At 64.8% G+C, this 57,671-nt stretch carries 53 protein-coding genes (1 of these 53 running past the window's edge); 35 read left to right on the forward strand and 18 right to left on the reverse strand.

Annotation, left to right across the window (positions count from 1 at the left end; genetic code table 11):
- Positions 1-846: thioesterase family protein (locus CFE35_RS19565; RefSeq protein WP_292933250.1), on the reverse strand; the 846-nt coding region annotated here is incomplete at its 3' end.
- A gap of 128 nt (positions 847-974) precedes the next feature.
- Here CFE35_RS19565 and CFE35_RS19570 point away from each other — a divergent pair.
- The 6 genes from CFE35_RS19570 to CFE35_RS19595 all read left to right on the forward strand — a co-directional run bounded on the left by CFE35_RS19570 (position 975) and on the right by CFE35_RS19595 (position 7,671).
- Positions 975-2,717 carry a class I adenylate-forming enzyme family protein gene (locus CFE35_RS19570; RefSeq protein WP_292931959.1) on the forward strand — a complete coding sequence of 581 codons (1,743 nt, stop codon included), beginning with the start codon at positions 975-977 and terminating at the stop codon, positions 2,715-2,717.
- A gap of 75 nt (positions 2,718-2,792) precedes the next feature.
- Positions 2,793-3,218, forward strand: a complete 426-nt coding sequence (locus tag CFE35_RS19575) for a GFA family protein (protein ID WP_292931961.1) — start codon at positions 2,793-2,795, stop codon at positions 3,216-3,218.
- A gap of 42 nt (positions 3,219-3,260) precedes the next feature.
- Positions 3,261-4,433: an acyl-CoA dehydrogenase family protein gene (locus CFE35_RS19580; protein WP_292931963.1), complete on the forward strand. Its 1,173-nt coding sequence runs from the start codon at positions 3,261-3,263 to the stop codon at positions 4,431-4,433.
- 177 nt (positions 4,434-4,610) lie between these two features.
- The gene (locus tag CFE35_RS19585; RefSeq protein ID WP_292931964.1) at positions 4,611-6,053 is read left to right on the forward strand and encodes an aromatic ring-hydroxylating dioxygenase subunit alpha; all 1,443 of its coding nucleotides are present in this window, start codon (positions 4,611-4,613) and stop codon (positions 6,051-6,053) included.
- Complete coding sequence (locus CFE35_RS19590) at positions 6,053-6,856, forward strand: glucose 1-dehydrogenase (RefSeq protein ID WP_292932031.1); 804 nt, start codon at positions 6,053-6,055, stop codon at positions 6,854-6,856. Before CFE35_RS19585 ends, CFE35_RS19590 begins: the two co-directional genes overlap by 1 nt.
- Positions 6,857-6,867: 11 nt before the next feature.
- Positions 6,868-7,671 carry an SDR family oxidoreductase gene (locus CFE35_RS19595; RefSeq protein ID WP_292931965.1) on the forward strand — a complete coding sequence of 268 codons (804 nt, stop codon included), beginning with the start codon at positions 6,868-6,870 and terminating at the stop codon, positions 7,669-7,671.
- Here CFE35_RS19595 and CFE35_RS19600 read toward each other — a convergent pair.
- Positions 7,668-8,678, reverse strand: coding sequence for an NADP-dependent oxidoreductase (locus CFE35_RS19600; protein WP_292931967.1), 1,011 nt, complete (start codon positions 8,676-8,678; stop codon positions 7,668-7,670). The genes CFE35_RS19595 and CFE35_RS19600 overlap by 4 nt on opposite strands.
- Before the next feature lie 153 nt (positions 8,679-8,831).
- On the opposite strand from CFE35_RS19600, the gene CFE35_RS19605 reads away from it, so the two are divergent.
- The gene (locus tag CFE35_RS19605) at positions 8,832-10,985 is read left to right on the forward strand and encodes a molybdopterin-dependent oxidoreductase (RefSeq protein WP_292931969.1); all 2,154 of its coding nucleotides are present in this window, start codon (positions 8,832-8,834) and stop codon (positions 10,983-10,985) included.
- A gap of 333 nt (positions 10,986-11,318) precedes the next feature.
- Here the strand turns inward: CFE35_RS19605 and CFE35_RS19610 are convergent, their stop codons facing one another.
- The 3 genes from CFE35_RS19610 to CFE35_RS19620 form a co-directional block, all read right to left on the reverse strand.
- Entirely contained in the window at positions 11,319-13,883 is a 2,565-nt protein-coding gene (locus CFE35_RS19610; RefSeq protein WP_292931971.1) for a TonB-dependent receptor, read from the reverse strand.
- Positions 13,884-14,170: 287 nt separating this feature from the next.
- On the reverse strand, positions 14,171-15,745 hold the full coding sequence (locus CFE35_RS19615) for an aromatic ring-hydroxylating dioxygenase subunit alpha (RefSeq protein WP_292931973.1): 1,575 nt from the start codon (positions 15,743-15,745) through the stop codon (positions 14,171-14,173).
- A 46-nt stretch (positions 15,746-15,791) separates the two neighbouring features.
- Positions 15,792-17,081: an MFS transporter gene (locus CFE35_RS19620; RefSeq protein ID WP_292931974.1), complete on the reverse strand. Its 1,290-nt coding sequence runs from the start codon at positions 17,079-17,081 to the stop codon at positions 15,792-15,794.
- A gap of 180 nt (positions 17,082-17,261) precedes the next feature.
- On the opposite strand from CFE35_RS19620, the gene CFE35_RS19625 reads away from it, so the two are divergent.
- The 5 genes from CFE35_RS19625 to CFE35_RS19645 all read left to right on the forward strand — a co-directional run bounded on the left by CFE35_RS19625 (position 17,262) and on the right by CFE35_RS19645 (position 22,294).
- Complete coding sequence (locus CFE35_RS19625; RefSeq protein WP_292931975.1) at positions 17,262-17,654, forward strand: OB-fold domain-containing protein; 393 nt, start codon at positions 17,262-17,264, stop codon at positions 17,652-17,654.
- Positions 17,651-18,799 carry a thiolase family protein gene (locus tag CFE35_RS19630; RefSeq protein ID WP_292931977.1) on the forward strand — a complete coding sequence of 383 codons (1,149 nt, stop codon included), beginning with the start codon at positions 17,651-17,653 and terminating at the stop codon, positions 18,797-18,799. Before CFE35_RS19625 ends, CFE35_RS19630 begins: the two co-directional genes overlap by 4 nt.
- A 5-nt stretch (positions 18,800-18,804) precedes the next feature.
- Entirely contained in the window at positions 18,805-19,575 is a 771-nt protein-coding gene (locus tag CFE35_RS19635) for an SDR family oxidoreductase (protein ID WP_292931978.1), read from the forward strand.
- Positions 19,576-19,641: 66 nt separating this feature from the next.
- Positions 19,642-20,574, forward strand: coding sequence for an NmrA family NAD(P)-binding protein (locus CFE35_RS19640; RefSeq protein WP_292931980.1), 933 nt, complete (start codon positions 19,642-19,644; stop codon positions 20,572-20,574).
- A 121-nt stretch (positions 20,575-20,695) separates the two neighbouring features.
- On the forward strand, positions 20,696-22,294 hold the full coding sequence (locus CFE35_RS19645; protein WP_292931981.1) for a peptidase S10: 1,599 nt from the start codon (positions 20,696-20,698) through the stop codon (positions 22,292-22,294).
- Here the strand turns inward: CFE35_RS19645 and CFE35_RS19650 are convergent.
- From CFE35_RS19650 to CFE35_RS19660, 3 genes are read right to left on the reverse strand one after another with little or no spacing between them, the layout of a single operon-like run.
- Positions 22,291-23,085, reverse strand: a complete 795-nt coding sequence (locus CFE35_RS19650) for a TIM barrel protein (RefSeq protein ID WP_292931983.1) — start codon at positions 23,083-23,085, stop codon at positions 22,291-22,293. The two genes, CFE35_RS19645 and CFE35_RS19650, sit on opposite strands and share 4 nt — an antisense overlap.
- Before the next feature lie 14 nt (positions 23,086-23,099).
- On the reverse strand, positions 23,100-23,840 hold the full coding sequence (locus tag CFE35_RS19655) for a glucose 1-dehydrogenase (RefSeq protein ID WP_292931985.1): 741 nt from the start codon (positions 23,838-23,840) through the stop codon (positions 23,100-23,102).
- Positions 23,841-23,871: 31 nt separating this feature from the next.
- The gene (locus tag CFE35_RS19660; RefSeq protein ID WP_292931987.1) at positions 23,872-24,336 is read right to left on the reverse strand and encodes a nuclear transport factor 2 family protein; all 465 of its coding nucleotides are present in this window, start codon (positions 24,334-24,336) and stop codon (positions 23,872-23,874) included.
- A gap of 88 nt (positions 24,337-24,424) precedes the next feature.
- Here CFE35_RS19660 and CFE35_RS19665 point away from each other — a divergent pair, with 88 nt between their 5' ends.
- The 12 genes from CFE35_RS19665 (at position 24,425) to CFE35_RS19720 (ending at position 38,010) form a co-directional block, all read left to right on the forward strand.
- A complete protein-coding gene (locus CFE35_RS19665; protein WP_292931988.1) occupies positions 24,425-25,195 on the forward strand; it encodes an SDR family oxidoreductase in 771 nt (256 codons plus the stop codon).
- A gap of 40 nt (positions 25,196-25,235) precedes the next feature.
- Positions 25,236-26,528, forward strand: coding sequence for an aromatic ring-hydroxylating dioxygenase subunit alpha (locus CFE35_RS19670; protein ID WP_292931990.1), 1,293 nt, complete (start codon positions 25,236-25,238; stop codon positions 26,526-26,528).
- Positions 26,525-27,298 (forward strand): SDR family oxidoreductase, encoded by a 774-nt coding sequence (locus tag CFE35_RS19675; RefSeq protein WP_292931991.1) that lies wholly within the window; start codon positions 26,525-26,527, stop codon positions 27,296-27,298. Before CFE35_RS19670 ends, CFE35_RS19675 begins: the two co-directional genes overlap by 4 nt.
- A 1-nt stretch (position 27,299) precedes the next feature.
- Complete coding sequence (locus CFE35_RS19680) at positions 27,300-28,916, forward strand: FAD-dependent oxidoreductase (protein ID WP_292931993.1); 1,617 nt, start codon at positions 27,300-27,302, stop codon at positions 28,914-28,916.
- Positions 28,917-28,926: 10 nt separating this feature from the next.
- Entirely contained in the window at positions 28,927-29,877 is a 951-nt protein-coding gene (locus CFE35_RS19685) for an NmrA family NAD(P)-binding protein (protein WP_292931994.1), read from the forward strand.
- Between the two features lie 91 nt (positions 29,878-29,968).
- Positions 29,969-30,967 carry an NADP-dependent oxidoreductase gene (locus CFE35_RS19690; protein ID WP_292931995.1) on the forward strand — a complete coding sequence of 333 codons (999 nt, stop codon included), beginning with the start codon at positions 29,969-29,971 and terminating at the stop codon, positions 30,965-30,967.
- A 205-nt stretch (positions 30,968-31,172) separates the two neighbouring features.
- Positions 31,173-33,671, forward strand: coding sequence for a TonB-dependent receptor (locus CFE35_RS19695; RefSeq protein ID WP_292931997.1), 2,499 nt, complete (start codon positions 31,173-31,175; stop codon positions 33,669-33,671).
- 46 nt (positions 33,672-33,717) lie between these two features.
- Positions 33,718-35,097: an aromatic ring-hydroxylating dioxygenase subunit alpha gene (locus CFE35_RS19700; protein WP_292931999.1), complete on the forward strand. Its 1,380-nt coding sequence runs from the start codon at positions 33,718-33,720 to the stop codon at positions 35,095-35,097.
- Positions 35,098-35,099: 2 nt separating this feature from the next.
- The gene (locus tag CFE35_RS19705) at positions 35,100-35,615 is read left to right on the forward strand and encodes a nuclear transport factor 2 family protein (RefSeq protein ID WP_292932033.1); all 516 of its coding nucleotides are present in this window, start codon (positions 35,100-35,102) and stop codon (positions 35,613-35,615) included.
- Positions 35,612-36,121, forward strand: coding sequence for a nuclear transport factor 2 family protein (locus CFE35_RS19710; protein ID WP_292932000.1), 510 nt, complete (start codon positions 35,612-35,614; stop codon positions 36,119-36,121). The genes CFE35_RS19705 and CFE35_RS19710 overlap by 4 nt, the downstream gene beginning before the upstream one ends.
- A 4-nt stretch (positions 36,122-36,125) precedes the next feature.
- Positions 36,126-36,650: a nuclear transport factor 2 family protein gene (locus CFE35_RS19715; RefSeq protein ID WP_292932002.1), complete on the forward strand. Its 525-nt coding sequence runs from the start codon at positions 36,126-36,128 to the stop codon at positions 36,648-36,650.
- A gap of 16 nt (positions 36,651-36,666) precedes the next feature.
- The gene (locus CFE35_RS19720) at positions 36,667-38,010 is read left to right on the forward strand and encodes an aromatic ring-hydroxylating dioxygenase subunit alpha (protein WP_292932003.1); all 1,344 of its coding nucleotides are present in this window, start codon (positions 36,667-36,669) and stop codon (positions 38,008-38,010) included.
- A 165-nt stretch (positions 38,011-38,175) separates the two neighbouring features.
- On the opposite strand, the gene CFE35_RS19725 is transcribed toward CFE35_RS19720, so the two are convergent.
- The 8 genes from CFE35_RS19725 to CFE35_RS19760 all read right to left on the reverse strand — a co-directional run bounded on the left by CFE35_RS19725 (position 38,176) and on the right by CFE35_RS19760 (position 45,342).
- Entirely contained in the window at positions 38,176-39,186 is a 1,011-nt protein-coding gene (locus tag CFE35_RS19725) for an NADP-dependent oxidoreductase (RefSeq protein ID WP_292932004.1), read from the reverse strand.
- Between the two features lie 11 nt (positions 39,187-39,197).
- On the reverse strand, positions 39,198-39,731 hold the full coding sequence (locus CFE35_RS19730; RefSeq protein ID WP_292932005.1) for a VOC family protein: 534 nt from the start codon (positions 39,729-39,731) through the stop codon (positions 39,198-39,200).
- A 13-nt stretch (positions 39,732-39,744) separates the two neighbouring features.
- Positions 39,745-41,196 (reverse strand): dihydrolipoamide acetyltransferase family protein, encoded by a 1,452-nt coding sequence (locus CFE35_RS19735; RefSeq protein ID WP_292932006.1) that lies wholly within the window; start codon positions 41,194-41,196, stop codon positions 39,745-39,747.
- Between the two features lie 10 nt (positions 41,197-41,206).
- The gene (locus CFE35_RS19740) at positions 41,207-42,220 is read right to left on the reverse strand and encodes an alpha-ketoacid dehydrogenase subunit beta (protein WP_292932008.1); all 1,014 of its coding nucleotides are present in this window, start codon (positions 42,218-42,220) and stop codon (positions 41,207-41,209) included.
- Between the two features lie 19 nt (positions 42,221-42,239).
- Positions 42,240-43,214 carry a thiamine pyrophosphate-dependent dehydrogenase E1 component subunit alpha gene (locus CFE35_RS19745; protein WP_292932010.1) on the reverse strand — a complete coding sequence of 325 codons (975 nt, stop codon included), beginning with the start codon at positions 43,212-43,214 and terminating at the stop codon, positions 42,240-42,242.
- A 129-nt stretch (positions 43,215-43,343) separates the two neighbouring features.
- On the reverse strand, positions 43,344-44,135 hold the full coding sequence (locus CFE35_RS19750) for an SDR family oxidoreductase (RefSeq protein ID WP_292932011.1): 792 nt from the start codon (positions 44,133-44,135) through the stop codon (positions 43,344-43,346).
- A 3-nt stretch (positions 44,136-44,138) separates the two neighbouring features.
- Positions 44,139-44,564, reverse strand: coding sequence for a nuclear transport factor 2 family protein (locus CFE35_RS19755; RefSeq protein WP_292932013.1), 426 nt, complete (start codon positions 44,562-44,564; stop codon positions 44,139-44,141).
- A 4-nt stretch (positions 44,565-44,568) separates the two neighbouring features.
- A complete protein-coding gene (locus tag CFE35_RS19760; RefSeq protein ID WP_292932015.1) occupies positions 44,569-45,342 on the reverse strand; it encodes an SDR family oxidoreductase in 774 nt (257 codons plus the stop codon).
- 157 nt (positions 45,343-45,499) lie between these two features.
- On the opposite strand from CFE35_RS19760, the gene CFE35_RS19765 reads away from it, so the two are divergent.
- Genes CFE35_RS19765 through CFE35_RS19775 form a run of 3 tightly spaced genes read left to right on the forward strand, consistent with a single transcriptional unit; the run spans position 45,500 to position 47,081 of the window.
- Positions 45,500-45,904, forward strand: coding sequence for a nuclear transport factor 2 family protein (locus CFE35_RS19765; protein ID WP_292932017.1), 405 nt, complete (start codon positions 45,500-45,502; stop codon positions 45,902-45,904).
- Positions 45,901-46,254: an antibiotic biosynthesis monooxygenase gene (locus CFE35_RS19770; protein WP_292932019.1), complete on the forward strand. Its 354-nt coding sequence runs from the start codon at positions 45,901-45,903 to the stop codon at positions 46,252-46,254. Before CFE35_RS19765 ends, CFE35_RS19770 begins: the two co-directional genes overlap by 4 nt.
- Before the next feature lie 20 nt (positions 46,255-46,274).
- Entirely contained in the window at positions 46,275-47,081 is an 807-nt protein-coding gene (locus CFE35_RS19775) for an SDR family oxidoreductase (protein ID WP_292932021.1), read from the forward strand.
- Positions 47,082-47,314: 233 nt separating this feature from the next.
- On the opposite strand, the gene CFE35_RS19780 is transcribed toward CFE35_RS19775, so the two are convergent.
- Positions 47,315-48,928, reverse strand: coding sequence for an AMP-binding protein (locus CFE35_RS19780; protein WP_292933253.1), 1,614 nt, complete (start codon positions 48,926-48,928; stop codon positions 47,315-47,317).
- A gap of 32 nt (positions 48,929-48,960) precedes the next feature.
- Positions 48,961-50,409 (reverse strand): carotenoid oxygenase family protein, encoded by a 1,449-nt coding sequence (locus tag CFE35_RS19785; protein WP_292933254.1) that lies wholly within the window; start codon positions 50,407-50,409, stop codon positions 48,961-48,963.
- Positions 50,410-50,613: 204 nt separating this feature from the next.
- On the opposite strand from CFE35_RS19785, the gene CFE35_RS19790 reads away from it, so the two are divergent.
- The 8 genes from CFE35_RS19790 to CFE35_RS19825 all read left to right on the forward strand — a co-directional run.
- Positions 50,614-51,633, forward strand: coding sequence for an NADP-dependent oxidoreductase (locus CFE35_RS19790; RefSeq protein WP_292933256.1), 1,020 nt, complete (start codon positions 50,614-50,616; stop codon positions 51,631-51,633).
- 4 nt (positions 51,634-51,637) lie between these two features.
- Positions 51,638-52,423, forward strand: a complete 786-nt coding sequence (locus tag CFE35_RS19795) for a ThuA domain-containing protein (protein ID WP_292933258.1) — start codon at positions 51,638-51,640, stop codon at positions 52,421-52,423.
- Between the two features lie 10 nt (positions 52,424-52,433).
- Complete coding sequence (locus CFE35_RS19800) at positions 52,434-52,799, forward strand: limonene-1,2-epoxide hydrolase family protein (protein WP_292933260.1); 366 nt, start codon at positions 52,434-52,436, stop codon at positions 52,797-52,799.
- Entirely contained in the window at positions 52,800-53,540 is a 741-nt protein-coding gene (locus CFE35_RS19805) for an SDR family oxidoreductase (protein WP_292933262.1), read from the forward strand.
- A gap of 102 nt (positions 53,541-53,642) precedes the next feature.
- Positions 53,643-54,878: a cytochrome P450 gene (locus CFE35_RS19810; protein WP_292933264.1), complete on the forward strand. Its 1,236-nt coding sequence runs from the start codon at positions 53,643-53,645 to the stop codon at positions 54,876-54,878.
- Entirely contained in the window at positions 54,875-55,906 is a 1,032-nt protein-coding gene (locus CFE35_RS19815) for an acyl-CoA dehydrogenase family protein (RefSeq protein WP_292933266.1), read from the forward strand. Before CFE35_RS19810 ends, CFE35_RS19815 begins: the two co-directional genes overlap by 4 nt.
- A gap of 22 nt (positions 55,907-55,928) precedes the next feature.
- Positions 55,929-56,669, forward strand: coding sequence for a ThuA domain-containing protein (locus CFE35_RS19820; RefSeq protein ID WP_292933268.1), 741 nt, complete (start codon positions 55,929-55,931; stop codon positions 56,667-56,669).
- 12 nt (positions 56,670-56,681) lie between these two features.
- On the forward strand, positions 56,682-57,671 hold the 5' portion of the coding sequence (locus tag CFE35_RS19825; protein WP_292933270.1) for an acyl-CoA dehydrogenase family protein. The gene runs 231 nt beyond the window's last position; only the first 990 of its 1,221 coding nucleotides appear in the window; its start codon is at positions 56,682-56,684; its stop codon lies beyond the right edge, outside the window.

Here is a 57,671-nt window from a genome sequence, read left to right on the forward strand (position 1 = left end):
GGCCATGTGGTTCGAACTGGTTTCGAGCAGCCACCAGCCCTCGCGCGTCTGCGGCACTTCGCCCAGAATCGTCAGCGCCCAGGTGATCGAGCTGATCGGCCCCTTGCGCTCCATCGCGCGCGCCGAACCGGGCGGCAAGGCATCGCCAATGCCGACGAGTTCGCCCACGGGATCAAGCCCGGCGCGGTCCTTCAGCCGCACCCAGCGGCGGATCGTGCCCGCAGGTGAGCCGCCAGCGGGATCGGCGCGGCGCATGTCCATCCGCGCGGTGAAGGCGGGGGCCATGTCGCTTGCGGTGAGGTGCGGGGACTCTTCCGGCGGGATCAGCCCCGGCAGGACCGAGGCCGCCACGCTGCCATTGCTCTCGCGCTCCGCGCCGAACAGCCAGAGCGTGCGCTGCGCGACCGCGCCATCGCACAGCAGTGAGGTTTCCACTTGCGCCACGCTGCGCCCCTGCCGGAGCATCACGACTTCAACTTCGAGCTGTTCGCCCACCGGAGCAACAAACCCGACTTGCGCGGCGCGCAGCGGAGGCAGATCCGGGAAGGCCAGCTTGGCGGCGGAGTAGGCGATGAACGCCGCCGTGCCGCCATACATCGTCCGGCCCTGCATCCAGCCTGCTGCGCCATCGAGCTTGAAGCGCCCACTGCCCAGCGGCTCCAGCCGCGCGGCGAGGGCGCCAAAGCCCATGCCGGCCTCGTCGCCCCCGGTGTTTGCGGTATCCGGCTGCTCGCTCTCCGGCAAATTGGCGTCCTTCCCACGAATCTTGTTATAGCTCCGGATTAGGTCATCGAACGGGATCAGGGAAGCGCTTTGCGCGGTGCGGCCATTCGAAAAATGCAGCAATTCCGCCGGATTCGCGCCCTTCCGCTACGGCAAGCAGGGCTTTGCGGGCACTTGCTGCAAGCCGGGGCTGGCCCTAGTCTCCCCCTCAAAGAGGCGCTGCCGGAATGAGCCGCGCCCATGAGGATGCCATGACTGAACAAGCCCCCGAACGTACCGGCGCGCTCCCGGCCATTCCCCCCGGCTGGCCGGTGCACACGCTGGCGGAAATCCGCAGCGAGCTGTGCGCGCCGGGCATGCCGTTCGAGATGGAAAACCTGACCATTCGCGGCGTGCCGACGCGGGTGTGGAAGAACGCGCTGCCCGATCTGCGCGCCGTGATGGCGGCAGCGCGCACGCACGGCGCGGCGGATTTCCTGGTCTACGGCGATGAGCGCGTGAGCTTCGATGCTTTCCATCGCGCGGTCGCCGCGCTGATGGCCGCGCTGGCCGCGCGCGGCGTGGCCAAGGGGGACCGGGTGGCGCTCGCCATGCGCAACCTGCCGGAATGGCCGGTGGCGTTCATGGCAGTGGCGGCGCTCGGTGCAATCATCGTGCCGCTCAATGCGTGGTGGACGGGCGAGGAACTGGCCTTCGCGCTGGAAGACAGCGGCGCGCGCATGCTGATTGCCGATGCCGACCGCTGGGCACGGATCGGGCCGCACGCGGCAGGCCTTCCGCTCAAGAACGTGGTGGTCTCGCGCGGGAACTCGTCAGGCGGGGAAGCGCTGGAAGACCTGATCGGCACACCCGCGATCTGGGCGGTGCTGCCCGATGCGCAGCTGCCCGCAGCGCAGATCCACAGCGATGATCCCGCCGGCATCTTCTACACCAGCGGCACCACCGGGCGGCCCAAGGGCGCGCTTGGCACGCACCGCAACCTTGTCACCAACATCATGACGAGCGCGTGGAGCGGCGCGCAATCGGCGCGGCGGCGCGGCGAGGGGCTGCCCGAGCCCAAGCCGCGCGTGATCCTGCTCGCGGTGCCGTTCTTTCACGCCACGGCCTTTTCGGCCACGCTGATGGGCTCGCTCGCAGGCGGCAGCCGCCTCGTGCTGCTGCACAAGTGGGATACGCTGGAGGCGATGCGCTTGATCCAGCGCGAGCGCGTCTCGATGACCGGCGGGGTGCCGTTCATCGCCTGGCAGCTGATCGAACACCCCGAGCGCGGGCAGTTCGATCTCTCCAGCCTTGAGGCCATCGCCTATGGCGGCGCGCCGTCCGCGCCCGAACTGGTGACGGCGATCTGGCAGACTTTCGGCGCGCTGCCCGGCAATGGCTGGGGCATGACGGAAACGAGCGCCACGGTGACGCACCACATGGCCGAGGATTACCTCAACCGGCCCTCCAGCTGCGGCCCGCCCGCACCCGTCGCCAGCCTCGAAATCCGCGCCGACGACGGAGTGACGGTATTGCCGCCGAACACGGTCGGCGAACTCTGGGCCAGCGGGCCGATGATCGTGGCGGGCTACTGGAACCGGCCCGAGGCGACCGCGCAGACCTTCGTGGACGGCTGGGTGCGCACCGGCGATCTGGCGAAGCTCGATGACGAAGGCTTCTGCACCATCGTCGACCGCGCCAAGGACGTGATCATCCGGGGCGGTGAGAACATCTACTCGATCGAGGTCGAGAATGTGCTCTACGAACATCCAGCCGTGACCGATGCCGCGCTGGTCGGCATTCCCCACCGCACGCTGGGCGAGGAACCGGCCGCGGTTGTCTATCTTGCACCCGGAACCGAGGCGAGCGAGGAAGAACTGCGCGCTTTCGTCGCAGCGAGGCTGGCGGGCTTCAAGGTGCCGGTGCGGATCGCTTTCACGGAAGCGACCCTGCCACGCAACGCCAATGGCAAAATTCTCAAGAGCGAACTGCGCGCAATGTTGGCCGAAGGATAAGGGCTGGCAGAAACGTGAGATGGCGCGCGGCAGGGGCCGTGCAATGAAGGCAACAACGATCAGGGAGACAGGGTTATGAGCGAAGCAGCAGCAGGGGAACGGCGCCAGGGCGGATGTCTGTGCGGATCGGTGCGCTATGAAACATCGTGGCCGCCGCTGCTGACCGGCGTGTGCCATTGCCGCCATTGCCAAAAGCAGGCGGGAACGGCGTTTTCGGTGCTCGTGGCCGTCCCGTTCGCTTCGCTCGAGCGCACGGGCGAACTGACCGTCTACGAAGACGGTAGCGAATCGGGCAATCCGGTGCTGCGCAAGTTCTGCGGCAAGTGCGGCTCGCCCGTGTTCAGCGAGACGCCGGACGGGATGGCGCAAGGCATGATCTTCATCAAGGCGGGCACGCTGGACGCGGTGGCCGATCTCACGCCCACCGTCCACTTCTGGACTTCGAGCGCGCAGAACTGGGTGGCGATCCCCGATGGCGTGGCAAAGCTGGAAAAGCAGTAAGGGCTGGAAAAGCAGTAAGCGCGAGCAGGACAGGTATTCGAGATGGCATTGGCGAGTTTGCAGGGAACCGATTTTCCCGAAATCCGGGAGGAAGTGGCCAAGCTGTGCCAGAGCTTTCCCGATCCCTACTGGCGCGAGCTCGATCGCGAGATGGCCTACCCGGCTGAGTTCGTCCGTGCGCTGGGCGAAGCGGGCTATCTCGCCGCGCTGATCCCGGAGGAATACGGCGGTTCGGGCCTGCCGCTTTCAGCCGCTGCGGCCATCCTTGAGGAAGTGCAGCGCGCCGGGTGCAACGGTTCGGCTTGTCACGCGCAGATGTACATCATGGGCGCGCTGCTGCGGCACGGCAGCGCGGAGCAGAAGCGCGAATATCTGCCCCGCATCGCCAGCGGCGAACTGCGCCTGCAGGCCTTCGGCGTGACCGAGCCGACCAGCGGCACCGATACGGGCTCGCTCAAGACCACAGCCGTCCGGCAGGGCGACAGATACATCGTCAATGGCCAGAAGATCTGGACCAGCCGCGCCGAGCATTCCGATCTCATGCTGCTGCTGGCGCGCACCACGCCGCGTGAGGAATCGGCGCGGGGGATCGATGGCCTCTCGATCTTCATCCTCGACATGAACGCGGCGCGCGCGGCGGGCGGCCTGACGATCCGCCCGATCCGCACGATGATGAACCATTCGACCACCGAGGTGTTCTTCGACAATGTCGAAGTGCCCGCGGCCAACCTGATCGGAGAGGAAGGCAAGGGCTTCCGCTACATTCTTTCGGGCATGAACGCGGAACGCATCCTGATCGCGGCCGAATGCATCGGCGATGCCAAGTGGTTCATCGAACGATCGCGCGCTTATGCCAACCAGCGCGAACTGTTTGGCCGCCCCATCGGCCAGAATCAGGGCGTGCAATTCCCCATCGCCAAGGCCTATGCCCAGATGCGCGCGGCGGAACTGATGGTGCACGAAGCCGCGCGGTTGTTCGAAGCGGGCGAGGCCTGCGGCGAACAGGCCAACATGGCCAAGATGCTCGCCGCCGATGCCTCGTGGGCCGCAGCCGAAGCGGCGGTGCAGACGCACGGCGGGTTCGGGTTTGCCGAGGAATATGACATCGAACGCAAGTTCCGTGAGACCCGGCTCTATCAGGTGGCGCCGATTTCCACGAACATGATCCTGAGCTACATTGCCGAACACGTGCTCGGCCTGCCCCGCTCTTACTGAGGACGCTCTTACTGAGGACGGTCTTGCTGAGGGCGCGCGCCCGGCTTTCTTCCCCGCCTATTCAATGCGCCAGCTTGTTGGCAGACAGCGCGATGGCAATATATCACGCGTGCAAGAACTGCGCGTGCGGTAAGGCCTGCCTGGCCTGCCCTGCGCCTCTGACAATCAGGATCCGCCATGGCTGACATTGACCCCCAGATCGACGACTTCAAGGCAGACCGGTCCGACCGCTGTCCGGGGATCACTTACACCGACATGCTGGCCGTCGATACGCGCCCCGCGCCCGATTACCTCGTGATGGAATCGACGCAGGAACTGGGCGACGATCCGCTCGATCCGGAGCGCTATACCAGCCCCGCGTTCAAGGCGCTGGAAGACGAGAAGATGTGGTCCAACGTGTGGCAGTTCGCCGCGCGCGAGGAAGACATGCCCGATCCGGGCGACACCGTGGTCTACGAGATCAATGATAAGTCGTTCCTGCTCGTCCGCCAGCCGGACGACAGCGTTCGCGCGTTCTACAACGTGTGCCTCCACCGTGGGCGCAAGCTGCGGCTGGAAGGCGGGCGCGCGATCAACCTGCGCTGCCCGTTCCACGGCTTCACCTGGAACAACGATGGCAGCCTGAAGGAAATCCCCTGCTCGTGGGATTTCAAGCATCTGGAAGACAAGGACCTCTCGCTTCCCGAACTGAAGGTCGAGCGCTGGCAGGGCTTCATCCTGATCACCGAGAACCACGATCTGCCGAGTTTCCGCGAATGGATCGGCCCCGGTGTCGAGCATTACGACAACTGGCGGCTCGATGAATGCACCACCGGCGCGTGGGTCGCACGCGTGGTTCCGGCCAACTGGAAGGCGGTATCCGAGGCGTTCATGGAAGCCTGGCACTCGATCGTCACGCACCCGCAGATCCTGCCCTTCACGGCAGACGCCAACACCCGCTACGATCTCTACGGCGATCACATGAACCGGGCGATCACGCCCAACGGCACCCTCTCGCCCCACCTCAAGGGCAAGGACCAGATGTATGTGATCAACAAACTGGCCGAGTTCCTTGGCGCAGGCGATGGGCGCGGCCGCCGCAATGCGGCTGAACCGACCGACCTCAAGGGCTTCGATCCCGCCGATCCGCTGCTGGCGCGCAAGGTGCTGGCGCAGGCCAACCGCGAAGGCTTCGCGGCAATGAATGGGCATGATTACTCGCAGGCTTCCGACAGCGAGATGCTCGACAACCTGACCTACAACATCTTCCCCAACTGGAGCCCGTGGGGCGGCTTCGTGCCCAACATCGTCTATCGCTGGCGGCCGTGGAAGGATGCCGATCACTGCCTGATGGAAGTGCGCATCCTGATGCGCGCGCAAAAGGGCGAGAAGCCCGCACGCGGACCGGAAATGTTCCTGATCCCCGATGGCGAGCCCTGGACTTATGCCGGACACCTCATCGGTGCCGCGCTGGCGGGCGTGTTCGATCAGGACATGGAAAACCTGCCGCACGTGCAGGCCGGCATGAAGGCGAGCAAGAACAAGCGGCTTGAGCTCGGCCACTATCAAGAAACGCGCATCCGCCAGTTCCACCGCACGATGGACAAGTACATCTCCGGCGAGCTGCCGAAGACGACGTGATGCAGCGGCTCGAAGGGCGCGTTGCGCTGGTCACCGGCGCGCTGCGCGGCATTGGCCTGGCGGCGGCAGAGCGGATGCTGGCCGAAGGCGCGAGCGTGGTGCTGACCGACATTGCCGATCCGGGCGCGGCGGAGGTTTCCGCCGTGCTCGCCCGGCTGGGGGCTGCGGCGCACTACTTGCGGCTTAACGTGACGCAGGAGGCCGACTGGCAGGCGGCCGCCGCGCAGGTCCGCGCGGATCATGGGCGGCTCGATGTGCTGGTGGCCAATGCCGGCACCGATTGCACCTCGCGGGTCGAGGAGATCAGCCTTGCCGATTGGCACCGCGTGATGGCGGTCAATGTCGATGGCCTGTTCCTCGGCGTGAAGCATTGCACGCCGCTGATGGAAGAGACGGGCAAGACGACGCGCGGCGGCTCCTCGGTGATCGCGATCAGCTCGATCATGGGGATCGTCGGCATTGCCGATGCCTCCGCCTACAACACCTCCAAGGGTGCGGTGCGGCTGTTCTGCAAGGCCGTGGCGGTCGAATTCGCGCAGAAGCGCATGCCGATCCGCGTCAATTCCGTGCACCCCGGCTTCGTGCGCACGCACTTGCTTGAACAGGGCATGGCGGGCTGGGTGGAAAAGGGCATGGGCGAATCCGTCGATACGCTGATGGCCGGGCTGGGCGCGAGCACGCCGATCGGCCGCATCGCCGAGCCCGATGAAATCGCCCCCGCCGTGGCGTTCCTCGCCTCTGATGACGCCAGCTATGTGACGGGTGCGGAGCTTGTCGTCGATGGCGGCTGGACCGCCCAATAAGGATTTCTGCCATGACGATTGCGTTGGATGGAGTTGTCGCACTGGTCACCGGAGCGACCGGGGGGATCGGGCGTCAGGTGTGCAAGGCGCTGAAGGCGGCCCATGCGACCGTGATCGCGGCCGATCTGGCTACGCTGGAATGGGACGAGGCCGGCGGGGCGGCGGGGGATCTCGCCTGCGATCTCTATCAGTCGCTCGACGTGACGAGCGAGGCCAGCTGGAAGGCGCTGGCCGAAGTCATTGAATCGCGGTTCGGACGGCTCGATGCACTGGCGCACATCGCGGGCATTTCCATCGTCGAAAGCTTCGAGGCGACCACGCTGGCGCAGTTCCACCGGGTCAATGCGGTCAATGTCGATGGCGTGATCCTTGGCACGCAGGCGCTGCTGCCGATGCTGCGCGAAGGCGGCAAGGCGCGCAAAAGCGGTGCTTCGGTGGTCAATTTCTCGTCGGTCGGCGGGCTGAATGGCGCGGCGTTCAACGCGGCCTATTGCACCAGCAAGTTCGCGCTGACCGGCCTGACCAAGTGCATGGGCGCTGAATTTGCCGCGCTGGGCTACAACATCCGCGTCAACAGCGTGCATCCCGGCGGCGTCGATACCGGGATGCTGGAAAGCATCATCGACCGCTATGTCGAAATGGGCGTCGCCCCCAGCCGCGAGGTGGCGCTGGAGGGCGTCAAGATGACGCACCCCATCGGCCGCATGGCCCGGCCCGAGGAAATGGGCGGCGGCGTGGTGTTCCTGTGCTCGGACGCCGCCAGCTACATGACCTGCAGCGAGCTGGTCATCGACGGCGGCTTCACGCAGATTTAGAGTTCCACCACCACTTTGCCGATATTCGCCCCGGTGAAGAGCTTGGTGAAGGCTTCGGGCGTTGCCTCCAGCCCCGTGCTCACCTCGAAGGGCAGGCGCAGCTGCCCTGCTGCTGCAAGCCGCGCCAGTTCCGGGTTGAACGCCGGTTCGCGCACATAGAAATCGGGCGAGAAGAAGCCTTCGATGCGCAGGCGCTTCATCAGCACCTGATCGAACCGGTAAGGGCCCGGCACCGGCCCTTGCGCGATATAGTTGGTGATGAGGCCGCAGACCGCGACGCGGCCGAACAGCGCCATGTTCGCCAGCGCTGCATCGAGAATCTCGCCGCCAACGTTGTCGAAATAGACGTCGATCCCGTCCGGGCAGAGCCGCGCCAGTTCGGCTTCGACATTGCCAGCCTTGTAGTCGATTGCCGCGTCAAACCCGTACTCTCCGGTCAGCAGGCCGCACTTGGCCGCGCCGCCCGCAATGCCGATCACGCAGGCGCCGCGCGCCTTGGCGATCTGCCCGGCCATCAGCCCGGTACAGCCCGCCGCAGCTGAGACGACGAACGTCTCGCCCGCCTGCACCGCGCCGGTCTCAACCACCCCTACCCACGCCGTCCACCCGTTCGCGCCGTAGATGCCGACGTATTCTTTCGGGTCAGCATGCGCATCATCGAGCGTGGTGCAGTACGTCGCATCAGGCTCTACCACTGAAAAATCCGCCCACTGGCCATAGCAGCGCACGCGGTCTCCTGCCTTGTAGGCAGGATGGCGGCTTTGCGTCACCACGCCCAGCACCGTGCCGATCAGCTTAGCGCCCAAGGGGGTGCCGGGCTGATAGCTGTCCTCGCGGTCGGTCATGTACATGCGCGTGCCGCTGTCCATCGAAAGGACCTTGTTGGCGACGAGGATCTGGCCTTCTGCCAGTGCGGGCAGGGTTTCCGTCTCCAACGCGAAGGCTTCGGCATAGGCGTTGCCCACGGGCCGCCGCGCAAGGATCCAGTGGCGGTTTTCTTGGCTCATCTGCTATCCTTCGGTTTGGGCTGATTGCGCATCAAACCCGGGTTCGACCGCCATGCTACTGGTGAAAAGGCGGGGGCCTACCCTCTCTTTCATCAGTGGGAGATGGGGGCAATTGCCGATAGCCTCCGCACTCAAAATATTGGGAGACGTGTCTTGGCCGATAAGACCCTGCGTACCTTCTGCCGCTTCTGCCATGCCAGCTGCGCCATGCTGGTTGATGTTGAAGGCGACAAGGTGAAGTCGGTGCGGGGCGATCCCGAGAACCCGCTGTTTGGTGGCTATACCTGCGTGAAGGGCCGCCAGATGCCCGAAATGCACAACCTGCCCGAACGGCACATGCGCCCGCTGGTGCGCAAGGGCGGCGTGAAAGGCGCGGAGTTCGTCGAGACGTCTACCGCAGAGGCGCTGAAGCAGGTGGCGGACAAGGTCCGCGCGGTGATCGCCGAACATGGCCCGCATGCCGTGGCGCTCTATTGCGGCACCAATGCCTTCCAGAACAGCGCGGTGCTGGGCACGTCCTATGCGCTGGCCGAGGCGATTGGCACGCGCAACTACTATACCAGCGTCACGGTGGACCAGCCCGCCAAGGTCTTCACCACCGCGCGTTATGGCCAGTGGATGGGCGGGCCGAACAACTTCGAGGAATCCGACGTCGTCATGTTCGTCGGCAACAACCCGCTCGTCTCCCACTACACGCCGAGCGGCGGCGTGCCGCCGTTCTCGCCCTCGCGCCGCCTGCGCGATGCCAAGGCGCGCGGGATGAAGGTGATCGTGGCCGATCCGCGCCAGAGCGACACCGGCAATCTGGCCGACCTCTACTTGCAGGTGAAGCCGGGCGAAGACCCCGCGCTGCTCGGCGGGATGCTCCACGTGATCATCAAGGAAGGGCTCTACGACCGCAACTTCGTGGCCGCCCACGTTGATGGTTTCGATGAACTGTCCGAAGCGGTGAAGGATTTCACGCCCGAACTGGCAGGCGAGAAGTCGGGCGTTCCGGCGGAACAGATCGTTGCGGCTGCCCGCATGTTCGCCCGCGCCGCCAAGGGCCGGGTGGTCACGGGCACCGGGCCGGAAATGGCGGGCCGCGGCGTCCTCACCGAATATATGGTGACCGCGCTCAACGTGGTCTGCGCCCGCTTCAACCAGGCGGGTGACAAAGTGGCGAACCCGATGGTGTTCATGCCGTTTGCCGCTGGGCCGAAGAAGGCGCAAGTTGCGCCGCCGATGCCGATGTTCGGCGAAGGCTTCACGAAGTCGCGCATTCGCGGCATCGGCAAGCTGGGCACCGAAATGCCCTGCCCGGTGCTGGCGGATGAGATCCTCACCCCCGGTGAAGGCCAGATCAAGGTGCTCATCTCGATCGGCGGCAACCCGGAAATCGCCTTCCCCAACCAGCGCAAGGTGCGCAAAGCGCTCGAAACGCTGGAAATGTTCGTGCAGGTAGATCCCTATATGTCGGCCAGCGCGAAGCGGGCGGACGTGATCCTCGCGCCTTCGATGTGCCTTGAACGTGAGGACATCAACAACGTCTCGCAGCCGTTCTGCGAGGAGCCTTACGCGCATTATGCCGAGGCGATGGTGCCCGCGCCGGGCGATACGATGGACGAGTACGAAATGCTGTGGTGGCTCGCCAAGCACCTCGGCCTTCAGCTCCAGCTGCCGGGCGGGCCGTGTTCGATGGATGCGGTGCCAGACAAGATGACGATGCTCGATCTCATCGCGCATGGCTGCCTGATCGCGCCGAGCAAGGCGCGAGCCGACGGGCTGGCGAGTGCGACGCCGGGTGGGGCGATGATCTATCCCGAAGCACACGCAGTGATTGCGCCTGCCGATCCCGATGCGGCAAACCGGTTCCAGCTTGGCGCGGGCGCGATGCCGGCGGCCTTTGCCGGCTATGCGGCGCAGCGGCCCGAGGCGGACGGGTTCGATTTCCGCCTGATCTCGCGCCGTTCCAAGCACCGCTACAACAGCAACGGGCATATCTCCGAGTTCCTCAAGAAGAAGATGCCGACCAACCCGGCCTACATCAATCCGGAGGATCTGGCCGCGCTCGGCGTGGAAGACGGTGCGGTGATCGAGATCGCCTCGCGCGTCGCCTCGATCCACGCGGTGGCCAGCGCGAGCGACAAGGTGCGGCGCGGGGTCATCTCGATGTCCCACGCATGGGGCAACGATGATGCGGGCAAGGATGATGTGATGACGGCGGGCGGCTCGACCAACCGCCTGATCGACGACGCGGACGACGCCGATCCGATCACCGGCATGGTTCTGCAAAGCGCGATTCCGGTTCGGGTGGTCGCGGCCTGAGGTCCTCCTGCAGAGCCCCGTCAGCCTGGCTAATCCCTTTCCGTCACCCCGTGCTTGACACGGGGTTTGGCTGGTCTTCAGCCGCGGCGGGCGAAGAAGAAAGCCAAGGCCCGTGTCAAGCACGGGCCGACGATGTCATCTGATACATCTGGCCCCCAATGGGAGACGGCGCGGCTGAGGCAGATTGCTTCAGCCGCGCTTTTTCTGTGCCCTGTCCACAAAGTGAAAGGCGTCCACAAAGTGAAAGGCGCCCACAAAGTGAAAGGCGCCCACAACGAAAAAGGCCGCCCCGGTTTCCCGGAGCGGCCCTTTTTCCGGCCTAAGCTCTGAAGATCAGAACTTGAAGCTGGCCTGCACGAAGACCTGACGGCCACGGTTGACGGTGAACACTTCATCGTCACCCTGCGGCACGTAGGTCGCGCTGCCGGGGGTGCCGAGCCCGCCGGGACCGGCGAGGAACGGACGGCCGCCCGAAGTGTTGACGAAGATCTTGTTGGTGACGTTGTTGCCGATCAGCGCCAGCTTCCACCGGCCATCAGGTGCGCCGACCGAGATCTGGGCGTCGAGAGTGGCATAGGCGGGCTGGATGTAGTCAGCCACGTTTTCCTGACGGGTGTAGTACGCGCCGCTGTAGGCGAGGTTGCTGGCCAGGCCCAGTTCGAGCGAATCGCCCAGCGGTGCGGTGTAATCGAAGGCAATGTTACCCGCGAAGCGCGGTGCACGCGCAGCGCGGCGGCCATTGATGTTCGGATCGTCCGCGTTGCCGGCAATGCCGTCAGGCCCGGTGCCGGTGATGAAGTCCTTGGTGAACTTCGCATTGGTATAGGCCGCCGAACCGGTGAAGCGCAGGCCGTCAACCGGCGTGCGCCAGCTGAAGTCCATGTCGATGCCCTTCGTGGTCAGCTCACCGGCGTTGCTGGTGATGAACTGGATCGTGGTGGCGTTGAAGTTCTGCACCTGCAGGTTCTTGAACACGTAGTAGTACGCGGTCGCGTTGAACGTGATGGTGCGGTTGGCGAGCTGCGACTTGAAGCCGATTTCACCGCCGCGGCTGGTTTCCGACTTGAAGATCAGGCCATTGGCAACGGCATCGCGCGTGGCCGGGTTGTCCAGGCCGAGCAGGTTCGACGAAGGCAGTGCCGAGTTGTCGATACCGCCCGACTTGAAGCCGGTCTTGAACGCGGCATAGACATTGAGGTCAGGCGTCGCCTTGTAGCGCAGCGTGACTTCAGGCGTCCACTTGGTGTCCTTGAAGTTGATCGGACCCGAGAAGAAGCCGCTGTCGATGAAGGCAGGGCCTGCCGACAGGAACGTGTGCACGTAAGGAACGGTGATTGTGTTCACCTTCTTTTCGCGCGTCCAGCGCACACCGCCGGTCAGTTCGAGCTGATCGGTGAAGGTCAGCGTGCCGCTGCCGAATGCCGAATAGGCATCGGTCTTGGTGCGGTGCTTCTTGTACCAGTCATAAGTGTTGCCCGTCACAGGATCGGGCGCGATGATCGAGATGTTCACGCCCATCTGCGACGTATTGAAATCGATCGTACGCTTTTCATAGAACGCGCCGAGGGTGAAGTTGAACATCCCGTCGAAGCTGCTGACCATGCGCAGTTCCTGGGTGAACTGCTTGGTTTTGTTCTCCGGATCGCTGGAGCCCATGCCGAGCGCGACGCCCGGGCCATTGATTGCGGCGAGGGCAGGCGCGATCAGGCCGACGGGGACGCCGTTCGGGTTGAACGCGGGGCCGACGCCGAGGTAGGAGTAGGAGTCGAAGTCGACTGCCTTGAGGCTCATGAAGCCGGTGGTCGAGACGACTTTCAGGTTATCGGCAACCTTGGCGTTCATCAGCAGGCGGGTGAAGAACAGGTCCGTCTTGCCGAAGGGGTGGCCAGGATAGCCGCCGTTGGCGCCCGCGCTGCCATCGGGGAACTTCTTGACCGCAGTGGGCGAAGGATCGGACGTGGTGAAGTACTTGTCGAACGGGTTGCAATCCGCGTTCGAGGGGATCGCGATCGCGCCGCCCAGCAGCACGACTTCATCCGCCCGGCCGTTCTTGCCGCACGAGATATCTGCGGTGCCGATGGCGCCGTCATTGGTGTTGCGCGTGTAGGTGGCCTTGAGGTTGGCCTTGAAATCGCTCGACGGTTCCCACTGCAGCGTGACACGGCCGACGAAATCGCGAAGCCCGCGATTGCGCAGCAGCGCAGGCGTGCCGGGCGCGATCTTCACGTATTCCTTCACGTCGTTGTACTGGCCGGCGATGCGGATACCGAAGGTGTCGCTCAGCGGGCCGGAAATGAAGCCACCGATGAGGTAGCCCTTTTCCTCGAACTCATACGAAGCGCTGCCGCCGTACTGCCACGTGGAGGTTGGGTCTGCGGAGCGGATCTGCAGCACGCCTGCCGAGGCGCTCTTGCCGAAGTAGAGCGACTGCGGGCCCTTGAGGACGTCGATCTGGGCGGGGTCGACGAAGCCGGCCTGCAGCAGGCGGCTAGTGGAAACCTGCACGCCGTCGAAATCGAGCGCCACGGCGCTGTCGAACGCGGCGGAGATGTTGGACGAGCCGACACCGCGCAGGGAGAGCTGCGCGCCTGCGCCCGAGCCGCCGATCTGGACGTTCAGCGTGGGGATGCGGCTGACGATGTCAGCGGGCTTGGTGACGTTGTACTTGGCGAGCGTGGCAGCGCCGATCGCGGTGATCGTCAGCGGCACGTTCTGCAGCGATTCTGCATCGCGGCGAGCGAAAACGGTGATTTCCTCGGTGGTTGCCGGAGGTGCTGACGCCGCATCGGCGGCTGCGGCATCGGCGGCATGGGCCAGCCCCGGCAGCGCCAGCGAAGTCGACGCGACGCCCGCGAGAAGCGCGATGCGCAGCGGCGATGCGAGTGTGTTCAATCTCATGGCAATCCTCCCAATTTGATATAAGGCGTTTATCATGCTGTTAACGCACGATTTTTTCCTTATCATCCCGTATGATAAGCTAGGGCGCAGGGGGCTGACAGCAACTATCAAAAAGGGTGACAAAGTGTGGGTTTTCCGGCGCAGTGTGGCCGGAAAAGCGCAAGGATTCCGTGACGGAAGTTAGGTTTCATCCAGCCTTTTGGTTGGGGCCGTATCCTCGCGTATCGTCAGGGGGCCCCGCGCGCCGGATTGCAGGCCGCACGCGCAGGGAAAGGCCGGCAAGGAGATCAGCGGCTTTTCGGCGGGGTTTCGCTATCCAGCCAGTGGTTCAGCTTCTCGTGGAAATCGCGGATCTTGCTTTCCTGATAGCTCGCGAAAATCACCTCGCCCTTGGGGTGATTGTGCAGGCCCTTTTGTACAGCGGCGTGATTCAGGCCGTCCTGGTTGAAGATCTTGTTGAGATAGCTGCCGAATTCGGTCGCCTTGGTGTAGTCGTCGTCCAGATCGAGGAAGGTGCACTTGGCGGGCGCGGGGCGCTCTGCGCCTTCGGGCACCTGCACCATGTACATCACTTCGTGCAGCGATTGCTCCGGGTTGTTCCCGTCGGGCCGGAAGCGGTAGAAGATCGGGTTGAAATCCGCCCAAGGATGCAGGTTGGGGAACACCGAATAGAAGATCGCGTCGATCATGTCGGCATCGCTGAACTGGTCGATCGCATCGCCCCACTGCGGGCGCATCGTGTCGCGCCGGTCGCGCGCGGCATCGGCGCGGAAATCCGCCGCTGAAGCGCTGGCAAAGCGCGTGGGCGTGTTTTCCTCGCCCGGCGCGATCTTGCCGCCGATCCAGTTGCACATGTGCGCATCGGCGTTGACCACTTCGCCCTCAACATGCGCGCCGGTCATGTCGAAGATGCCGGTCTTGCCATTGGGATGGCGCACTTCGACGCGGTTTTCGTCCAGCCGCGTGTAAAGGTGCCCGTTCAGCGGGTGGCGAAAGCTGGTGAAGGCCTGTCCTTCGGGGAACGCGCTGGGATCAGGCGCATCGAGATCGGTGTGCGCGCTTGGCGGACCGGAGGCGGACATCGCGCGGCTGATGTTCGGCCACACGTCGTACTTCGAGCCGGTATCGAGGAACATCGGCAGCAGTTCGGGGTGCGTGCCGACGACGTGGTAGGATTCCATGAAGGCTTCCTGCGCCACTTTCCAGTTGCAGGGCAGGCGCTTGACCATGTGCGCGGCCTTGTAGCGGCCCTTGAATGGCAGCGAGAAATGGCGGTCGATATCGCCGAGGAAATCGGCGAGCGGCTCGGCATTCGGGTCCGGATTGATGAACACGAAGCCGCCCCAATGGCCGACCGAGACGGCGGGGAGTGAATATTCCTCTTCGGTGACGCTCGGGAAATCCCAGTGGCTGGGCACTTCCTTGAGCTTGCCATCGAGGTGCCATGACCAGCCGTGGAACGGGCAGCGCAGCACCTTCAGGCCCTGCCGGTGCGCATCGCACAGCTGGCGCCCGCGGTGGAGGCAGGCGTTGGGAAAAGCCTTGACCGCGCCGGGGCCATCGCCGGGGGCATTGCGCACGAGAATGAAGGAAAGCCCTGCGATCTCGTAGACGAAAGTGTCGCCCACGTTGGGAATGTCGTCCTCGTGGCAGGCCATCTGCCACACGCGCTTCCACAGGCGTTCAACCTCGCGGTCGTGCTCCTCGCGGCTGTAGTAGCGGTGCGTGGCGACCTTGGTGACGCCGCCGGGATAGGGCGATTCTTCCAGATAGACAGGCGGCGGAGCGACCTTGTCGCTCTTGATCACATCGAGGTAGGTCACGCCTGCAGTACGGTCGTGCCCGGTCTTGGTTTCCACCATTTGTCTGCTCTCCCATGGACTTGTCACAAGTCCACTTTCGATAAGTCTACGCCTCCGCAGAGGCGGGGCCATTACCAGTTTTGAGGGGACCGCGCTCCATGCCGCCCGCCGCGTAGAGGTAGAACAGCACGGCGGGCACCGCGAAGGCCGCGCTGACGCCGATCACCGCCCAGCTCAGCGCCTTGATGCCGAACAGGGGCGTCAGGCTGGTGCTGACATAGCCGACGAGGAACAGGCCGAGCGCCTGCCCGATGAGATTGTTGAAGATCATCGCGACCGCCATCGCCATCGCGCGCTCATCGGGCCGGACGGCCAGCTGGATCAGCGAGACGGTGGGCGCCTGCGCGACAAGGAACACCAGATAGCCGCAGGAAAACAGGCCGAGGAACGTCCAGAAATGCGTGCTCATGAGCGCGGCGAGGTAGAACGGCAGGCAGCCCAGCGTGGCAATCGCCGGGAGCCATGCCCGCCAGCGAGCATCGCGCCGGACCAGCCAATCGGTGAGGTAGCCGCCCAGCAGCGGGCCGGGAATGCCGCCCAGCACGAACGCGAGGCCGAGGTAGAAGCCGACATCGGCGGTGGAGACGGGGAAGCCGCGCAGCATGATCGCCGCGAGCCAGGTGGCAAAGACATAGCCCGTCACGATCATGCAGCCAAAGGCGCACGATGCGGCAAGGAACACGCGGTTGGCAAACAGCGCGCGCACCCCGGTGAACCACGCGGTCAGCCCTTCAGTCAGGCCGACCTTGGGCGGGACGGGGCGGCCGCCCGGCTCCTTCACCGTCAGGAACACGAACAGCGCGAAGGCAATGCCGGGCAGGCCCAGCAGCAGGAAGGTCATCCGCCAGCCGACGGCATGGGCCAGCACCCCGCCAAGGATGAGACCCGCCGCGGTGCCCAGCGTAGGGCCAAGGAAATAGATGCCCATCGCGCGGCCCAGTTCGTGGCCCTTGAACGTCTGCGTCAGCAGCGAGGTGGCGGCAGGGCCGCTGCCCGATTCGCCGATGCCCACCCCCATGCGCGCAAGGAAGAAGGTCCAGAAACCGGTCGCCATGCCGCACAGCGCGGTCATCAGGCTCCACGAAGCGATGGCGCAGGCGATGATCAGCGGGCGGCTCATCCGGTCTGCCAGCCAGGCCAGCGGCAGCCCGCAGACGACATAGAGCACGGTGAACGCAAAGCCGGTGATCAGGCCGATCTGCGTGTCGGACAGGGCAAAGGCGTGCTTGATATCCTCGATCATGATCGAGAGGATCAGCCTGTCGGCGATATTGAGCATGCCGCCGAACGTGATCACGCCGAGCACGAAATGGCGGTAGTGGCGATGCTCTCCCAAGTCGCTCGCTCCTCTTTTTCCAAGGGCTAGGCATTCGCGGTCGCGGCGGCGACTAACACATTGAGTGAGGGCCAGGATGGCGCGACCTAGCACTTTCAATGATCGTCGCCCCCCGGCTTTGGTGTCACGATACTTTTCATATCGGGCCGCAGCCGTCGGCCCGCCCCTGATGGGAAAGGTATGGCTGACGTGCTTGAGCCGATTGCAGAGAACTTGTGGACGAACGAGGCGGAGCCCGCGCTGATCGGCGGGCGGCTGCCATCGGGTAAGATCGTGTTCCCCTATCCCAGCGGCGATGCGGCCGAAGGCGTCGAACTCTGGCGCCTTTCGCGCAAGGGTACGCTGTGGTCGTGGACCCGGCAGGATTTCCAGCCGAAGGAGCCATTCGAAGGGCCGGAGCCGTTCCAGCCCTACCTGCTCGGCTATGTCGAGCTGCCCGGCGAAGTGATCGTCGAGACGCGCATCGTCGATTGCGTGCTGGAAGATCTGAAGCTTGGCATGCCGATGGAATTCGTGGTCGCGCCGTTTGACGCGACCCGTTCGACTTATGCGTTTCGTCCGGAGAAAGCGTGATGGAAGACGTCTATATCATCGGGGCGGGCATCCACCCCTTTGGCCGCACTGATGGCCGCTCGGGCCGCGATCAGGGCGTGTTCGCCGTGCGTCAGGCGATGGCCGATGCCGGGATCGCATGGACCGACGTGGGCTGCGCCTATGGCGGCTCGGCGGCGGCAGGCAGCGCGGATATCATGGTCAACGAACTGGGCCTCACCGGCCTGCCGTTCATCAACGTCGCCAACGGCTGCGCCACCGGCGGCTCTGCGCTGGCCTCCGCGCGCAATGCCATTGCGGCGGGCGAGTTCGACGTGGCGCTGGCGGTCGGCTTCGACAAGCACCCGCGCGGCGCATTCAACGCCAAGCCGCGCGATTATGGCCTGCCCGAATGGTACGGCCAGACCGGCATGATGCTGACGACGCAGTTCTTCGCATTGAAGATCCAGCGCTACATGCAGCTCTACGGGATCAGCCGGGAAACGCTGGGCCGCGTTGCGGAAAAGGCCTTCCGCAACGGCGTCCATGCCGATCACGCATGGCGGCGTTCGCCGGTCGATCTGGAAACCATCCTGAACTCGCCGATGGTCAATGATCCGCTGACCAAGTACATGTTCTGCGCGCCCGCCGAAGGCGCGGTGGCGCTGATCCTCGCCAGCGGCAAGAAAGTGCGCGAATTGGGTGCCGATGCGGTGAAGATCGCCAGCGTCGCCGTCCGCACCCGTCCGCCGGGCTCGTTCGAGGTGTTTGCGCCTTCGGTTGATATCGACAATGGCGGCAAGCCGACGATCCTCGCCTCCAAGGCGGCGTTCGAGCAAGCCGGGATCGGGCCGGAGGATATCTCCGTCGCGCAGTTGCAGGATACCGAATCCGGCGCGGAAATCATGCACATGGCCGAAAACGGCTTCTGCAAGGATGGCGATCAGGAACAGTGGCTGCGCGAAGGCCGCACCGAAGTCACCGGCACGCTCCCGGTCAACACCGATGGCGGCTGCCTTGCTTGCGGCGAACCCATCGGCGCTTCGGGTCTGCGTCAGGTCTATGAAAACACCGTGCAGCTGCGCGGCCGGGGCGGCGGGCGGCAGGTGCCAAACAATCCCAAGGCGGCCTACAGCCACGTCTATGGCGCACCTGGCTTGTCCGGCGTGTGCATTCTGGAGCGCTGAAACAGATGGGGAAGATGACCGGCAAGGTCGCCCTGATTTCGGGCGGCGCGGAAGGGATTGGCGGCACGGTTGCCGAACTGTTCGTGGCCGAAGGCGGCAGCGTGATGCTCGGCGATCTGCAGTTGGACAAGGCGCAGGCCCATGCCGCCAGGCTGGGGCCGAATGCCGCTGCGGTGCAGCTTGATGTGCGCGATCTGGCGCAGTGGGAAGCCGCCGTCGCCGCCACGTTGGCGCGCTTCGGCAAGCTGACCACGCTGTGCAACATCGCGGGCATTTCCGAGCCGGGCAACACCGTCGACGTCGATCTCGATAGCTGGCACCGCCATATCGATATCAACCTGACCGGCAGCTTCTATGGCTGCCGCGCCGCGCTCCCGGCGCTGGCGGCTTCGGGCGAGAACGCCACCATCGTCAACATCGGCTCGATGCTGGCGCACCGCGCGGCAGGCGGCATGGCGGCTTATTGCGCGTCGAAGGCGGGCGTCACGCATCTCACGAAGTCGGTCGCGCTCGATTGCGCCGAACGTGGCCTCAAGATTCGCGCCAACACCGTGCATCCCGGCGCGATCCGCACCCCGATGTACAATCGCTACCTCAACGCGGGCGGCGCAACGCCCGAGCAGATCGAGGGGGTGATGGCTTCCGCGCACCCGATGGGCCGCGTGGGCGAGCCTGACGAAGTGGCGCGCGCGATCCTGTTTCTCAGCTGCGAGGATTCGAGCTTCACCAGCGGGACCGACCTCAATGTCGACGGAGCCAGCGCAATCCGCAGCTAGGCCCGAATAATCCGGCTGCACCGGGCCAGAGAGCCGGGCAGCTCCACTCAAGAGGAGAGATGCGAAATGGCACTGGTATCCGTCGTGGGCGCAACCGGTCGGCAAGGGCTGGCGCAGGTGCGCCAACTCGTTGCCGCAGGGCACTCGGTTCGCGCGCTTTCGCGCAATGAAAAGCCCGATCTTGGGCCAACCAACGCCGATATCGAAACGCGCGTGATCGACCTGTACGACCGCAAGACCTACACCAAGGCGCTCGAAGGCTCGGACGCGGTGTTCTACAATCACCCGCTGCAACTGCGCGATTCCCGCGCCGAACTGGCGGGCTGGATCGGTGAGGCGGCCAAGGAAGTCGACGCCAAGCGCTTCGTCTGGAACACCTCCAGCTGGATTCCGGACAAGCCCGGCGATGCATTTACTTATGCGGGCAACACCGCGGGCATCAACGCGCTGTTCCGTTCGGGCGTTCCGGCCACGGTGTTCGGCTCGGTGCTGTTCATGGACAACCTGCTGACCAACTGGGCGCGCCCGTTCATCATGCACGAGAAGCGCTATGTCTATCCGCACAAGCCAACGCTGGGCGCGAACTGGATCAGCCTCGATGACGTGGCCAAGATCATGATCCACGCGATGGACCGCCCGGACATGGAAGGCACGTGGATGAACATCGGCGGGCCGGAGCGCCTGCTGCCGCCGCAAGTCGCGCAGATCTTGTCCGATCACTTCGGCCACACGATCAAGTACGATCCCTGCACACCGGAAGAGTTTGGCGATCTGCTGGTGAAGGCGCTGGGCGATTCGATGGCTGAGGAGGAGCGCAAGCCCTTCGCTGCCGGGATTGCGGCGTTCTACAACTACAACAACAACGCGCCGACCAAGCCGTTCGAAGTCAACACCGAGGCTATGATGGAACGCCTGCCGGGGATCGAGCTGGAAACGCTGGCGCAGTGGGTTGCACGGCAGGACTGGTCCGATACGGCGCACCGGCCTTCGGCGGGGTGATGGCGCGGTAACGGTTGGGGAGGGCTACATGCCCTCCCAGGCCCTTCATGACTGCTGGACAACAAACCGGCGCGGTGCGACCACCCGCGCCGGTTTTGTTTTTTTCAGGTGGGGCGCTTTCATGCGGTGGCTGCGGGATATTTCGGCACTGGCTCTGGCTTTCGGGCTGAGCACGGCGGCACTGGCGGCGGACAAGGCGGCGGATGCGGCCAAGCCAGCCGAAGCAGCAAAGGCGGTGCCTCCCGCCCTGTTCCAGCCGGAGGAAGTCGCCAGCGAAGGCTCCGTCACGGTGCGGGGCAGCCGGATCGATTACAAGGCCATCGCGGGCACACTGGTGGTCCACCCGAAGGGCTGGGACGACGCCGCCAAACCCAAGGCGGACGATGAGGCCGCTGCCGAAGCCTCGATGTTCTATACCGCGTATTTCAAGAAGGGTGCGCCCGCTGCGGATCGCCCCATCCTGTTCGTGTTCAATGGCGGGCCGGGTTCCTCCACCGTGTGGCTCCACATGGGCGCGTTCGGCCCGCGCCGGGTGGTGACGGCGGACGGCCAGCACACCCCGCCCGCGCCCTATCAGGTGGTTGATAACGGCGAGAGCCCGCTCGATGTGGCGGATCTCGTGTTCATCGATGCGCCGGGAGCGGGGTTCAGCCGGATCGCGGGCAAGGACAAGGAAAAGGCGTTCTACGGGATCGATCAGGACGTTTACGCCTTCGCCGATTTCATCAAGCAGTTCCTCTCCAAGTACCAGCGCTGGAATTCGCCGCGCTACCTTTTCGGCGAAAGCTACGGCACGCCGCGCGCGGTGGCCTTGGCCGCGAAGCTGCAGTCGTCGGATGCGGTCGATCTCAACGGGATCATGCTGCTTTCGGTGACGCTCGCGTTCGATTTCTGGGCCGATGCGCCGCAGTGGAACCCCGGCAACGACCTGCCCTATATCGCGACGCTGCCGACTTATGCGGCAACCGCCTGGTATCACAACCGCGTGCCCGGCGGCCGCCCGGCAGAGCTTGAACCGTTCCTTGCCGAGGCGGAGCGTTTTGCGACCACCGACTATGCCGCCGCGCTGATCGAGGGGAACGACATTTCAGCGCAGCGCAAGCAGGCGATGGCCGAAAAGCTAGCGCGCTACACCGGCCTTAGCCCGGCCTATATCCTCCGCTCGAACCTCAGGGTCAATCTCGGCCAGTTCAATCGCAACCTGATGGACGAGACCGGGCAGACGGTGGGTCGGCTCGATACGCGCTTTTCCGGAGCAAGCCTCGATGTGTTGAGCCGCGAGGCGGACTACGATCCGCAGTCCACTGCGATCAGCTCTGCCTATGTCTCGGCGTTCAACGACTACGCGCGCGGCAAGCTGGGTTATGGCACGGGCAAGGCGTTCAAGCTCTTTGCCGACGTGGGGGAGTGGGACCTCAAGCACACTCCGCCGGGCGCCGGATACGCAGTGGAAGGCGCGGCGAACGTGCTGCCGGACCTCGCCTTCGCGATGAAGACCAATCCCTCGCTGAGGGTGCTGGTGCTGGGCGGATACTACGATACCGCGACGCCCTATTTCGAAGGCCGCTTCCAGATGCGCCATCTGCCCGTGCCGGAGAACCTGCGCGGGAACATTTCCTACAAGTATTACCCGTCAGGCCACATGGTCTATGCGCTGGAGGCATCGCTGAAGGCGCTGCACGATGATGTGGCGGCCTTCGTGAAGGGGCGCGGGAACTAGCCTGCGTTCGCCGCCAGCCACCGCCGCGTGGCCTGTGCGACGGCCCGCGAGCGCTCGCCGGGATCAGGGAAACCATCGCGCAGGGCCTTGGAGCGCAGCTCGATGCTGAGCGGGATGCCGGGCGGCAGGGCCAGATACATCGCGGCCAGCGGCAGCGCGCCTTCGCCGCACTGCTGGCGCAGGTCGATGGCGTCTTCGATGATCGCTGCAAAATCCGCCGGATCGGGGCGCTTGGCGGGGGCATCGCAGAACTGCGCGTAGGGCAGCAATTCGCGCGGGATAGCCGCGAGATCGGCGGGCGCGGTGCCCGAGCGGTCGACATGGATCGGATCGATCAGCAGCGCGCGCAGCGGGTGCGCGACCTGATCCAGCACGGATAGCGCCATGGCGAGGTTCTTCACTTCGGTGAAGATGCCGAACTCCAGCGCCACCCGCAGGCCCGTCCCTTCGGCATGGACGCACAGCTCGTTGAGGCGCGCGGCGGTCTTGCCCATGTCGGCTTCCGAGGAAACGCACAGCACGTTTTGCGCGCCAAGCTGGGCGCCGACATCGATGACCTTCTTGTGCGCGGCCATGTCGCTGCCCGGCTGAAGCCAGATCACTTCCACGTCGACCAGCGGGAGGCCCGTATCCGCCAGCGCGGCGCGGGCCTCGCGGGTGGTCGTCTCAGTCCACGCCTCGGGATCGACCCAGAGCCCGACCGCGTCAAACCCGCCAAAGCGCGCGGCGCGGATGGTTTCGACAGGGCCGAATTCGGGAACGACGCCCGAGGCGAGGCTGATCGGGTTCATCAGATCGACCAATCCTAAATCGAACTGCCGCCGTCGATGCGGAACTCGGCCCCGGTGGTGAAGCCGGATTCGTCGGAAGCGAGGTACACCGCGATGGCGGCGATTTCCTCGGGCGTGCCGATGCGGCCGATGGGGTGGACCGCGACCCAGCCCGCGTAGACTTCGTCCGGGTTGGGCACCTGCGCCAGCACCTTGTCGAGGATGGGCGTGCGGATCACGCCGGGGTGGATCGAGTTGCAGCGGATGCCGTAGCCGCTCTTGCCGCAATGCGCCGCGATCGACTTGGTCATGTGCGCCACCGCCGCCTTCGCGCCGTTGTAGGCGACGAGATCGGCATTGGCGCGGATGCCCGCGAGCGAGGACATGTTGATGATCGAGCCGCCAGCGGCCTTCATCTTCGCCACGGCATATTTGCAGCCAAGGAACACGCCGACGACATCGATCTCGAATTCATGGCGGAACTGCGCGAGCGTCACCTGCTCGATGTTCCCGGCAGTGGTGATGCCCGCGTTGTTGATCACGCAATCGAGCGCGCCGATGCCGTCCATCGCAGCGGCCCAATCGGCTTCCTGCGTCACATCAAGGTGCACGTAGCGGGCCTTGTCGCCAAGCTCGGAGGCGAGGGCCTCGCCGCCTGCATCGTCGATATCGGCAATCACGACGCTCGCGCCCTCGGCAACAAAGCGCCGCGACATGGCTGCACCGAGCCCCGAGGAACCGCCGGTGATAAGCGCGGTCTTGCCGTTCAGTCGCATGTCATTCTCTCCCGTGAAATTGCTTGTTTGTTCAGACATTTGCCGGATCGACGCGTTCCCAATCATGGTGCGCCTGCCGCGCGACGATAAGCCAGCGCCCATCGCGCTTTTCCATCCGGTCGCAGTATCGGCCCGCGACAATCCAGTCGGTCGCCTTGCCGCCGGTCGGCACCGGCGTGCCTTCGGTGTGGCCGGCTTCGATGAAGTGGTAGGCGACGAAGTTGGCTTCGGTCTCCACGCTCTGGCCGTCCGGCGCAAAGGCGAAGTGCAGATTGCCGATGGTGTGGTGCGTCGCGGGGATGGTGCCGAGCACGGCACTGGCAAAACCGATAAACTCGTCCGGCGATCCGACGAACGTGGAGTGCCGGTGGACATGGTCATCGGCGAAGCACGAGCGCACCAAGGCCCAGTCTTTCCGGTCGATTCCCTTGCAATAGCGGTGGAGCAGATCCCGGATCTCCTCGCGCGCCGAGAGCTCGTTTGTCGTCAGCGTCACGGCGCTTCCCCTCTCTTTTGCTAGTAACGTCTGCCTAGCATCCGGGGTGAATTGGTGGGAACTTGCATAATTGAGAGGACATTCGGGTATGGGCAGGCTGGCAGGCAAAGTCGCGATCATCACAGGGGCCGCGAAGGGCCTTGGCGAGGCGGATGCGCGCATGTTCGTGCGCGAAGGCGCGCGGGTCGTCCTCACCGACGTGGACCGTGAAAACGGGACACGCGTTGCCGCCGAACTGGGCGAAATGGCCGAGTTCCGCTACCTCGATGTGCGGCATGATGCCGAATGGAAGGTGCTGGTCGACGACGTCGCCCTCCGCCACGGCAAGCTCGATATTCTCGTCAACAACGCGGGCGTGGTCGAGCTTGGCGATATCGAGACGCAGACCGAGAAGGACTACCGCTTCATCATGGCCGTCAGCGCGGACGGCACCTGGTTCGGCTGCCAGCACGCGGTGCGCGTGATGAAGGAAACGGGTGGCGGATCGATCATCAACATGGCCTCGATCGCCTCGGTGCAGGGCGAAAGCGCGGTTGCGGCCTATTGCGCGGCCAAGGGCGCGGTTGAGGCGCTGACGCGGGCGGTGGCCGTTCACTGCGCCAAGAGCGGCTACAACATCCGCTGCAATTCGATCCACCCGGCCGGCGTGCTGACGCCGATGGTGATGGAAGTCGGCCGGCAGGCGGCGCTGATGCGCGGCGCGGAAGAGGCGCTCAACGCCGGACCGATCACCAAGCTCGGTGAGCCGGACGACATTGCCTACACGGTGCTGTTCCTCGCCTCGGACGAGAGCAAGTTCATCAACGGCGCGGCAATCCGCGCGGACGATGCGAAATCGGTGATCGCAGGGAACGCCTGAATTCGGCTCAGTGGCGATAGCCCGAAAAGGAGTGCGGCAGATGATGGATCAGCAGACGGTCGACACGATCAAGCGTCTGATGGAATGGGAAGCGGCGCGGGGGAGCCCGCCCGAAGGCTTCCCGCCGCTGCCGGACCTTCCCGCCGGGCGCTACACGTCTCAGGAGTATTACGACCTCGAGCAGAAGCACATCTGGAAGAAGAGCTGGCTGTTCGCCGCGCATCTCGATGAAGTGCCCGAACCGGGCAGCTTCATGCAGTGGGACAACGCGGGACAGCCGCTGATCATCGTCCACGGCATGGATGGCAAGGTCCGCGCGTTCTACAACACCTGCCGCCACCGCGGCGCGCCGGTCGTCACGCAGCAGAGCGGGCGCGCGCCGCGCCTGATGTGCGGTTATCACAACTGGACCTACAAGACCGACGGCGAGCTGATCGGCGTGCCGGAATCGCAGGATTTCGGCAGCAATTTCGACAAGTCGTGCCGCAGCCTGATCGGCGTGCGCTGCGAGATGTACGGCAAGCTGATCTTCGTGAACCTCGACGACAATGCGATGAGCTTGCGCGATTGGATGGGGCCGATCTGGGACGAGTGGGAGGAGTTCGCGTTCGACAAGATCAAGCTCGCCGCGCGCAATTCCTTCCACCTCAATTGCAACTGGAAGGTGGCGATGGAGGCCAACATGGAAGTCTACCATGTGCCCTTCATCCATCCCGATACGGTCGCGCCGCTGGTCGATCACAAGCGCAACGTCAACACGATGTACCCCCATGGCCACGCGCGGATGATCGCGCCTGCGCCGCAGCACACCAACCGCGAACACGTGCGCGCGATCGACAGCCCGCCCGAATGGAAGCAGATCGAGACGGTGGGCGAACTCGGCCGCAGCACCACGCAGAGCTACACGATGTTCCCCAACTGGGTCTCGCCGCTCTCCAACTTCTTCATTCCGCCGCTGATCTTCTGGCCGACCTCGCTGAACACCACCCGGCTCGAACTGATCACCATGGCACTCGATTGGGGTGATGGCCCCACGCCGGACTTGTGGACCGTGCCGGACGGGAAGGGCGGGCGCGATATGAGCCCGATCATCCAGGAAGACACCCAGTTCGGCGAGGCGATCCAGAAGTCGATGGAAAGCGACGGCTTCAAGTCCGTGCCACTGAGCTATCAGGAAGCGCGCATCTACAGCTTCCACCAGACCTGCGACAAGATGATCGGGCTGGAGAACGTGCCGGAGCACCTCGCGGTGAAGCAGGTCATCGGCAAGGAATGGGTCTGGCCCAACGATCCGCGCATCACCCTGATGGAACGCGAGGCGCAGCCGGCATGAGCATTCTGGAAAGTTTCCGCATCGACGGACAAGTGGCTGTCGTCACTGGCGCGGGCAAGGGCATCGGCCGCGCCATCGCCATCGCGCTGGCCGAAGCGGGCGCAGACGTCGCGCTGGGCGCACGCACGGCGGCGGACATCGAGGCCGTGGCCGAGGAAATCCGCGCGCGCGGGCGGCGCGCCCTCGCGGTGCCGACCGATGCCACCAGCATGGATGCGCTGGAAAACCTTGCCGCGCGGGCTGCGGCAGAGCTTGGCCCGGTGAACATCTGGGTCAACAATGCCGGCGGCATCCCCGATGGCAATCCGCGCTATCTGACCAAGACGACTGAACAAAGCTGGGACGCACAGGTCGACCTCAACCTCAAGGCCGTGTGGATGGGCGCGGTCGTCGCTGCGAAAGCCATGGGTGAGGCAGGCGGGGTGATCCTCAGCACGTCCTCGCGCGCGGCGTTCGGCCCGCAGGCGAAGAACGGGCCTTATGCCGCGGCGAAGGCGGGGGTGAACAGCCTCACCGAAACGCTCTCGCGCGAACTCGCGCCGAAGATCCGCGTCAATGCCGTCGCGCCGGGGCCGATCCCCACGCAGAACTTCAACGATTGCATGCGCACCGGCGATGAAGCCGCGCGCGAGGCGCTGCGCGAGATGATCCGCATCCCGCTCCAGCGCTATGGCCGCGAGGAGGATATCGCGGCGGCGGCGCTTTACCTGTGCTCGCCCGCATCGGGCTGGGTCACGGGCCAGTGCCTCTATGTCGCCGGAGGGCTGTGAGGTGAGCGAGACGACTGACGTCCTGATCATCGGCGCAGGCGCGGCGGGCATGGCGGCGGCGCTGTCTGCCCATGCGGCGGGCGCGTCTGTCACGCTGGTCGAAAAGGCTGACCGGCTGGGCGGCACGGCAGCAGTTTCGGGCGGGATCATCTGGGCGGCGAACAACCCCCGCATGCAGGCTGCGGGGCTGGCTGACAGCGAGGCGGATGCGCTCGCCTATTTCGGCAGTCTCGATCACGGCGAGATGGAGCCCGAAGTGCTGGGCGCGTTCGTGCGCGAAGCACCCGGCGCGCTGGCGTTTCTGGAAGATGCAGGCGCGCTCGCGGTCAGTATCCTGCCGAGCTATCCGGACTACTACCTCGACCGGCCCGGTGCGAAACCGGAAGGCGGGCGGGCGCTCGATAACGAACTGTTCGACTTCACCACGCTCGGTCCGTGGGCGGAGAAGGTGTTCAGCGACGGTGTGATCCAGCGCATGATGCTGCGCGAAACGCCGCTCGGCGGCAGCAGCGGGTACGTCGATCCGGCGGAGCTGAAGCGCCGGGCGGAGGCGGACTTGCGCGGGTTCGGGCAGGCGATGGTCGGGCGGCTGCTGGCAGCCTGCCTTGCGCGCGGGATCGAGCCGCAGCTGGGCCTGAAGGCCGAGCGGCTGATCGTCGAGGCTGGCCGGGTGGTCGGTGTGGAGTTTGCTGGCGGGCGCAGCATTCGCGCAGGCAGGGGCGTCATTCTCGCAACCGGCGGGTTCGAGTGGAACGAGAGCCTCAAGAAAACCTTCCTGCGCGGGCCGCTCGATATGCCGGCCTCGCCGCCAGGCAATACCGGCGATGGGCTGAAACTGGCGATGTCCGTCGGCGCAGGGCTGGGCAACATGACCTCGGCTTGGTGGGTACCCACGCTTTCCCCCAGCGGCGCGCAGTGGCCGGGCGGCGAGCAGCGCGCTTCGCCAGTGCTGATCGAGCGGACCTTGCCGCACAGCCTGCTTGTCAACCGCGCGGGGCGACGGTTTTGCAACGAGGCGAACAACTATTCCTCGCTGGCGGGCGCGTTCCACCAGTTCGATCCGGCGACGTATGACTATCCCAACAATCCGGCGTGGCTGGTGTTCGATGCGCAATATCGCGCGCGTTATCCGCTGGGCACGGTGATGCCGTTCGATCCGCTGCCGGACTGGGTTTTCGCGGCCGATACGCTGGAAGAACTGGCCGCGAAGATCGGCGTTGATGCTGCAACTTTTGTGCAGACGGTGGAGCGCTTCAACGCCCATGCTGCAACCGCCGAAGACCCCGATTTCGGGCGCGGCGTCAGCGCTTACGATCATTTCTACGGCGACCGTTCGCGCCCCAGCGCGGCGGCAACCCTGGGGCCGCTGGATCAGGGGCCGTTTCATGCCGTGCAGCTCAAGCTCGGCGCACTCGGCACCAATGGCGGGGCGCGGACAAATGCTGCGGCGCAAGTGCTGGATGTGAACGGCGAGCCGATCCCCGGGCTTTACGGCGCGGGCAACGTGATCGCGTGTCCCACGGGTAGCGTTTACGCAGGCGCAGGCGGCACGCTGGGGCCAGCACTGACATTCGGATGCATTGCCGGGCGGACAGCCGCACGGCTCGCCAATCAATAAGGAAATCAAAATGGAGCGCATACTGGTACTGGGCGCGACGGGCGACCAGGGGCATCCGCTGCTCACCCGGCTGATCGCGGCGGGGCTGACCCCGGTGGCCGCGCTGCGCAATCCGCAGGCGCTGGCAGGCACCGAGTTCGCGCATGTCGAAACCGTGGCGGCGGATATCTACGACGAAGCCTCGATGATCGCGGCGGCCAAGGGGATGGACGCGATTGCCGCGCACCTGCCCTTCGTGTTCGACCGGGACCTCGCGCAGAAGATGGGCGCAAGCATCGCGGCGGCAGGCAAGGCGAACGGCGTAAAGCGCATTGTCTTCCACACCAGCTGCCACATCACTGACGAGGACATTGGCAGCCCGGCGATGGACGGGCGGCGCGATATCATCGCCGCGATTGCGGGCAGCGGCTGCGAATGGGCGATCATCGAATCGCGCGTGTTCATGGACAATATGATCCGCAGCTGGAACAAGCCCGGCATCGTGAACAAGGGCATCTTTGCCTATCCGGCCAAGCCCGATCTCAGGATTTCGTGGATCTGCCTTGATGACGTCGCGGCCTTCATGGTCGAGGCGCTGACCAATCCGGACCTGCCCAGCGGGCGCTACAAGGTCGGCGGGCCGGAAGCGCTGGTGGGCGACGAGGTTGCCGCGACCCTGAGCAAGGTCTCGGGCAAGGCGATCGTGTTCAAGAGCCTGACGCCGGACGATTTCGCCTCGGCCATGAGCCTGCTGGTGACGGGGTCGGCGGAAGTGAAGCCCGCCTCGATCTATGACGGGATGGCTCAGTTCTATCGCTGGTACAACGCGCAAGCCACCTCGCCGCTGGTGGTGACGCCGGAGGAAATGGCGCGGCACTTCAAGCACAAGCCCGCCAGCCTTGCCGAATGGGCAGCGCGGCAGGACTGGAACGATCCGCGCGATCCGGCGCTTGCCACCCGTATGGCGGGTATGGCGCGCTAGTACCCTTTCGGGCTCATTCAATTCGGTAGGTCCGGATGTGCGGCACTGCCGCTAGTCTCGGCAACAACACAACACTTCTGGGAGATCTCGCGTGACTGAAACCCGCCAATGGCTGCTCAATGGACACCCGCGCGGCCGCCCGATCAACGATGATGATCTGAAGCTGGTGACGACCACGCTGCCCGAACCCGGTCCGGGCCAGATGCTGCTCAAGACGCACTTCCTCGGCTTTGATCCGGCACAGAAGGGCTGGATGGAAAACATTGCCGACTACGTCGCGCCGATGGCTATCGGCGATGTGATGCGCGGCTCGGGTATCGTCGAGGTCGTGGCGAGCAATGGCGGCAAGTTCCCCGTCGGCACCGTGCTGGCCGGTTCGATCTGCTGGAGCGAATACCTCATCCATGACGGCGATGGCCTGATTCCTGCGATGCCCGATCTGCCGCCGACGGCGATGCTCTCGATCCTCGGGACCACGGGCGTGACGGCGTACTGCGGCCTGTTCAAGGTCGGCGAACCGGTGGCGGGTGATGTCGTCGTCGTTTCCGGCGCGGCGGGCGCCACAGGCTCGATCGTCGGCCAGCTGGCCAAGATCGCGGGCTGCACCGTGATCGGCATCGCGGGCGGACCTGAAAAGTGCGAGTGGCTCGTCAAGGAAGCGGGCTATGACCACGCCATCGATTACAAGGCCGGGCCGATCCGCGCGCAATTGAAGGAACTCGCGCCCAACGGGATCAACGTGATCTTCGACAATGTCGGCGGCAAGATCCTGAATGACATGCTCGCGTGCATCGCCACCAATGCCCGCGTGGTGATCTGCGGCGGCATCAGCCGCTATGAAACCGGCAACCTGCCTGCCGGTCCCGAAAACTACTTCAACCTCGTGTTCCGCCGCGCGCGGATGCAGGGCTTCATCGTGCTTGATTGGGCCAGCGAGTTCCCGGATATCCGCCGCCGTCTGGTCAAGTGGGTGAACGAAGGCCGCCTGGCCTACCGCGAAGACGTCCAGCACGGCTTCGAGAACGCGCCTGCCACCTTGCAGCGCCTGTTCTCCGGCTCGAACAAGGGCAAGCAGCTGCTCAAGCTGTAATCCCGGCATCTGGCCCGCGCGCGCCGCATGGCGCTCGCGGGCCAGCTTGTGCCGGCTCAGTTCCGGCACCCCTGCCGGTTTCCTATCAAAAGTATCTAAGACGCGCATAAACAGTTGAGCAGAAGGGCTGGATTGATACCCTTGTACCCGTCAGCTGTACCGCGAAAGAATCCGGGCGGCGGCATCATGAAGCGGGAGAGGCACAATGCAGCACACCAAATCGGTGCGACCGGAATTTCTTTCGAGCACGGCGCGTGTCGCTGCTCTGGCCCTGTTGGCGCCCGGAGCGCTGCTGGCAGCAAACCCGGCGTTGGCCGCTGAAGAGCAGGCCCCGCCGCAGGCCGGAGCGGCTGCGGAAACCACAGCCTCCAGCGGGGTCGAAGACATCATCGTGACGGCCCGCCGCCGTTCGGAAAGCGTGCAGAGCATTCCGGTGGCCGTGCAGGCGATCAGCGCGCAGACCATCCAGTCACGCGATCTCACCAGCCTTGAGAAGATTGCCGCCGCCACGCCGCAGTTCACCGTCGCGCGCGCCTCGAACGGCGCAGGCGCGCAGCTCACGATGCGCGGTATTGGCTCCAACGCGACCTCGATCGGCATCGAGCAGTCCGTCGCGATCGTGGTGGACAGCGTCTATTACGGGCAAGGCCGCGTCATCAACGAAGGCTTCTTCGATCTCGCCCGGGTCGAGGTGCTGAAGGGCCCGCAGGCGCTGTTCTTCGGCAAGAACGCGACGGCCGGCGTGATCAGCCTGACCACGGCGGACCCCGGCAAGGACCGCGAGATCATCGGCCGGATCGGTTATGAGGCCAATGCCCGCCAGCTCTACGGCGAGGCCATCTATTCGACTCCGCTGGGCGACAACTGGGGCCTTCGCCTCGCGGTGCGTGGCTCGAAGATGTTCGGCGGCTGGTATCGCAATGCCGCCGGTTCGCAGAATTACCCGACCCTCGACGTCGCCAAGGGCTTTGTATCGACCAACCACGTCGCCGCCCCCGCCGCGGCCGATCAGCCGCAGGAGCGCGAGCTGATCGGGCGTGCGACGCTGAAGTATGATGGCGGCGGTGGCCTCACCGCGACGCTCAAGGCTTCGGGTTCGTGGAACGACACCATCGGCAATGGCTGGAACTATTCGGCAGTGCGGTGCCCGACGGGCGCGACCGCGCTGAACCCGGCCTACAAGTGCGATGGCGGCTTCAAGATCTACCAGAACAACTTCCCTGTTGACATCGCGCAGGCCACCCCGTTTGCGCGTTCCAACGGCGATCTCTACAACACCTACAAGTCGTGGCAGGTGACCGGCACGGTCAACTACGACATGGAGAACGTCACCCTCAACTCGGTCACCAACTACAACTGGAACAACAACAAGTTCGGCTGCGACTGCGATTTCCTCGGCGGCGGCGTGTGGGCGACGGAAAACGCCAGCTACCACGCCTTCAGCCAGGAACTGCGCGCACAGACCAAGTTCGACAGCCCGGTCAACCTGATGGTCGGCGGTCTTTACCAGAAGACCAGGCGGGACTTCTTCCAGGCGGTGCTCTTCGCCAGTCTCGAGAACTCGGCTGCGCCCACGGGCATGCGCTATGTCGCCTATTCCAAGGAATCGGCGACCGACGGCGAAACCTTGTCGGCCTATGGTCAGGCGACGTGGAAGATCCTCCCCACGGTCGAAGCAACCGCGGGCGTGCGCTACACGCACGAAACCAAGAAGAGCACTTTCACGCAGCCTTACGTGAACCCGGCGCTCACCGGTATCTTCCGTCCGCAGAGCGCTGCGGCGAACGGCGTGCTGACGGGTGACCAGACCTTCAACGACTGGTCGCCGGACGTGACGATCAGCTGGAAGCCGACAACCGACGTGATGGTCTACGGCGCATACAAGACCGCCTACAAGTCGGGCGGCTTCTCCAACAGCGCGATCAACTCCTCGCTGGTGACCGTCAATCCTTCCGCGGACCTTGCGTTCAACCCGGAAAAGGGCCGTGGTTTCGAAGCGGGTATCAAGACCACGCTGTTCGACCGCCAGCTGCGCGCGAACCTGACACTCTACAGCTACAAGTACACCGACCTGCAGATCGACTTCTTCAACGCGCAGGTCTTCGCCTACGTCACCTACAATGCCGGTGCGGCGCGCTCGAAGGGTGCCGAACTGGAGCTGGAATACGCGCCGCGTTCGGTCCCGGGCCTGACGCTGCGCGGCACACTCAATTACAACCGCGCGCGCTATATCAACTTCATCGCGCCGTGCTGGTCGGGCCAGAGCATTGCGGCGGGCTGCTCGCTGAAGGTGAACGGTATCGAGCGGCAGGACCTTTCCGGTACGCCGACTTCGGCTGCCCCGGAATGGACCGCGACGGCCGGGGTTTCCTATGAGACCGACCTCGGATCGAGCCTCAAGATCGGCGGCAACGTCGATACGCGCACCTCGAGCTCGTATCTCGGATCGAGCTTCGGCGATCCCTATACCCGTCAGGATGGCTATGCCGTGCTCGATGCGGGCCTCCGGATCGGTGCCCAGAATGATCGCTGGCAGCTGGCTGTCATCGGCAAGAACCTGACCAACAAGTTCTACTTCATCGGCGGAGGCACCGCACCGCTGACGGGGGCAGGCACTGGCACCAACAACGCCACGCGGGGCGATATCATCGGCTACGGCGCAATGCCGCGCACGGTGCGGTTCCAGCTTACCGTCCGCTATTGATGATCAGCGGGAAGAGGCAGATCAGGGTGACAAGGAGCATAACCGCATGAACCTCGAAACCAGCCTGCCTCTTCCTGCAGAGCCCGGAACCGCTCGGTGCCCCGGGCCGAGCACGCGCGATATCATCCTCGCCGACGGGCAGGACGTGCCGCCCGCGCTGATCGCCGAGGCCTACAGCTTCGCTGGCGATGCCGACATCGAATATGACCGCTACACCAGCTCCGATTTCATGGCGCGCGAGTTCACCCAGATGTGGGCGCGCACCTGGCAATGGGCCGCGCGCGAGGAGCATATTCCCGAAGCGGGCGATTACATCACCTACGATATCGGCCCGTGGTCGGTGCTCATCGTGCGCGGCGATGACATGGAGATCCGTGCCTATCGCAATGCCTGCCTCCACCGCGGCACCCAGCTCAAACGGTCGGACACCAGCGGCAATGCGATGGAACTGCGCTGCCCGTTCCACGGCTGGCGCTGGTCGCTCGAAGGGGGCCTTTCGCATGTGCCCTGCCGGTGGGACTTCCCGCATGTGAAGGACGAGGATTTCAGCCTGCCGCAAGTGCAGATGGAAACCTGGGGCGGGTTCATCTTCATCAACCTCGATCCCGAAGCGCGCCCGCTGGCCGAACAGCTGGGGCCGCTGGCCGAGCATTTCTCCGGCCGCTGGGATCTCGCTGACCGGCGCATCGCGCTCCATGTGCAGAAGGAACTGCCGACCAACTGGAAGGCTGCGCAGGAGGCCTTCCTCGAAGCCTACCACGTCTACGAAACGCACTCTCAGGCGCTGCCGACGGCGGCGGACGCCAATGCGCAGTATGATCTGTTCAGCGATCACGTGACGCGCTTCGTCCACACCATCGGCGTGGCGAGCCCGCACTACACCGGCACGCAGACCGAGCAGGAACTGTTTGACCGGATGCGCGTTTCGCCCGGCGTCCTGCCTGAAGGGCGGACGGCGCGGTCCTATGCGGCGGAGAAGCTGCGCGAACAGATGTCGGCCGATCTGGGCGTCCCGCTGGACATGTATTCCGACAGCGAGATGCTCGATTCCATCGAGTATCACCTGTTCCCCAACATGTGCCTGTTTCCGGGCGTTTCGCTGCCGATGATCTACCGCTTCCGGCCCATCGGCAATGATCCGTCGCGCTCGCTGTTCGATCTCATGTTCCTCAAGCTGGTGCCGCCGGGCACCCCGGTTGAGCATCCGCCCGAGCCGGTGCGGCTTTCGGTCGAGCAATCCTATGCCGAAGCGCCGGGGATGAACCCGGGGCTGGGCGGGGTCTACGATCAGGACACCGACAACCTCGCGCTGCAGTATCAGGGCTTTCTCGGCTCGGCGAAGCGCGGGCAGACGCTGGGCAACTATCAGGAAGCGCGCATCCGGCAGTTCCACCAGACGCTCGACAGCTATCTGGAAAGGGCGTGACGATGGACGCGCTCGACCGTCTCGTTTCGCGGCAGGCAATCTACGACCTCAGCTGCGACTACATGCGCGCGCAGGACCGGCTCGATCCCGCGCTGCACATCTCGGTGTTCCACGATGATGCGACAACCGATTACGGCGCTGGCTGGCAAGGCGATGCAGCGGGCTTCGTCGAATTCGCGCAGCGTGTGCTCACCCCGCACAAGGCCAATCACCACATGATCGGGCAAGTGCGGATCGATTTCGAAAGCGAGACCCAAGCGTTCGGCGAAGTCTATTTTCAGGCGCACCACCGGATCGTGGCGGAGGACGGCGAGCGGGACATGTTCGTCGCCGGGCGCTACGTAGATCGGTACGAGCGGCGCGCGGGCGTGTGGAAGATCGCGCACCGCACCGAACTGGTCGATTGGGTGCGTGATGAGCCCGCAGCCGACTTGCCCGGCAGCGACACGATGTTCCCGTGGGGCGGGCGCAGCCCCGATGATCTCAGCTGCCGGCGCGAGGAGATGCGGACCCGATGAGCAAGGTATACCCTGAGCAGGTCGCCGATCGGTTGGCGATCGTGGATGTGCTGAACCGCTATGCGCGCGGGATCGACCGTTGCGATCTCGCGGTGCTGAAAAGCGTGTGGTGGGACGATGCGCTGGTCGATTACGGCACCGGCGAAGCCCCGGCGCTAGGCTGGTCCGAAACCGTGCTGCCCGCACTTGGCGCGATGCGGCGGACGCAGCACTTCCTCGGCAACATGCTGATCGATATCGACGGCGCGAGCGCAACTGCCGAGACCTATTGCCGCGCGTGGCATGAAGTCGATTCGCCCGATGGCCCGCAGGAAATGGACGTCGGCGGGCGCTATCTCGACAGGCTGGAGAAACGCGGCGACGAATGGCGCTTGCTTCACCGCCGCTATGTGCTCGATTGGAGCCGGAATTGTCCCTCGACTGCGCAGTGGGACGGACCGCTCTACGGTACGCTGAAGCGCCACGGCAAGCGCATGCCCGACGATGCCCTCTATACCGGAGACTGAACCGATGGCCGCTGATCTCGATCCCCGCGTGGCGCTGCTGCTCGACAAGATGGCCTGCACCGAACTCGTCCACCGCCTCGCGCGCGGGATCGACCGATGCGATGCCGATCTGGTGCGCGCGGTGTTCCACCCCGACGCCACTGACGACCACGGCATGTATCAGGGCACGGCCGCCGATTTCGTGCCGTGGGTGATGGAAGTGCTCGCCGGGATGCGCCGCACCCAGCACATGATCGGCAACGTGCTGATCGAGGTGGACGGCGACAAGGCGCAGGGCGAGGCCTATTTCATCGCGCACCACCACATCCCCGGCGAAAGCGGCGATACCTTCATGGTCGCCGCCGGGCGCTATCTCGACCGGTTCGAGCGGCGCGATGGGACATGGAAGATGTCGCACCGCCATGCCGTCTATGACTGGAGCACGGCACAAGCTTCGACCGACATGTGGGACCGCGCCGCCATGCCGGGATACGCATTTGGCGAACGCGGCCACGCCGATCCATCATACAACCACTTCAACGGTGCCTGAAACAGGAGACCATCCCATGACGACTCAAGCACAGCTCGCCCGCGCCCGCGCCACGTCGCTGGCCGATATTACCCCGCTGGCCGATCCGGCGCTGGGCAACGCGCCGATCACGCCGGATCGCTATTTCTCGAAGGAATGGGCGGACCGCGAGTGGGACAAGATCTGGACCAAGACCTGGCAGATCGCGGGCACACAGGCGCAGATCCCCAATACGGGCGACTGGCTGACGGCTGATTTCGGCCCCGAAACCATCGTCTGCGTGCGCGGCGACGACGGGCAGGTGCGCGCGTTCTACAACGTGTGCCAGCACCGCGCGATGCCGGTTGTCTCGGGTGAACAGGGCAACTCCAAGCGGCTCGTCTGCCCCTATCACGGCTGGTCCTATGATCTTGCCGGCAAGCTCAAGGTCGTGCCGGATGAGGCTGATTTCGTGCAGGGTTCGCCGTGCGGCAAGCTCAACCTGATCGAGGTGAAGTGTGAGACCTGGGCCGGGTTCGTATGGATCAACATGGACAACGACGCTGCGCCACTGCGCCAGTTCATGGGGCCGATCGCCGATCAGATCGATACGTATCCGATGGACGCGATGGTCCGCACGCACTGGGTGACGATCGAGGGCAACTTCAACTGGAAGCTGGTGCAGGACAACTTCAACGAGAGCTATCACGTGCCCTTCGTCCATCCGCAGACGAAGTTCGTGATGGAATATGCCTATAGCCAGTGCCAGTTCGATCTCTACCCCGAAGGCCACGCGCGCATGTTCATGCCGGGCGCCGGGCCGACCAAGCAGCTGCGCGGCGGCGAGGCGGAAACGCTCGAAATGCTGCGCGAGGAGCTGGAGTTCTGGGGGCTCGATCCCGCTCAGTTCCGCGGCGGCAAGACGGGCGAGATCCGGAAAGCGCTGCAGAAAGCGAAGCGCGAGAAGGGCGCCGAGAAGGGCTTTGATTTCTCGACCTACCACGATGACCAGCTGACCGATCACTGGCACTACACGATCTTCCCGAACCTCTCGTTCAGCCTCAAGCCCGATGGCAACATCTGGCTGCGCGCCCGCCCGCACGAGACCGATCCGGAAAAGTGCTACTTCGACATGTGGTACATGACGCTCTTCCCCGCGGGCACGACGCGGTACTACTCGCAGTCGATGTCGGAATGGGTCGACGTCTCGGTCCCCGCGCCGCACGTGCAGGGCAAGTGGGGCGAGGTTTCCGCTGGGCCGGGCATCGATCAGGACGTGTCGGTTTGGGAGCAGCAGCAGCGCGGCCTGCACTCGCGCGGCTACAAGCGCGATTACCTCGCGTTTCAGGAACGCCGGGTGCGGTATTTCCACGAGAATCTGGAAAAGTGGATGGCGGACTAGACGTCACGCTCATTCATTCTGCGTCACCCCGGGCTTGACCCGGGGTTAGGCTCTGCTTCCAGCGCAGCGCCGGAAAAAAGAAAGCCAAGGCCCGGATCAAGTCCGGGCCGACGCTTCTGTTGGATGTATTCCAGCGCTGGGCCGCTTACACGCCCGTGCGGGGTGCTACGCCACCTTCACCAGCACCTTCCCGATAGCGCCGCCGCCCAGCATCCGTGCATAGGCGGCGAGCGTGTTTTCAAGGCCCGGCGTTTCGTCAAACCGCGAAACGAGGCGGCCTTCATCGTGCCAAGCGCGCAGCGGGGGGATGAACTCTTCCGCACGGCCGAAGTGATCGGGCACGAAGAAGCCTTCGATCCGCAGCCGCTTCATCAGCACCTGATCATAGCGCGCAGGGCCGGGCAGCGGCTTGTCGGCATCATAGGCGGCAACCAGCCCGCAAACCGCGACGCAGCCGAACAGCGCCATGTTGGGCAGGATCGCATCCAGAATCGGCCCGCCGACATTGTCGAAATAGGCATTGAGCCCGCCGGGCACTTCGGCGGCAAGGCGCGCGGCGATATCGTCGGCCTTGTAGTCGATGGCGATGTCCGCACCCAGTTCCTCGGTCAGGTAGGCGCACTTGGCAGGTCCGCCCGCAATGCCGACGACATGGGCGCCAAGATTGCGCGCGACCTGCACGGCAAGGCTGCCCGTGGCCCCGGCAGCAGCGGAGACGGCGATCCACTGGCCGGGCTGGATGCGCGCGGTATCCCGCACGCCGAGCAGCGCGGTCCAGCCGTTCATGCCGAGCGCACCGAAATGCTCGCGCAGATCAGGGAGGCTTTCATCGAGCGCCATCAGTCCGGCTTCGACCGGGGTGACAACGGAGTAGTCCGCCCACTGGCCGAAGCCGCGCACCAGGGTGCCTTCGGGGAACGCCGCATCGCGGCTTTCGGTGATCCGTCCGATCACGAGGCCGGACATCTTCGCGCCAAGCGGCAGGGGCGGCTGATAGCCATCGGTGCGCGGGCTCATCCACATGCGCGTGCCCGCGTCCATCGAGAGCCACTGCGCGGCGATGCGCACTTGCCCTTCGGTCAGCGGCTGGAGCGCTTCCTCGCGCAAGGAGAGCGCGCTGGCGAAGTCGTCGCCCTTGGGATGGGCATCGAGCTGCCAGAAACGGTTGGTGGTCATGGGGGAGGCTTTCAGCGCAGGCGGATGGTGGTGATGAGGTCGCGCTCCGGTGCGCCATCCTGGGCCGCGTTGGCTATCATCGCGTAGAAACCGAGGAGGCTGGGCCGCGGGCTGTAAAGCTCGGTCATGTGGCCGAGCGTGGCAGTGGTGTCTGCGAAGGCGAAGACGAAGCCATCGGCCATTTCCGCCCGCATGGCGCAAGGCGCGCCCTGCGCTTCGAGCTGGGCCAGCGCGGCATCCACATCGTCTACGAACACGGCCGTATGGTGGATGCCGTAGCTGCCCGAGCCTTCCGGATACATGTCGTGGAAGGGGGAAGGGCCGGGATTGTTCTGCTGGACGAACTCGATCATCACTTCGCCCCATTGGCCATAGGCCGAGGAATGATCGAGCACGCGTTCCACCCCGCGATGCACCGAGCGCGCAACGGGGATGTTGTCCGCCACGAAGAACGGCCCGGAGCCAAACGCCGCGTGGTGCGCAGCCGCAGCCGCGCGCACGTCGGCGCAGAAATAGGCGACCTGCCGGATGGGCCTGCCGATCACCTTACCCGCCCCATCAGGAGAACAGCGATTCCGGCGTTTCGATCAGCGCTTTCAGCGTCTGCAGGAAGGCCGCGCCCGCCGCACCGTCGATGGCGCGGTGATCGACCGAGAGCGAAAGCTTGATCTGGCCCTCGAACGCGATGTCACCGTCTGCCGTTTCCACAGCGACGCGGTTGATCCCGCCAACGGCCAGAATTGCGCCCTGCGGCGGATTGATGATCGCGTCGAATTCCTCGATCCCGAACATGCCGAGGTTCGAGATGGAGAACGTACCGCCGTCCATGTCCTCGAAGCTCAGCCGTCCGGCCTGCGCCTTGTCGATCAGGGCGCGGGTGGTGGCCGCGATCTGCGCGATGTGCATCCGGTCTGCCTGGCGCACGATCGGCGTGACGAGGCCCTTGGGGCTCGCCACCGCAATCGCCACGTCGGCATGGGGGAAGCTGTGCACCGCCTCGGCGGCGACTTGCACGTTGACATCCGGATGGCGGACCAGCGCCATGGCGACGGCCTTGACCAGATAGTCGTTGATTGAAGCCTTGGTGCCCATGACGACGTTCGCCGTCTTGCGCAGCGCGACCAGTTCATCGACCCGCGCCGAAACGCGCAAGTAGAAGTGCGGGATGGTCTGCTTGGCTTCGGTCAGGCGACGGGCGACGACCTTGCGCACCTTGTCGAACGGCTGGACGACCGGCGTGTTGGCGACCGCCACGAAGGGCGCACCGAACGCGGGGGCAGGGGCCGCTTCCGGCACGGCGGGCTTTACCGCGCCAAGCACGTCGGCCTTCGAGATACGGCCGCGCGGGCCGGTGCCCTTGAGCGTGCTCAGGTCGATGCCATACTGCGCGGCAAGGCGCGCGGCGAGGGGCGAGGCATAGATCGCCTGCGCCACCGGCGGCAGATCGGCGGGACCCTTCGGCGTATAGACCTGCTCTGGGCGCATCGCCTGCACCACATCCTGATAGGTGATGCGGCCACCCCGGCCCGAACCCGCGATGGGCTCGATATCGACCCCATTGGCTTCGGCAAGCTTCAGGGCTTCGGGGCTGATCGGGCGGTTGGTGACGATCTTCTTCGGCGCAGCAGCGGCGGGGGCAGGGGCCGGTTCCGGCGCAGCGGCAGCAGCAGGCGCTGCGTCTGCGCTGGCGGCCTTGGCGGCAACCCCGGTTTCCGCCGGCTTGAACGCGGCGATGAAGGCGTCAACCTCGGCATCCGTGGTGGCGGCATCGGTGAACACGCCCAGCAGCGCGCCCACCGGGTGCGGCTGATCGCTGGCGGGCACGAGCACGCGCTTCAGCACGGCATCGTATTCCGCTTCGACTTCGTTGGTGATCTTGTCGGTTTCAATGAGGCAGATGACCTGGCCGCGCGTGAACGCCTGGCCTTCCTGGACCATCCATTCGGCAATGGTGCCCTCGGTCATTTCGATGCCCCACTTGGGCATGCAGAAGGGGCGGATATCGGCCATGACGGCTTCCTTAGCGGTAGGAGAGGACCTTGCGCACCGCCGCTTCGATCTTGGGGATCGAGGGCAGGTACGCGGTTTCCAGCTCGCGCGCGAACGGGACAGGGGTGTGCGGCGGGGTGACGCTGAGCGGGGGGGCCTTGAGGCTGGCAAAAGCCTTTTCCGCCACCATCGCGCAGATATCACCGGCAAAGCCGCAGCGCGGGTTTGATTCGTCGACCACCACGAGGCGGCCGGTCACTTCGACCGAATCGAGGATCGCTTCTTCATCCAGCGGGCTGGTGGTGCGCGGATCGATCACGTCGCAGCCGATGCCTTCCGCCGCCAGCTTGTCGGCCACGGCCTCGCAGAAGCCGAGCAGCAGGCCGGTGGAGACGATGGTGACATCGTTGCCCGCGCGGGTCAGGCGCGCGTGGCCGAAGGGGATCATGAAGTCCTTGTCGTCGGACACTTCGCCCTTCACGCCGTAGAGCGCCTTGTGCTCCAGGAAGATCACTGGGTCATCATCGCGGATCGCGGTGCGCAGCAGGCCCTTCACGTCGGCCGGGGTGCTGGGCATCACGACCTTGAGGCCCGGCATCCCGGTCAGGATCTGGTGGACCGCCTGGCTGTGCTGCGCGGCGGCGTTGTAGCCCGCGCCCCAGGCCATGCGGATCACCGCCGGGCACTTGGTCTTGCCGCCGAACATGTAGCGGAACTTGGCGAGCTGGTTCCAGATCTGATCGAGCGAAACGCCGATGAAGTCTGCGAACATGAGTTCGGCCACCGGGCGCTTGCCCGAAAGCGCGAGGCCCGCCGCTGCGCCCATGATCGCGCTTTCCGAGATCGGGGTGTCGATCACGCGGTCTGCGCCGAACTTGCCGTAGAGGCCGGTCGAGGTCGACCAGATGCCGCCGATGGCCTCAGGGCCGCCTGCGGTGCCGTTGCCGCCCACAATATCTTCGCCCAGCACCACGACGTTCTCGTCGCGCTCCATTTCCTCGGCGATCGTGGAGAGGACCGCCTCGCGATACATCATTCTTGCCATTGGTCGCGCTCCTGGGGGCTCAGTACGAGATATAGACGTCGGAGAGGACGTCCTCGGGGGTGGGCCGGTCGGCAGCCTTGGCCTTGGCCACGGCAGTTTCGATGGCGTCCATCACGTCGGCATCGACAGCATCGATATCGGCATCGGTCAGCAGACCGGCACCGGTTACGCTGGCGCGGAACTTCTTGATGCAATCGCGCGTCTCACGGATGCGATCAAGCTCGCCCGGGCCGCGATAGCGCTGCGGATCGCCTTCGAAGTGGCCGAAGAAGCGCTCGGTATCGAACTCGACCGCCGCCGGGCCATTGCCGGGAACGCGAACATATTCGAGCACTTCGCGCATCGTTTCATAGACCGAGAAGAAATCGGTGCCGTCCCCGCGCCACACCTTCATGCCGAAGGCCTGCGCGCGGCTGGCGATGTCCTTGTCGGTGCCGACCGCGTATTCGAACCCGGTGTGTTCGGAATAGTGGTTGTTTTCAAACACGAAGATGCACGCCGCCTTGGTGACGACGGCCATGTTCATCGCCTCGAACGTGGTGCCCTGGTTGCATGCGCCGTCGCCGGAGAAGGCGATGGAAACGTGGCCCTTGCCATCGATCTTGGCGGCAATGCCCGCGCCCACCGCAATCGGCGCGCCCGCGCCGACAATGCCGTTCGCGCCCAGCATGCCCTTGTCGATATCGGCGATGTGCATCGAGCCACCCTTGCCCTTGCACAAACCTTCGCGGCTACCCCAGATCTCGGCCATCATGCCGTTAACATCGCAGCCCTTGGCAAGGCAGTGGCCGTGGCCGCGGTGGGTGGAGACGATCTTGTCATCGGTCGAAAGATGCTCGCACACGCCGACCGCGACGGCTTCCTGCCCGCAATAGAGGTGGGTGAAGCCGGCGATCTCGCCGGTCTGGATATCGACGTGCAGGCGTTCCTCGAATTCGCGGATGACCTTCATCTGGCGATAGGCCTGCAGCAATTGGTCGCGGCTCAGTTGCACCTTCAATCTCCCGGTTACGAGGCCGCGCGGGCGGTGGTGGCCGCGCGCAGATCATGCAAATGACATGGCCACCCAGCACTACGCTTGAGAAGCCGCAAAAGTGATAGGTAAGCGCGGATTTCCGCGCAATCACCGATCTGTGCGAGGTACCGTTCCACCGGCGATGATGGAAGCCCCATCATCGATCACATGGCTCTGTCCATTGATGAAGCGGCTCTCGTCCGAGGCGAGGAACAGGACGAGGTTCGCCACATCAACCGGCTCGCCCAGCCGGTTCATCGCGGTGGCGTTGTCGTGCGCCGGGGCCGCTGCGCCCAGATCGGCCAGCTTGCCGCCAAGGCTGCGCACCATCGGCGTATCGATCCCCGCCGGGAGCACCGAATTGGCCCGCACGCCCCGCCCGTTCTTGATCGAATAAGCGGCGGTGGCGCGGGTATAGGCGTCGATGGCGCCTTTGGCGGCGCTATAGGCAGCAAAGGTCGGCTCGCCCTGGATCGCGGCGATCGAGGCCATGTTGACGATCGAACCGCCGCCGTTCGCGGCCATCGCGGGGATGGCGTGCTTGGTGCCGAACACCACGCCGTCGATGCTGACAGCCATGATCTTGCGGTAATTTGCCTCGGTCAGCGTTTCGGGATCGCCGAATTCGACGACGCCCGCGTTGTTGACGAGGACGTCGAGCCGTCCGTGGCGCGCTACCACATCGGCAACGAGCGCTTCCCATGCCGCTTCGCTGGTCACGTCGAGGCGGTGGTATTCTGCCGCCTCGCCCAGTTCCGCCGCAAGCGCGCTGCCCGCCGCGTCATCGACGTCGGTAAGGATCACGCGCGCACCCTCGGCCACGAACAGCCGCGCATCCGCCGCGCCGAGGCCTTTGGCCGCACCGGTGACGATGGCGACTTTGCCTTTCAGACGATCCATGCCTCAGCCCTCCAGCTTCACCGCGCCGGGGCGCGGCGGGCCGGCTTCGCGGGCGACGAGCGCGGTTTCGTGGTAGTGGATGGTGTATTCCACCATCAGCCCGTCCACGCAGCGCGTCGTCTCTGCCAGCGAGGTGCTGATGCGGTTGCCCGTCAGCTTCGAGGTCATCGACATGCGCAGCTGCAGGCAGAAGTAGTTCTCGTCCGTCAGGATGCCCAGCCGATCGACCACGACGTCGTCCCAGTAGCTCCACACGTGGGGGAACAGGCGGATCAGCGCATCCTGCCCCTTCCAGTCGCCGCCGAAGGGAAGCTCCGGCGGCTCGTGTACGACATAATCGGGCGAGGTGATCGCCATCAGCCCGGCCCAATCGCCCTTGTCGATGCAGCCGAGCATGGTCTCGGCGAGTTCGCGCGGTGTCTTGGTCATGAGATCAGAACTGCACGCGCTTGGTGAAGCCGCCGTCGATCACCAGATTGACGCCGGTCGAGTAGGACGAGGCCGGGCTGGCGAGGAACACGACCGAGCGCGCCACTTCGTCCGGTGCGCCAAGGCGGCCCATCGGCATCTGCGCCTTGATGCTGTTGTAGAAGTCCGGCATCGCGCCCTGGATCATCTCCCAGCTGCCGCCGGGGAACTCGATCGGGCCGGGCGACACGGTGTTGACACGGATGCCCTTGGGCGCAAGCGCCTGGCCAAGCTGCGAGGCATAAGTGATCAGCGCGGCTTTGATCGCGTTGTAGGCCTGCGGCATGATGAAGGTCTCGACCGCAGCGGTGGACGACATCACGATGATCGAGCCTGCGCCCGAGGCTTCCAGCGCCGGAGTCAGCGTCTCGATGCCCTTGACCGCGGCCATGATGTCCACGTCGAGGCACTTCTGCCAATCCTGCGTGGCACCCGCGCCCGAAACGCTCGCCATGTTGATGAAGATGTCGCAGCCGCCGAGCTTCTCCACGGCGCCATTCAACCACGCGACGTAGCCTTCGAGGTTGCCGGTCATATCGAACGCATCGCCGTGCGCCTTGCCGGGATTGCCCGCAAGAACGGCCAGTGCGGCATCGATCTTGCCCTGATCGCGCGAGAAGAACGCGACGTCCGCGCCTTCGCTGGTGAGGATCTTGAGGATTTCGAGGCCGATGCCGCGCGCACCGCCGTTCATGATGACTTTCTTGCCCTTGAGACCCAGATCCATCGCGCTCTCCATCCATGGTTCGTGCCCGGCAAGTCCGGGCTTTTGCCGCGCCAGAATAGCCAAATCCGGATGCCTGACAGCGCGCGGAAATGATAGTTTCTGAGCCTTCTGAATCGCCTTAGGCTCCGCTCAAATCGGGCCAAGATCTGGGCCAAGATCGGGAGAGACCATGGCTATCGCCGGACCAATCGAAGACCAGCTCGCGATCCGCGCGCTGCACGACACTTACGCTGACGCCGTGTTCCGGCGCGATGCGGCCGACTGGGGCGCGCTCTGGGCGGACGATGCCGTCTGGGATCTGGCGGGCACCACGGTGAACGGCAAGGACTCCATCGTTGGCCTGTGGCAGGGCGCGATGGGCACTTTCGCGTTCGTGGGCTTCTTCCAGCAGACCGCCGCCATCGTCATCGACGGCGATACGGCAACGGGCCGCGTCTACACCAACGAAACGCTTGAAGACCTCGAAGGCAAATTGCGCCGCAGCATCGGCCGCTATGAGGACACTTACGTCAAGCGCGGCGGGACCTGGCTCTTCAAGAGCCGCAGCTTTGCAGTTCTGAAGGGGTATGAATGATGATCGTCGTTGTTGCAGGTGAAATCGATTTCGCGCCTGAAGTCCGTGATGAAGTTCTGAAGGACGCCCAGCCGCTGATCGACATGGCGCTCGCCGAAAAGGGCTGCCGCCACTACGCGTGGAGCCTCGACCCGCACAATCCGGGCCGTATCCACGTGTTCGAGGAGTGGGAGACGGCAGAGGATCTGGCCGTGCATCTGCTCGCCGAATCCTACTTCAAGATGGGCGCTCACCTCGCGGGCTTCACCATTCTGGGCGCAAACACGCGCAAGTATCGCTGTGACATTTCGGAGCCGGTCTATGGCCCCGACGGCGTGGCCACCGCCAATTTTCTCACCGCAAAGGCCTAATTGAAAAGGAAATACCTCTCATGACCAATCTTTCGGGCAAGGTCGCCGTCGTGATCGGCGCGGCGGGTGCGGGCAACATGGGCCAGCACATTGCGCAGACCCTCGCCGATGCGGGGGCGAAAGTCGTCGTCGCCGGGCGCAAGGCCGATGAACTCTCGCGCTTCGCCGGGGTGATCGCGGGCGATTGGGCGCTGTGCGATCTGTCGAAGAAGGCCGATGTCGAAGCGCTTGCCACCACGGTGCTGGAACGGCACGGCAAAGTGGATATCGCCATCAACGCTACCGGCTGGGGCCTGCTCAAGGGCCTGCACGAGATCACCGAGGACGAGCTCGACCAGATCATCGCGCTGCAGCTGAAGGGCGTGCACTACTTCCTCAGCGCGTTCATCCGCGCGATGCCGCATGGCGGTTCGCTGGTGCAGATTTCTTCGGCCACCACGCAGTGCATCATCGATGATCACGCCGCCTATATCGCCACCAAGGCGGGGTCTGAGGCGCTGATCCGCTGCGTCGCCAACCAGTATGGCCCGCAGGGCATCCGTGCCAACGTGCTCTCGCCCGGCTTCACCTCAAGCCCGATGACCGAGCAGTCGTTCGCGGTGCCCGGCCTCGTCGATGCGTTCACCAAGGAATATCCGCTGGGCCGTGTCGGCACTTCGGAAGACATCGCCAAGGCCGCGCTCTGGGTCGTCAGCGACGATTGCTTCATGTCGGGCCAGAACCTGCAGATCAACGGCGGCCTGACCCTGCGCCGCAACCCGCGCCCGGGCGAGATCCAGGCTGCTATCGGCGCTGCAATGGCGGCGATTCAGGCGGCGGGGAACTGATCAGACCGCAGCTTATACACTGCCTTGAAAGCCCTCTCTCCGAAAGGAGAGGGGGCTTTTTCGTTTTCGCCCAAGCCGCCCCGCCTTCGTCACCCCGGGCTTGACCCGCGGTTGGGCTTTTCTGCGGGTGCAGCGCGTGACCATAGAAGCCTAGCCCCGGGTCAAGCCCGGGGCGACGGAAAGTGTGGCGGTATGGACCGTGTGTGGTTTGGGAGGTGCCGGAGGCGCAGCGCCTACCCTGCCTTCTCCGCTTCCATCTGCGCCTTGATCATGCCGCGCAGCACATCCTTGCGGATCTTGCCCGAAGCGGTGCGGGGGAAGCTTTCCACCCATTCGATGCGTTCGGGGCACTTCTGCTTGGCAAGGCCCGCATCGCTGACGAAGGCCGAAAGGCTCGCCATGTCCGGATGATCCGCACCTTCGGGGATCAGATAGGCGCAGATGCCCTCGCCAAGACGCGCGTGCGGCATGGAGACGACGGCGGCTTCCTTGATCGCGGGGTGCAGATGCATCACGTCCTCGATTTCCTTGGCGCTGATGTTCTCGCCGCCTCGGATGATGAGGTCCTTCTTGCGTCCGGTGATGACAAGCGAGCCCGATGGCGTGATGCGGCCGATATCGCCGGTCTTGAAATAGCCGTCCTCGGTCAGCGCCTCGCGCGTCTGCGCTTCGTCGGCATAACCCAGGAACATGGCCGGGCCGCGCACGAGGATTTCGCCGTCGCTGCCGTGGGGTACTTCGTTTCCGTCGTCATCCACCAGCCGCAGTTCATAATCGAGCGGCCGGCCATCGGTCTCGGCGGCCAGTTCAAGGCTTTCTTCGGGCAAGACACCCGGCGTCGCCAGCGGCACTTCGCTGCTGCCATAGACGCGGTAGGCGCAGGCGTGTGCGAGGCGCTTGTTGGCGGTGTAGACCAGCTCCGAAGGGATCGCTGCGCCGCCGCAGGCAAAGCGGCGGAAGGTGGGGAGCTTGGAACCGGCGGCGTCCGCCGCATCGCACAGTTCCTGCAGGAAGGGCGTTGCGGCGACGGTGGAAGTGATTCCGTAGCGGTCGATCAGTTCGACCGCCTCCTTGGCCTTCCACACTTCCATCAGCACGACCTGACTGCCCGAGGCGAACGGCTTCTCCAGCCCGCCGGAAAACCCGCTGATATGCGTCACGGGGGAGGGCATCAGCGTCACGTCACCCGGCACGCCGCTATATTGGCGGCCGAACTGTGCCACCCGGTCCAGCGTGTTGTGCGAATGGAGCACCGCCTTGGCCCGGCCCGTGGTGCCGGAGGTGTAAAGAACGAGCTTCAGCGCATTCGGGTCGACCTTCTCGAGCGGCGTGTTGAGGCCCCGCCCATGTTCTACCAGCGCGGCGAAATCGGGCGTGCGTTCGGTGGGGCGCACGTAGATGACGTGCTTCAGATCGGGCAGGTGCGGGCGCACCCGGTCCATCATCCCGGCGAAATCGTAGCCCCTGAAGCTTTCCGCTACGAAGTAGGCCTTGGCCCCGCAATCGCCCAGCATCTGGATCACTTCGGCATCGCGGTAGATCGGCACGATCGGCGCGATCACGAAGCCGCCGAGATTGGCGGCGAGATTGATCACCGAAGCCTCGACCCAGTTCGGCACCTGAAAGCCGATCACATCGCCGGTGCGCAGGCCCAGATCGCGCAGCGCCCGCGCCAGTGCCTCGCCGTCCGCCAGCAGGCTGGCATAAGTCGGGGCAGCGGGATCATTGAGGTACACGACCTTGTCGGGATCGGTCTCGGCCCAACGGCGCGCGTAATCGCCGATGGTCATGTCGGTCCAGCTGCCATCGGCAGCGTATTGCGCAAGGTGCGCGGGGATCGTGGTCATGGGATGCTTTCGTTCGAAGGTCAGTTGGCGCCTTAGTTGGACAGGGTCTGCTGGTAGAGCGGATTGTCCTCGGCGTAGAAGTTGCAGTGGAAGCCGCTGGGCACGCGGAAGGGAATGAGGACGCGGGCAATCGGCCCGGCTGCGATATCCTTGGCGGCGAAGATCGCCAGTTCGCTGGTGCCGCTGTTCGCGGGGTGAACCAGCGTCATCGCATAGCCGTCGGCTTCGTCGGTGCTGCCAAGGCGGGGGGCGAAGACAAGCTCGCCCGCCGCAGCGCCCGCGCCGAAGTGCCAGATATCTTCCTCGCCCGTCTGCGTGTCATACCGCAGCACCGCGTCCATGCCCTCCACGCGGCCATCGCGCGACTTCAGGTTGATGTTGGCGAAGCTGTGGCGGCTCTTGCGCGTCATCAGGCGGTCGTCGGGCCTCGGGAACTGGATGTCGCGCCCGTTGAGCACTTCTTCCTTGATCCAGCCGGTGTTGCCGCTGGGGTCGATGGTCCAGCGGCGCAGGCTCTGCTGGGTATCGCCGTGGGTGCGCCGCGCGCCGGTCTCGTCCGGGAACAGCGCCGTGCCGTTGGCAGCGGCCACATCGGCGATGATCTTGCCGTCCTCTTCCCACACGTTGAGCTCGTGGAACATGTGGCGCGGCTCGAACTCGAACCATTGGATCTGGTCCGCAGTCCCCTCGCGCGGCATGACCGCGAACTTGGTCGGGCGGTCGTTGACCCACGCGGTCATCGGCCCGCCTGCGGCGAAACGCTTGAGGTCGGTGTCGATAGGGATGAACGGAAAGATCGCCCAGTTTTCAGTCAGCAGGAAGGTGTGCATCAGGCTGAAATGCGGCATCGGGATGATCTCGGTCTTGCGGATCGTGCCGTCTGCCGCGACCACATCATAGCGCATTTCCGCCGGGCCCATCATGCCGTGGATGGCCGCCCCGGTGTTGATCATCTCGCGCGTCGCGTAATCGATCTTGGGATGCGCCGAGAAGCTGGAGGTGACGAGGCCGCCATACGTCTCCTCGTGCAGCGTATCCAGTTTGCGTGGATCGAGCGCCACCGGCGGCGCGCCTTCCATCAGCGCCAGCAGTTGCCCGCCATGGAGGATGATGTTGGTGTTGCCGGTGTTGTACCGCTTGCCCTGCACGCTGGGGTCGGACGTCATCGGATTGCCGAAGATGCCGAACAGGCGGCGCCCGGCGGCCTTTTCCAGTTCGAACTTCTCGGTCTTCACCCAGCGGTTGCGCATCGAGACGCGGCCATCGGCAAACTCGAAGGCAAACACCATCCCGTCGCCATCGAACCAGTGATAGTCCCCCTCGCGCGGGGGATAGAGCGGATCGGGGCCGTTGCGATAGAACATGCCCGCAAGATCATCGGGCAGCTTGCCCTCGACGATCAGATCGGGGGCATCGGCTTCGAACCGGATCGGCGCATGGTGGCCCGAAAGATAAGGGTGATCGAAGAACGGTTCTGCCATGGCCCCGGAATCCCTCTATGGCCGCGTTGGATCACGGCTTCTGCGCACTGTGGGTGCGATGGGGGGCATGTTCACCTCATAAAATGGGGAGTAGGCTAAAATGGGGAGTGCGCCTTGCCAGACCGGCAAAAATGAGAGTCGTCTTGGCGGCGGCGGGGTCTAGGCTCTAACCTTTGGGGGTTTCCCCCGTTCAGGAGCTTACCCGTGACGCAAAATCGCCGTTTCCTGCTGGCCCGCCGCCCCAATGGCGCGCCTGTGGCCGAAGACTTCAGCCTTGTTTCAGAAGCCTTGCCCGAGTTGGCGGACGGCCAGTTCCTGATCCGCAACCACTATGCCTCGCTCGATCCCGCCATGCGCGGCTGGATGGACGATGCGCCGAGCTATATGCCGCCGATCCCGCTCGGCACCCCGGTGCGCGCCTCGACCGTGGGCGAAGTGGTGGCCAGCAAGACCGCCGATTTCCCGGTGGGCCAGTGGGTTTCCGGGCTGAACGCCATCGAGGAATACTCGGTCTCGCAGTCGGGCGGCTTCAGCGCGGCTATCGATCCCACGATCGTCCCTTCGCCGACGAACTTTCTCTCCGTGCTCGGCGCAGTGGGGATGACCGCCTATTTCGGCTACCTTGAAGTGTGCAAGCCGCAGCCCGGCGATGTCGTGCTCGTCACCGGCGCGGCAGGCGCGGTCGGCTCGCTCGTCGGCCAGATCGCCAAGATCAAGGGCGCCAGCAATGTCATCGGCATCGCGGGCGGGCCGGAGAAGTGCAAGCGCCTCGTCGAACGCTACGGCTTCGATGTCGCCATCGACTATCGCGGCAAGAACGTGGACCAGCTTTCGGCCGAGATCGCGGCGGCGGCTCCGAACGGCGTCAACGTGATCTTCGAAAATGTCGGCGGCGATATCCTCGATGCCGGGCTCAACAACCTCGCGATGTATGCCCGCATCGGCGTGTGCGGCCTGATCAGCGAGTACAACAACGCGGGTGAGAAGACCGGCGCGCGCAACATTTGGCAGCTCATCGTCAAGCGCGCCTCGATGACCGGCCTGCTGGTGGCGGACTACGTGCCGCGCTTCGGCGAGGGCATTGCCGCGATGGCGGGCTGGATGAGCACCGGCAAGCTGGTGTTCGACGAGCATATCGACGACGGCATCGACAACGCGCTCCCGGCGTTCCTGCGGCTGTTCAGCGGCTCGAACGACGGCAAGATGATCCTGAAGCTGAGCTGACCCGATGGCCCAGACGCTTCTCGTCCTCTCCGGCGGGCATCCGTATGAGGAAGCGCCGTTCGCGGCCTTCCTCGATGCCGTGGCGGGGCTGCTGCCGGGCGACTGGCAGGTGGTCCATTACGTCCACCCCGAGGCCGAGGAGCGCGTTGCCGCAGGCGCGGCAGACAGCGCGGATGCGGTGCTGTTCTACGATATGCCGGGCTACACGTTCGCCGATGGCACGGTGAAGACGGCCGCGCCTTCGGATGCGTTCAAGGACGCCATCACGCGCCGCTTCGCGAGCGGGCGCGGCGCGGTGATGATGCACCATGCCATCGCGGGCTGGGCGGAATGGCCGCAGTGGAGCGAATGGGTCGGCGGGCGCTTCCTCTACCAACCCGGCACGGTGCGCGGAGAGGCGAAGCTCGATTCCGGCTATCGCCACGATGTCGATTACACCGCGCAGCTGGTGGCGCAGCATCCGGTGCTGGAAGGCATTCCGGCAACCTTTCCGGTGAACGACGAGGTCTATCTCGGCGAAGTGTTCGAGGACGACGTTACGCCGCTGATCCGCGCGCGGCATGATTACGTGGCGGAAAACTTCTATTCCGCCGCCCATGCCGTTGCTGGGCGCATGTTCGACAACGCCGATTGGCCGCACCCGCCGGGCAGCAATCTGGTGGCGTGGGCCAAGCCTGCGGGCGGCGCGCAGATCGTCTACTGCCAGTTCGGCGATGGCCCTCACACTTATGCGAACACCGTCGTCCGCCAGATCATTGCCAACGCGCTGGCCTGGACCGCGCAAGGATAGGGAGAAAGCCATGAGCCCGCAGCAAGTGGTCGAAGCGTTCATCGCCGCGTGGAATCGGGGCGATGCGCCCGCCGCGTTCGCCATGATGGCCGAGGATATCGTCTGGCATAACATCCCGATGGAGCCTGCCGTCGGCCTTGCCGGGGTGCAGGCGCTGATGGCGCAGTTCCCGCCCATCGAGGGCACCGAGTGGATCACCCACCACATCGCCGCCAGCGGCAATGTCGTGCTGACCGAGCGGACCGACAAGTTCCTCGTCGCCGGGCGCTGGCGGGCCATCCGCGTCTCCGGTACGTTCGAGATCAACGCCGAGGGCAAGGTGGCGAAGTGGCGCGACTATTTCGACATGGCCGAGTTTCAGCGGGAGTTTGCCTGAGTGGAAATCGCACGCGGCAAGGATCTGACGGGGCGGCGCGCCGTCGTCACCGGGGCTGCATCCGGCATGGGCAAGGCGGCAGCGGCGCGGCTGATGGCGGAAGGCGTAGCCGTGCTCGGCGTTGACCGGGCGAGCGATGGGATCGTTGGCACGCATACGCTGGTGGCAGATGTGGGTGATGCCGATTCCATCGCGGCCATTGCCGGGGCGGCGGAAAGCCTGCTCGGCGGCTGCGACATCCTCATCAACAACGCAGGCGTCTGCCCGGCAGGCCCGTTTGCCGAGATGACCGAGGAACAGTGGAATTCCGCGCTCGGCATCAACGTGACCGCCGTGATGAAGCTCACCCGCGCGCTGCTGCCGCTGCTGGGCGCTTCGGGGCGTGGGCGCGTGGTCAATGTCGGCTCGATCATGTCGCGCTATGGCGATGCGGGTCTGGTGGCCTACACCACTTCCAAGCACGCCATCCTCGGCCTCACCCGCGCGCTGGCGATGGAACTGGGGCCGCAGGGCATCACGGTGAACTGCGTTCAGCCGGGCGCTATCGCCACGGGCATGACGAGGGGGCTGTTCGAGGACACGCCGGGGGCCAAGGACTATTACGCGGGCCGATCCGCGCTGGGCCGGGTCGGCCAGCCGGAAGACGTGGCCGATGTGATGGTGTTCCTCGCCACCGATGATGCCCGGTTCATCACCGGACAGGGCATCATGGTCGATGGCGGGGCGATGGTTCACTCGTGAAGGTCTTCCCCCAAAGGGCAAGCCAACCTAGCATTTTCGCGCGTGGCACGGGGTATTTCACGGTGCCAAACCGATATCCAATCAAGAGGGGCCAGGATCGCCATGAATGAAATGACCAAGAGCCTGCTCGATCCCGAGGTGATGCAGAATCCGTTCCCGCTCTATCAGTGGGCACACGCCAATTCTCCCGTGGTGATCTTGCCTGAAACCGGCACCAAGGTTGTGATGGGCTACGAGATGTGCTCGGAAGCTGCCGGGAAACCTGACGTGTTTTCCAACGATTTCAGTGGCGTGCTTTCGGGTGCGCTGGCTGAAGATCCGGAAGTGAGCGGCATCCTGGCGCAAGGCTGGCCGCAGATGAACACCCTTCTCACTGCCGATCCGCCAGTTCACACGCGCTTCCGCAAGCTGGTAAACCTCGCGTTCTCGATGCCGCGCGTGAATGCGCTGGAGACTGGCATTCGTGATAAGGTCAATGGCTTGATCGATGGTTTCATCGACAAGGGCAAGTGCGACTTCGTGACGGAGTTCAGCGTTGGCCTGCCGGTGCAGGTGATCTGCGAGCAGCTGGGCTTTTCTCCCGCCGAGCGCGCGGACGTGAAGCGCTGGTCCGATGCCTTTGCCGACCGGCTGGGCCACATGATCCCGCGTGAGCGCGAGATTGAGTGCGCGCACGAGATCGTCGATTTCCAGCGCAAGCTGAAGGTGAAGATCGACGCGCGCCGCGAAAACCCGACCGACGACCTCCTGTCGGACGTCGTCAACGCGCGGCTCGATGGCGAAACCCCGCTGAATGACGCGGAAATCCTCTCGATTGCCCAGCAGTTGATGGTGGCGGGCAACGAGACGACAACGCACTCGCTGGCGGGCGGCATCGTCCACCTCGCGCAAAACCCTGATCAGCAGGCCAAAGTCCGCGCCAATCCGGCGCTGATCGGCAACATGATCGAGGAAGTGCTGCGGCTCGATACGCCGACTGCGGGCATGTGGCGGCTGGTGATGCGCGATACCGAACTGGGCGGGCAGAGCTTCAAGCAGGGCGAGATGGTCATGCTGCGCTATGCCGCAGCCAACCGCGATCCGGCGAAGTACCCCGATCCCGACAAGTTCGACGTGGAGCGCACCAATGCGCGCACCCACCTCGCGTTTGGCAAGGGCATCCACATGTGCGTGGGCAACATGCTGAGCCGCAAGGAAATGACCGTCGCGTTCACCGAACTGCTGCGCCGACTCGATGATATCCGCATCAAGGACGGCGCGGAGCTCCGCGTCTCGCCGAACCTGCTGCTGCGCGGGTTCGTCTCCGTTCCCATCACTTACAAGAAAGCTGCCGCGTGAACTTCGATCTCGACGAGAACCAGGAACTGTTCAAGGCAGCGGTCGAGCGCTTCTGCCAGGGGCAGGACGTGGCAGCACGGCGCGCGGCGCGCAGCCAGCCGGGCGGCATCGACCGCGCGCGCTGGAAGGAACTGGCGGAGCTGGGGCTGATCGGCCTTGCCGCGGGTGAGGCCGATGGCGGCATGGATGGCTCGCACGGCGATCTGGCCGTCGTGGCGCAGGCGCTGGGCCATGCGCAGGCGGTCGAACCGTGGCTGGAGTGCGGCTTCCTGCCCGCACGCCTGCTGGCGGGTACGGCGCATCTTGAAGGCGTGATTGCGGGCGAAACCATCGCCGCCTTCGCCTTTGCCGAACCGGGCCGCCGCTTCGTGCTGGAAGCACAGGGCGTGAAGGTGAAGGGCGGCAAGGTTTCGGGCACCAAGCAGTTCGTGCTGGGCGGCGGCGCGGCGGACCTGTTCGTCGTGACGGCGGAAGAAGACGGCAAGACCGGACTCTATGTCGTCGATGCCAAGGCGGCCGAGGTCGAAGTGCGGCCCTATCCTGTGGCGGATGGCGGCGTTGCGGCGATTGTCACGTTCCACGATGCGGCTGCGGAAGGCCCTCTTTCAGCGGATCTCCACGCCGTGATCGAAGAGGCGCGGCTGATGGCGGCGGCGGAAATGGTCGGCATTGCCAGCCGCTTGTTTGCCGATACGCTGGAATACCTGAAAACGCGCGAGCAGTTCGGCCAGCCGCTTGGCCGGTTCCAGGTGCTGCAGCACCGCATGGTCGATGTCTATGCGCGGGTCGAAAGCGTGCAGTCCGCCGTGCTGCGCGCGCTGCTCCAGCCGGCGGCGCCGATGGCGGCGATCAAGGCCCACGTGGCGGAAAACGCGATCTGGGTCGGCCATCAGGCAGTGCAGCTGCATGGCGGCATGGGCATGAGCGACGAACTTGGCGTGGGCCACGGCCTGAAGCGGATCGTCCTGCTCTCGAAGCTGTTCGGCGATCCCGCCAGTGATATTCTGGATTATGCCCGCGCGGCGTGACGCAAGTTTTGGAGTACGTTGAATGACCAAGCGGATTGACGCCCACTTCGTGGCCGCGGGCAAATATCACGATATCGACTTCGCCCGGCTTGAGGTGCTCAAGCTGCTGGGTGAGCATCCCGAGATCCGCACCACGGTGGCGATGGACTTTTCCAACACCGAGCGGCTGGAACAATGCCAGCTCCTCGTCACTTACACCTGCACCGTGCTGCCGACGCCGGAAGAGACGGTGAAGATCAAGGAATGGCTGGAGCGCGGCGGGCGCTGGCTGGCGCTGCACGGCACCAATTCGATCCTGAAGTTCGTCGAAGGCGGGGTCGATTGCCCCGAAGAACGCGATGATCTGATGGAAGTGCTCGGCACCCAGTTCAAGGCGCATCCGCCGATTGGGCCGTTCCGTGTCGAGGTGGTCGACAAGACCCATGCGCTCACGCAGGGCCTCGAAGATTTCGATATCATCGACGAGCTCTACATCATGAAGGAAAAGGCACCGATCAAGGTCCTGATGCAGACGCGCTTTGATGGCGAGGCAACCGGGTTCACCGAAGCGAACTACGACAATGTTGTTGTGCCGGTGCTGTACCTTCGCGATCACGGCAAGGGCGGCGTGCTCTACAACACGCTCGGCCACTGCCGCAGCCACTTCGATGTCATCGAACTCCTGCCCTTCTGGACACATCCCGAACGCTGCGGCTGGAACTATCCCGTTTACTACGAAACACTGCGCCGCGGCATTCGCTGGGCCATGAACGAGATCGCCTGAGGGACACCGGCTATGGATATGGATTTCTCCCCCGAGGACCTCGCCTTCCAGAAGGAAGTGCGCGCGTTCCTCGATGACAAGCTCAACGCCCGCCTGCGCGAAGGTGCGGCGAACACGCCCAGCGTGTTCACGGAACCGGACATCACCCGCGAATGGCAGGCGATCCTTGCCGAAAAGGGCTGGCTCGCCACTTCCTGGCCGGTCGAGGACGGCGGTCCGGGCTGGACGCCGACGCAGAAGTACATTTTCGAGAAGGAATGCGCGATTGCCGGCGCGCCGTCGCTGCCGATCCTTGGCTTGCGCCTTGTCGGCCCGGTGATCTGCCACTTCGGTACGCCCGAACAGAAGGCGCGCTTCCTGCCGCGCATCATCTCGGGCGAAGATTACTGGTGCCAGGGCTATTCGGAGCCGGGCGCCGGTTCCGACCTTGCCGCGGTCAAGACGCGCGCCGAGCGGGTTGGCGATAAGTACGTGGTCAACGGCTCCAAGATCTGGACCACCCACGCGCACCACGCCAACTGGATCTTCGCGCTCGTGCGCACCGATCCCTCCGTGCAGAAGCAGCGCGGCATCAGCTTCCTGCTGATCCCGATGGAGCAGCCCGGCGTCAGCGTTTCGCCCATCATCACCATGGCGAACGACCACGAAGTCAACGCCACCTTCTTCGACAACGCCGAAACCCCTGCCGACAACCTGATCGGCGAGGAAGGGCAGGGCTGGACCATCGCCAAGTTCCTGCTCGAAAACGAGCGCGGCGGTTCGTGCGCGGCTCCCGCTCTGCTGGCCAAGCTCGACCGCATCGAACGCTGGGCGCGCGAGGAAGCCTCGGGCAGCGCAAATGGTTCTGGCGGCACGATGATCCACGATCCCAATATCTCGCAGCGCCTTGCCCGGCTGCGGCTGGAAGCACAGGCGTTCGAGGTGACTGAACTGCGCATTCTGGCCGAGCTCGCCAAGGGCCGCCCGGCAGGTCCGCAGACCTCGCTGGTCAAGCTCACAAGC

It is taken from the genome of Novosphingobium sp. PASSN1 (genome assembly GCF_002278815.1).

Excerpts from the sequence above, each read along its gene's own strand:
- CFE35_RS19570 (WP_292931959.1), top strand. The coding sequence starts at position 975 with ATGACTGAACAAGCCCCCGAACGTACCGGCGCGCTCCCGGCCATTCCC.
- CFE35_RS19575 (WP_292931961.1), top strand. The coding sequence starts at position 2,793 with ATGAGCGAAGCAGCAGCAGGGGAACGGCGCCAGGGCGGATGTCTGTGC.
- CFE35_RS19580 (WP_292931963.1), top strand. The coding sequence starts at position 3,261 with ATGGCATTGGCGAGTTTGCAGGGAACCGATTTTCCCGAAATCCGGGAG.
- CFE35_RS19585 (WP_292931964.1), top strand. The coding sequence starts at position 4,611 with ATGGCTGACATTGACCCCCAGATCGACGACTTCAAGGCAGACCGGTCC.
- CFE35_RS19590 (WP_292932031.1), top strand. The coding sequence starts at position 6,053 with ATGCAGCGGCTCGAAGGGCGCGTTGCGCTGGTCACCGGCGCGCTGCGC.
- CFE35_RS19595 (WP_292931965.1), top strand. The coding sequence starts at position 6,868 with ATGACGATTGCGTTGGATGGAGTTGTCGCACTGGTCACCGGAGCGACC.
- CFE35_RS19600 (WP_292931967.1), bottom strand. The coding sequence starts at position 8,678 with ATGAGCCAAGAAAACCGCCACTGGATCCTTGCGCGGCGGCCCGTGGGC.
- CFE35_RS19610 (WP_292931971.1), bottom strand. The coding sequence starts at position 13,883 with ATGAGATTGAACACACTCGCATCGCCGCTGCGCATCGCGCTTCTCGCG.
- CFE35_RS19615 (WP_292931973.1), bottom strand. The coding sequence starts at position 15,745 with ATGGTGGAAACCAAGACCGGGCACGACCGTACTGCAGGCGTGACCTAC.
- CFE35_RS19625 (WP_292931975.1), top strand. The coding sequence starts at position 17,262 with ATGGCTGACGTGCTTGAGCCGATTGCAGAGAACTTGTGGACGAACGAG.
- CFE35_RS19635 (WP_292931978.1), top strand. The coding sequence starts at position 18,805 with ATGGGGAAGATGACCGGCAAGGTCGCCCTGATTTCGGGCGGCGCGGAA.
- CFE35_RS19640 (WP_292931980.1), top strand. The coding sequence starts at position 19,642 with ATGGCACTGGTATCCGTCGTGGGCGCAACCGGTCGGCAAGGGCTGGCG.
- CFE35_RS19645 (WP_292931981.1), top strand. The coding sequence starts at position 20,696 with ATGCGGTGGCTGCGGGATATTTCGGCACTGGCTCTGGCTTTCGGGCTG.
- CFE35_RS19650 (WP_292931983.1), bottom strand. The coding sequence starts at position 23,085 with ATGAACCCGATCAGCCTCGCCTCGGGCGTCGTTCCCGAATTCGGCCCT.
- CFE35_RS19655 (WP_292931985.1), bottom strand. The coding sequence starts at position 23,840 with ATGCGACTGAACGGCAAGACCGCGCTTATCACCGGCGGTTCCTCGGGG.
- CFE35_RS19665 (WP_292931988.1), top strand. The coding sequence starts at position 24,425 with ATGGGCAGGCTGGCAGGCAAAGTCGCGATCATCACAGGGGCCGCGAAG.
- CFE35_RS19670 (WP_292931990.1), top strand. The coding sequence starts at position 25,236 with ATGATGGATCAGCAGACGGTCGACACGATCAAGCGTCTGATGGAATGG.
- CFE35_RS19675 (WP_292931991.1), top strand. The coding sequence starts at position 26,525 with ATGAGCATTCTGGAAAGTTTCCGCATCGACGGACAAGTGGCTGTCGTC.
- CFE35_RS19685 (WP_292931994.1), top strand. The coding sequence starts at position 28,927 with ATGGAGCGCATACTGGTACTGGGCGCGACGGGCGACCAGGGGCATCCG.
- CFE35_RS19695 (WP_292931997.1), top strand. The coding sequence starts at position 31,173 with ATGCAGCACACCAAATCGGTGCGACCGGAATTTCTTTCGAGCACGGCG.
- CFE35_RS19700 (WP_292931999.1), top strand. The coding sequence starts at position 33,718 with ATGAACCTCGAAACCAGCCTGCCTCTTCCTGCAGAGCCCGGAACCGCT.
- CFE35_RS19705 (WP_292932033.1), top strand. The coding sequence starts at position 35,100 with ATGGACGCGCTCGACCGTCTCGTTTCGCGGCAGGCAATCTACGACCTC.
- CFE35_RS19710 (WP_292932000.1), top strand. The coding sequence starts at position 35,612 with ATGAGCAAGGTATACCCTGAGCAGGTCGCCGATCGGTTGGCGATCGTG.
- CFE35_RS19715 (WP_292932002.1), top strand. The coding sequence starts at position 36,126 with ATGGCCGCTGATCTCGATCCCCGCGTGGCGCTGCTGCTCGACAAGATG.
- CFE35_RS19720 (WP_292932003.1), top strand. The coding sequence starts at position 36,667 with ATGACGACTCAAGCACAGCTCGCCCGCGCCCGCGCCACGTCGCTGGCC.
- CFE35_RS19725 (WP_292932004.1), bottom strand. The coding sequence starts at position 39,186 with ATGACCACCAACCGTTTCTGGCAGCTCGATGCCCATCCCAAGGGCGAC.
- CFE35_RS19735 (WP_292932006.1), bottom strand. The coding sequence starts at position 41,196 with ATGGCCGATATCCGCCCCTTCTGCATGCCCAAGTGGGGCATCGAAATG.
- CFE35_RS19740 (WP_292932008.1), bottom strand. The coding sequence starts at position 42,220 with ATGGCAAGAATGATGTATCGCGAGGCGGTCCTCTCCACGATCGCCGAG.
- CFE35_RS19750 (WP_292932011.1), bottom strand. The coding sequence starts at position 44,135 with ATGGATCGTCTGAAAGGCAAAGTCGCCATCGTCACCGGTGCGGCCAAA.
- CFE35_RS19755 (WP_292932013.1), bottom strand. The coding sequence starts at position 44,564 with ATGACCAAGACACCGCGCGAACTCGCCGAGACCATGCTCGGCTGCATC.
- CFE35_RS19760 (WP_292932015.1), bottom strand. The coding sequence starts at position 45,342 with ATGGAGAGCGCGATGGATCTGGGTCTCAAGGGCAAGAAAGTCATCATG.
- CFE35_RS19765 (WP_292932017.1), top strand. The coding sequence starts at position 45,500 with ATGGCTATCGCCGGACCAATCGAAGACCAGCTCGCGATCCGCGCGCTG.
- CFE35_RS19770 (WP_292932019.1), top strand. The coding sequence starts at position 45,901 with ATGATGATCGTCGTTGTTGCAGGTGAAATCGATTTCGCGCCTGAAGTC.
- CFE35_RS19775 (WP_292932021.1), top strand. The coding sequence starts at position 46,275 with ATGACCAATCTTTCGGGCAAGGTCGCCGTCGTGATCGGCGCGGCGGGT.
- CFE35_RS19780 (WP_292933253.1), bottom strand. The coding sequence starts at position 48,928 with ATGACCACGATCCCCGCGCACCTTGCGCAATACGCTGCCGATGGCAGC.
- CFE35_RS19785 (WP_292933254.1), bottom strand. The coding sequence starts at position 50,409 with ATGGCAGAACCGTTCTTCGATCACCCTTATCTTTCGGGCCACCATGCG.
- CFE35_RS19795 (WP_292933258.1), top strand. The coding sequence starts at position 51,638 with ATGGCCCAGACGCTTCTCGTCCTCTCCGGCGGGCATCCGTATGAGGAA.
- CFE35_RS19800 (WP_292933260.1), top strand. The coding sequence starts at position 52,434 with ATGAGCCCGCAGCAAGTGGTCGAAGCGTTCATCGCCGCGTGGAATCGG.
- CFE35_RS19810 (WP_292933264.1), top strand. The coding sequence starts at position 53,643 with ATGAATGAAATGACCAAGAGCCTGCTCGATCCCGAGGTGATGCAGAAT.
- CFE35_RS19820 (WP_292933268.1), top strand. The coding sequence starts at position 55,929 with ATGACCAAGCGGATTGACGCCCACTTCGTGGCCGCGGGCAAATATCAC.